The sequence below is a fragment of the Streptomyces polyrhachis genome, from assembly GCF_042663125.1.
GTDB classification, from domain to species: Bacteria; Actinomycetota; Actinomycetes; order Streptomycetales; family Streptomycetaceae; genus Streptomyces; species Streptomyces polyrhachii.
On sequence record NZ_JBHSZO010000019.1, the window covers coordinates 52,947 to 105,202 of the forward strand.

65 protein-coding genes and 3 pseudogenes (2 of these 68 cut by a window edge) are annotated in these 52,256 nt (G+C 70.3%); 29 read left to right on the forward strand and 39 right to left on the reverse strand.

Annotated features, from left to right (window positions below):
• On the forward strand, positions 1-703 hold the 3' portion of the coding sequence (locus ACFQLX_RS13890) for a GNAT family N-acetyltransferase (protein WP_386414822.1). 539 nt of this gene lie to the left of the window's left edge; 703 of the gene's 1,242 nt are visible here — the last part of the coding sequence; its start codon lies off the left edge, out of view; its stop codon occupies positions 701-703.
• A gap of 336 nt (positions 704-1,039) precedes the next feature.
• Here ACFQLX_RS13890 and ACFQLX_RS13895 read toward each other — a convergent pair whose 3' ends face one another.
• Positions 1,040-1,531: a hypothetical protein gene (locus ACFQLX_RS13895; protein WP_386414823.1), complete on the reverse strand. Its 492-nt coding sequence runs from the start codon at positions 1,529-1,531 to the stop codon at positions 1,040-1,042.
• Positions 1,532-1,965: 434 nt separating this feature from the next.
• Here ACFQLX_RS13895 and ACFQLX_RS13900 point away from each other — a divergent pair, with 434 nt between their 5' ends.
• Entirely contained in the window at positions 1,966-2,532 is a 567-nt protein-coding gene (locus ACFQLX_RS13900; protein WP_386414909.1) for a phosphohydrolase, read from the forward strand.
• 82 nt (positions 2,533-2,614) lie between these two features.
• Here ACFQLX_RS13900 and ACFQLX_RS13905 read toward each other — a convergent pair whose 3' ends face one another.
• Positions 2,615-2,938: a hypothetical protein gene (locus ACFQLX_RS13905; protein WP_386414824.1), complete on the reverse strand. Its 324-nt coding sequence runs from the start codon at positions 2,936-2,938 to the stop codon at positions 2,615-2,617.
• A 122-nt stretch (positions 2,939-3,060) separates the two neighbouring features.
• Positions 3,061-3,603 (reverse strand): hypothetical protein, encoded by a 543-nt coding sequence (locus ACFQLX_RS13910; protein WP_386414825.1) that lies wholly within the window; start codon positions 3,601-3,603, stop codon positions 3,061-3,063.
• A gap of 452 nt (positions 3,604-4,055) precedes the next feature.
• Here ACFQLX_RS13910 and ACFQLX_RS13915 point away from each other — a divergent pair, with 452 nt between their 5' ends.
• The 6 genes from ACFQLX_RS13915 (at position 4,056) to ACFQLX_RS13940 (ending at position 6,411) form a co-directional block, all read left to right on the forward strand.
• A complete protein-coding gene (locus ACFQLX_RS13915) occupies positions 4,056-4,238 on the forward strand; it encodes a type II toxin-antitoxin system Phd/YefM family antitoxin (RefSeq protein ID WP_386414826.1) in 183 nt (60 codons plus the stop codon).
• 71 nt (positions 4,239-4,309) lie between these two features.
• Positions 4,310-4,582 carry a type II toxin-antitoxin system prevent-host-death family antitoxin gene (locus ACFQLX_RS13920; protein WP_386414827.1) on the forward strand — a complete coding sequence of 91 codons (273 nt, stop codon included), beginning with the start codon at positions 4,310-4,312 and terminating at the stop codon, positions 4,580-4,582.
• On the forward strand, positions 4,579-4,827 hold the full coding sequence (locus ACFQLX_RS13925) for a type II toxin-antitoxin system RelE family toxin (RefSeq protein WP_386414828.1): 249 nt from the start codon (positions 4,579-4,581) through the stop codon (positions 4,825-4,827). Before ACFQLX_RS13920 ends, ACFQLX_RS13925 begins: the two co-directional genes overlap by 4 nt.
• A gap of 139 nt (positions 4,828-4,966) precedes the next feature.
• Positions 4,967-5,509, forward strand: a complete 543-nt coding sequence (locus ACFQLX_RS13930) for a hypothetical protein (protein WP_386414829.1) — start codon at positions 4,967-4,969, stop codon at positions 5,507-5,509.
• A 90-nt stretch (positions 5,510-5,599) separates the two neighbouring features.
• On the forward strand, positions 5,600-6,025 hold the full coding sequence (locus ACFQLX_RS13935; protein WP_386414911.1) for a GNAT family N-acetyltransferase: 426 nt from the start codon (positions 5,600-5,602) through the stop codon (positions 6,023-6,025).
• Entirely contained in the window at positions 6,022-6,411 is a 390-nt protein-coding gene (locus ACFQLX_RS13940; RefSeq protein WP_386414830.1) for a RidA family protein, read from the forward strand. Before ACFQLX_RS13935 ends, ACFQLX_RS13940 begins: the two co-directional genes overlap by 4 nt.
• A 34-nt stretch (positions 6,412-6,445) precedes the next feature.
• Here ACFQLX_RS13940 and ACFQLX_RS13945 read toward each other — a convergent pair whose 3' ends face one another.
• The 4 genes from ACFQLX_RS13945 to ACFQLX_RS13960 all read right to left on the reverse strand — a co-directional run bounded on the left by ACFQLX_RS13945 (position 6,446) and on the right by ACFQLX_RS13960 (position 12,160).
• Complete coding sequence (locus ACFQLX_RS13945; RefSeq protein WP_386414831.1) at positions 6,446-7,822, reverse strand: NAD(P)/FAD-dependent oxidoreductase; 1,377 nt, start codon at positions 7,820-7,822, stop codon at positions 6,446-6,448.
• 225 nt (positions 7,823-8,047) lie between these two features.
• Complete coding sequence (locus ACFQLX_RS13950) at positions 8,048-8,746, reverse strand: response regulator (RefSeq protein WP_386414832.1); 699 nt, start codon at positions 8,744-8,746, stop codon at positions 8,048-8,050.
• A complete protein-coding gene (locus ACFQLX_RS13955; protein ID WP_386414833.1) occupies positions 8,743-10,158 on the reverse strand; it encodes a sensor histidine kinase in 1,416 nt (471 codons plus the stop codon). The genes ACFQLX_RS13950 and ACFQLX_RS13955 overlap by 4 nt, the downstream gene beginning before the upstream one ends.
• Positions 10,159-10,168: 10 nt before the next feature.
• Positions 10,169-12,160 (reverse strand): APC family permease, encoded by a 1,992-nt coding sequence (locus tag ACFQLX_RS13960; protein WP_386414913.1) that lies wholly within the window; start codon positions 12,158-12,160, stop codon positions 10,169-10,171.
• Between the two features lie 170 nt (positions 12,161-12,330).
• On the opposite strand from ACFQLX_RS13960, the gene ACFQLX_RS13965 reads away from it, so the two are divergent.
• Positions 12,331-12,993, forward strand: a complete 663-nt coding sequence (locus tag ACFQLX_RS13965; protein ID WP_386414834.1) for a TetR/AcrR family transcriptional regulator — start codon at positions 12,331-12,333, stop codon at positions 12,991-12,993.
• Positions 12,994-13,057: 64 nt separating this feature from the next.
• Positions 13,058-13,945 (forward strand): NmrA family NAD(P)-binding protein, encoded by an 888-nt coding sequence (locus tag ACFQLX_RS13970; RefSeq protein WP_386414835.1) that lies wholly within the window; start codon positions 13,058-13,060, stop codon positions 13,943-13,945.
• A 79-nt stretch (positions 13,946-14,024) separates the two neighbouring features.
• On the opposite strand, the gene ACFQLX_RS13975 is transcribed toward ACFQLX_RS13970, so the two are convergent.
• From ACFQLX_RS13975 to ACFQLX_RS13985, 3 genes are all read right to left on the reverse strand, one after another.
• A complete protein-coding gene (locus tag ACFQLX_RS13975) occupies positions 14,025-14,579 on the reverse strand; it encodes a DUF1062 domain-containing protein (RefSeq protein ID WP_386414836.1) in 555 nt (184 codons plus the stop codon).
• A gap of 316 nt (positions 14,580-14,895) precedes the next feature.
• Complete coding sequence (locus ACFQLX_RS13980; protein WP_386414837.1) at positions 14,896-15,288, reverse strand: hypothetical protein; 393 nt, start codon at positions 15,286-15,288, stop codon at positions 14,896-14,898.
• 9 nt (positions 15,289-15,297) lie between these two features.
• Complete coding sequence (locus tag ACFQLX_RS13985; RefSeq protein ID WP_386414838.1) at positions 15,298-15,666, reverse strand: zinc ribbon domain-containing protein YjdM; 369 nt, start codon at positions 15,664-15,666, stop codon at positions 15,298-15,300.
• A 90-nt stretch (positions 15,667-15,756) separates the two neighbouring features.
• Between ACFQLX_RS13985 and ACFQLX_RS13990 the strand changes: the two genes are divergently transcribed.
• Positions 15,757-16,818: an AI-2E family transporter gene (locus tag ACFQLX_RS13990; RefSeq protein WP_386414839.1), complete on the forward strand. Its 1,062-nt coding sequence runs from the start codon at positions 15,757-15,759 to the stop codon at positions 16,816-16,818.
• A gap of 8 nt (positions 16,819-16,826) precedes the next feature.
• On the opposite strand, the gene ACFQLX_RS13995 is transcribed toward ACFQLX_RS13990, so the two are convergent.
• Together ACFQLX_RS13995 and ACFQLX_RS14000 are read right to left on the reverse strand one after the other, a co-directional pair.
• Entirely contained in the window at positions 16,827-17,321 is a 495-nt protein-coding gene (locus ACFQLX_RS13995) for a hypothetical protein (protein WP_386414840.1), read from the reverse strand.
• Positions 17,318-17,539: a hypothetical protein gene (locus ACFQLX_RS14000; RefSeq protein WP_386414841.1), complete on the reverse strand. Its 222-nt coding sequence runs from the start codon at positions 17,537-17,539 to the stop codon at positions 17,318-17,320. Before ACFQLX_RS14000 ends, ACFQLX_RS13995 begins: the two co-directional genes overlap by 4 nt.
• A gap of 212 nt (positions 17,540-17,751) precedes the next feature.
• On the opposite strand from ACFQLX_RS14000, the gene ACFQLX_RS14005 reads away from it, so the two are divergent.
• Positions 17,752-18,132 carry a VOC family protein gene (locus ACFQLX_RS14005; protein WP_386414842.1) on the forward strand — a complete coding sequence of 127 codons (381 nt, stop codon included), beginning with the start codon at positions 17,752-17,754 and terminating at the stop codon, positions 18,130-18,132.
• Positions 18,133-18,495: 363 nt separating this feature from the next.
• On the opposite strand, the gene ACFQLX_RS14010 is transcribed toward ACFQLX_RS14005, so the two are convergent.
• Entirely contained in the window at positions 18,496-19,236 is a 741-nt protein-coding gene (locus ACFQLX_RS14010; RefSeq protein WP_386414916.1) for a dienelactone hydrolase family protein, read from the reverse strand.
• A 387-nt stretch (positions 19,237-19,623) separates the two neighbouring features.
• On the opposite strand from ACFQLX_RS14010, the gene ACFQLX_RS14015 reads away from it, so the two are divergent.
• The gene (locus ACFQLX_RS14015) at positions 19,624-20,037 is read left to right on the forward strand and encodes a hypothetical protein (protein ID WP_386414843.1); all 414 of its coding nucleotides are present in this window, start codon (positions 19,624-19,626) and stop codon (positions 20,035-20,037) included.
• An 8-nt stretch (positions 20,038-20,045) separates the two neighbouring features.
• Here the strand turns inward: ACFQLX_RS14015 and ACFQLX_RS14020 are convergent, their stop codons facing one another.
• The 3 genes and pseudogenes from ACFQLX_RS14020 to ACFQLX_RS14025 all read right to left on the reverse strand — a co-directional run bounded on the left by ACFQLX_RS14020 (position 20,046) and on the right by ACFQLX_RS14025 (position 21,789).
• The gene (locus ACFQLX_RS14020; RefSeq protein WP_417846292.1) at positions 20,046-20,561 is read right to left on the reverse strand and encodes a transposase; all 516 of its coding nucleotides are present in this window, start codon (positions 20,559-20,561) and stop codon (positions 20,046-20,048) included.
• A 27-nt stretch (positions 20,562-20,588) separates the two neighbouring features.
• A pseudogene (locus ACFQLX_RS25765) lies at positions 20,589-20,939 on the reverse strand (DUF5984 family protein); the annotation flags it as partial.
• Positions 20,940-21,126: 187 nt separating this feature from the next.
• The gene (locus ACFQLX_RS14025; protein ID WP_386414844.1) at positions 21,127-21,789 is read right to left on the reverse strand and encodes a class I SAM-dependent methyltransferase; all 663 of its coding nucleotides are present in this window, start codon (positions 21,787-21,789) and stop codon (positions 21,127-21,129) included.
• A gap of 287 nt (positions 21,790-22,076) precedes the next feature.
• On the opposite strand from ACFQLX_RS14025, the gene ACFQLX_RS14030 reads away from it, so the two are divergent.
• A complete protein-coding gene (locus tag ACFQLX_RS14030) occupies positions 22,077-22,625 on the forward strand; it encodes a GNAT family N-acetyltransferase (RefSeq protein WP_386414845.1) in 549 nt (182 codons plus the stop codon).
• Between the two features lie 229 nt (positions 22,626-22,854).
• Here ACFQLX_RS14030 and ACFQLX_RS14035 read toward each other — a convergent pair whose 3' ends face one another.
• The gene (locus ACFQLX_RS14035; protein ID WP_386414846.1) at positions 22,855-23,238 is read right to left on the reverse strand and encodes a VOC family protein; all 384 of its coding nucleotides are present in this window, start codon (positions 23,236-23,238) and stop codon (positions 22,855-22,857) included.
• Between the two features lie 249 nt (positions 23,239-23,487).
• Between ACFQLX_RS14035 and ACFQLX_RS14040 the strand changes: the two genes are divergently transcribed.
• Positions 23,488-23,766, forward strand: coding sequence for a nuclear transport factor 2 family protein (locus ACFQLX_RS14040; RefSeq protein ID WP_386414847.1), 279 nt, complete (start codon positions 23,488-23,490; stop codon positions 23,764-23,766).
• A 45-nt stretch (positions 23,767-23,811) separates the two neighbouring features.
• Here the strand turns inward: ACFQLX_RS14040 and ACFQLX_RS14045 are convergent, their stop codons facing one another.
• From ACFQLX_RS14045 to ACFQLX_RS14055, 3 genes are all read right to left on the reverse strand, one after another.
• Positions 23,812-24,042 (reverse strand): helix-turn-helix domain-containing protein, encoded by a 231-nt coding sequence (locus tag ACFQLX_RS14045; RefSeq protein WP_386414848.1) that lies wholly within the window; start codon positions 24,040-24,042, stop codon positions 23,812-23,814.
• 2 nt (positions 24,043-24,044) lie between these two features.
• On the reverse strand, positions 24,045-24,710 hold the full coding sequence (locus ACFQLX_RS14050; protein ID WP_386414849.1) for a DUF2975 domain-containing protein: 666 nt from the start codon (positions 24,708-24,710) through the stop codon (positions 24,045-24,047).
• Positions 24,711-24,847: 137 nt separating this feature from the next.
• Positions 24,848-25,720, reverse strand: coding sequence for a hypothetical protein (locus tag ACFQLX_RS14055; protein ID WP_386414851.1), 873 nt, complete (start codon positions 25,718-25,720; stop codon positions 24,848-24,850).
• Between the two features lie 252 nt (positions 25,721-25,972).
• Between ACFQLX_RS14055 and ACFQLX_RS14060 the strand changes: the two genes are divergently transcribed.
• Positions 25,973-27,541, forward strand: coding sequence for an MFS transporter (locus ACFQLX_RS14060; protein ID WP_386414852.1), 1,569 nt, complete (start codon positions 25,973-25,975; stop codon positions 27,539-27,541).
• A gap of 70 nt (positions 27,542-27,611) precedes the next feature.
• Here the strand turns inward: ACFQLX_RS14060 and ACFQLX_RS14065 are convergent, their stop codons facing one another.
• On the reverse strand, positions 27,612-28,010 hold the full coding sequence (locus ACFQLX_RS14065) for a DUF5958 family protein (RefSeq protein ID WP_386414854.1): 399 nt from the start codon (positions 28,008-28,010) through the stop codon (positions 27,612-27,614).
• Between the two features lie 44 nt (positions 28,011-28,054).
• Here ACFQLX_RS14065 and ACFQLX_RS14070 point away from each other — a divergent pair, with 44 nt between their 5' ends.
• A complete protein-coding gene (locus ACFQLX_RS14070; protein ID WP_386414856.1) occupies positions 28,055-28,420 on the forward strand; it encodes a DUF6086 family protein in 366 nt (121 codons plus the stop codon).
• 97 nt (positions 28,421-28,517) lie between these two features.
• A complete protein-coding gene (locus tag ACFQLX_RS14075) occupies positions 28,518-28,955 on the forward strand; it encodes a glutaredoxin domain-containing protein (RefSeq protein ID WP_386414858.1) in 438 nt (145 codons plus the stop codon).
• A gap of 47 nt (positions 28,956-29,002) precedes the next feature.
• Here the strand turns inward: ACFQLX_RS14075 and ACFQLX_RS14080 are convergent, their stop codons facing one another.
• From ACFQLX_RS14080 to ACFQLX_RS14090, 3 genes are all read right to left on the reverse strand, one after another.
• On the reverse strand, positions 29,003-29,344 hold the full coding sequence (locus ACFQLX_RS14080) for a carboxymuconolactone decarboxylase family protein (protein WP_386414859.1): 342 nt from the start codon (positions 29,342-29,344) through the stop codon (positions 29,003-29,005).
• Positions 29,345-29,515: 171 nt separating this feature from the next.
• Positions 29,516-30,226, reverse strand: a complete 711-nt coding sequence (locus ACFQLX_RS14085) for a rhomboid family intramembrane serine protease (RefSeq protein WP_386414860.1) — start codon at positions 30,224-30,226, stop codon at positions 29,516-29,518.
• Positions 30,227-30,364: 138 nt separating this feature from the next.
• Entirely contained in the window at positions 30,365-30,628 is a 264-nt protein-coding gene (locus tag ACFQLX_RS14090) for a hypothetical protein (RefSeq protein ID WP_386414862.1), read from the reverse strand.
• 155 nt (positions 30,629-30,783) lie between these two features.
• Here ACFQLX_RS14090 and ACFQLX_RS14095 point away from each other — a divergent pair, with 155 nt between their 5' ends.
• Positions 30,784-31,632: a hypothetical protein gene (locus ACFQLX_RS14095; protein WP_386414864.1), complete on the forward strand. Its 849-nt coding sequence runs from the start codon at positions 30,784-30,786 to the stop codon at positions 31,630-31,632.
• A complete protein-coding gene (locus tag ACFQLX_RS14100) occupies positions 31,629-32,342 on the forward strand; it encodes a zinc finger domain-containing protein (protein WP_386414865.1) in 714 nt (237 codons plus the stop codon). Before ACFQLX_RS14095 ends, ACFQLX_RS14100 begins: the two co-directional genes overlap by 4 nt.
• Before the next feature lie 105 nt (positions 32,343-32,447).
• Here the strand turns inward: ACFQLX_RS14100 and ACFQLX_RS14105 are convergent, their stop codons facing one another.
• From ACFQLX_RS14105 to ACFQLX_RS14120, 4 genes are all read right to left on the reverse strand, one after another.
• Complete coding sequence (locus tag ACFQLX_RS14105; RefSeq protein ID WP_386414867.1) at positions 32,448-33,710, reverse strand: MFS transporter; 1,263 nt, start codon at positions 33,708-33,710, stop codon at positions 32,448-32,450.
• 154 nt (positions 33,711-33,864) lie between these two features.
• Complete coding sequence (locus ACFQLX_RS14110; protein WP_386414869.1) at positions 33,865-34,113, reverse strand: hypothetical protein; 249 nt, start codon at positions 34,111-34,113, stop codon at positions 33,865-33,867.
• Positions 34,114-34,210: 97 nt separating this feature from the next.
• Positions 34,211-34,783, reverse strand: coding sequence for a transcriptional regulator (locus tag ACFQLX_RS14115; protein ID WP_386414871.1), 573 nt, complete (start codon positions 34,781-34,783; stop codon positions 34,211-34,213).
• Positions 34,783-36,267: a transcriptional regulator gene (locus tag ACFQLX_RS14120; protein WP_386414872.1), complete on the reverse strand. Its 1,485-nt coding sequence runs from the start codon at positions 36,265-36,267 to the stop codon at positions 34,783-34,785. Before ACFQLX_RS14120 ends, ACFQLX_RS14115 begins: the two co-directional genes overlap by 1 nt.
• A 230-nt stretch (positions 36,268-36,497) precedes the next feature.
• Here ACFQLX_RS14120 and ACFQLX_RS14125 point away from each other — a divergent pair, with 230 nt between their 5' ends.
• Together ACFQLX_RS14125 and ACFQLX_RS14130 are read left to right on the forward strand one after the other, a co-directional pair.
• Positions 36,498-37,283 (forward strand): hypothetical protein, encoded by a 786-nt coding sequence (locus tag ACFQLX_RS14125; RefSeq protein WP_386414873.1) that lies wholly within the window; start codon positions 36,498-36,500, stop codon positions 37,281-37,283.
• Between the two features lie 87 nt (positions 37,284-37,370).
• Entirely contained in the window at positions 37,371-37,826 is a 456-nt protein-coding gene (locus tag ACFQLX_RS14130) for a hypothetical protein (RefSeq protein WP_386414875.1), read from the forward strand.
• A gap of 740 nt (positions 37,827-38,566) precedes the next feature.
• Here the strand turns inward: ACFQLX_RS14130 and ACFQLX_RS14135 are convergent.
• Positions 38,567-39,244 carry a hypothetical protein gene (locus ACFQLX_RS14135; RefSeq protein WP_386414876.1) on the reverse strand — a complete coding sequence of 226 codons (678 nt, stop codon included), beginning with the start codon at positions 39,242-39,244 and terminating at the stop codon, positions 38,567-38,569.
• A gap of 83 nt (positions 39,245-39,327) precedes the next feature.
• Complete coding sequence (locus tag ACFQLX_RS14140; protein ID WP_386414877.1) at positions 39,328-39,552, reverse strand: hypothetical protein; 225 nt, start codon at positions 39,550-39,552, stop codon at positions 39,328-39,330.
• Between the two features lie 528 nt (positions 39,553-40,080).
• Here ACFQLX_RS14140 and ACFQLX_RS14145 point away from each other — a divergent pair.
• Positions 40,081-41,004 carry an aminoglycoside phosphotransferase family protein gene (locus ACFQLX_RS14145; protein WP_386414878.1) on the forward strand — a complete coding sequence of 308 codons (924 nt, stop codon included), beginning with the start codon at positions 40,081-40,083 and terminating at the stop codon, positions 41,002-41,004.
• A gap of 101 nt (positions 41,005-41,105) precedes the next feature.
• On the opposite strand, the pseudogene ACFQLX_RS14150 reads toward ACFQLX_RS14145, so the two are convergent.
• Positions 41,106-41,306 (reverse strand): annotated as a pseudogene (locus tag ACFQLX_RS14150) (IS5/IS1182 family transposase); the annotation flags it as partial.
• Between the two features lie 23 nt (positions 41,307-41,329).
• Between ACFQLX_RS14150 and ACFQLX_RS14155 the strand changes: the two are divergent.
• Positions 41,330-41,695: an Imm1 family immunity protein gene (locus ACFQLX_RS14155; protein WP_386414920.1), complete on the forward strand. Its 366-nt coding sequence runs from the start codon at positions 41,330-41,332 to the stop codon at positions 41,693-41,695.
• 204 nt (positions 41,696-41,899) lie between these two features.
• Positions 41,900-42,412 (forward strand): Imm1 family immunity protein, encoded by a 513-nt coding sequence (locus tag ACFQLX_RS14160; RefSeq protein WP_386414879.1) that lies wholly within the window; start codon positions 41,900-41,902, stop codon positions 42,410-42,412.
• Between the two features lie 310 nt (positions 42,413-42,722).
• Here the strand turns inward: ACFQLX_RS14160 and ACFQLX_RS14165 are convergent, their stop codons facing one another.
• The 3 genes from ACFQLX_RS14165 to ACFQLX_RS14175 all read right to left on the reverse strand — a co-directional run bounded on the left by ACFQLX_RS14165 (position 42,723) and on the right by ACFQLX_RS14175 (position 45,051).
• On the reverse strand, positions 42,723-43,679 hold the full coding sequence (locus ACFQLX_RS14165; protein ID WP_386414880.1) for a hypothetical protein: 957 nt from the start codon (positions 43,677-43,679) through the stop codon (positions 42,723-42,725).
• A gap of 161 nt (positions 43,680-43,840) precedes the next feature.
• Entirely contained in the window at positions 43,841-44,638 is a 798-nt protein-coding gene (locus ACFQLX_RS14170) for a phosphotransferase (RefSeq protein ID WP_386414881.1), read from the reverse strand.
• 188 nt (positions 44,639-44,826) lie between these two features.
• A complete protein-coding gene (locus ACFQLX_RS14175) occupies positions 44,827-45,051 on the reverse strand; it encodes a hypothetical protein (protein WP_386414882.1) in 225 nt (74 codons plus the stop codon).
• A 212-nt stretch (positions 45,052-45,263) separates the two neighbouring features.
• Here ACFQLX_RS14175 and ACFQLX_RS14180 point away from each other — a divergent pair, with 212 nt between their 5' ends.
• Positions 45,264-46,220, forward strand: a complete 957-nt coding sequence (locus ACFQLX_RS14180; protein WP_386414883.1) for a hypothetical protein — start codon at positions 45,264-45,266, stop codon at positions 46,218-46,220.
• Positions 46,217-46,828, forward strand: coding sequence for a zinc finger domain-containing protein (locus ACFQLX_RS14185; RefSeq protein WP_386414884.1), 612 nt, complete (start codon positions 46,217-46,219; stop codon positions 46,826-46,828). The genes ACFQLX_RS14180 and ACFQLX_RS14185 overlap by 4 nt, the downstream gene beginning before the upstream one ends.
• A gap of 26 nt (positions 46,829-46,854) precedes the next feature.
• Here the strand turns inward: ACFQLX_RS14185 and ACFQLX_RS14190 are convergent, their stop codons facing one another.
• The 3 genes from ACFQLX_RS14190 to ACFQLX_RS14200 form a co-directional block, all read right to left on the reverse strand.
• Positions 46,855-47,337 carry a WapI family immunity protein gene (locus ACFQLX_RS14190; RefSeq protein WP_465270547.1) on the reverse strand — a complete coding sequence of 161 codons (483 nt, stop codon included), beginning with the start codon at positions 47,335-47,337 and terminating at the stop codon, positions 46,855-46,857.
• The gene (locus ACFQLX_RS14195) at positions 47,316-47,855 is read right to left on the reverse strand and encodes a GNAT family N-acetyltransferase (protein ID WP_386414888.1); all 540 of its coding nucleotides are present in this window, start codon (positions 47,853-47,855) and stop codon (positions 47,316-47,318) included. Before ACFQLX_RS14195 ends, ACFQLX_RS14190 begins: the two co-directional genes overlap by 22 nt.
• A 207-nt stretch (positions 47,856-48,062) precedes the next feature.
• Positions 48,063-48,233, reverse strand: a complete 171-nt coding sequence (locus ACFQLX_RS14200) for a hypothetical protein (protein WP_386414890.1) — start codon at positions 48,231-48,233, stop codon at positions 48,063-48,065.
• A gap of 254 nt (positions 48,234-48,487) precedes the next feature.
• Between ACFQLX_RS14200 and ACFQLX_RS14205 the strand changes: the two genes are divergently transcribed.
• The gene (locus ACFQLX_RS14205) at positions 48,488-49,666 is read left to right on the forward strand and encodes a baeRF3 domain-containing protein (protein ID WP_386414892.1); all 1,179 of its coding nucleotides are present in this window, start codon (positions 48,488-48,490) and stop codon (positions 49,664-49,666) included.
• Between the two features lie 94 nt (positions 49,667-49,760).
• On the opposite strand, the gene ACFQLX_RS14210 is transcribed toward ACFQLX_RS14205, so the two are convergent.
• Positions 49,761-50,546: an alpha/beta fold hydrolase gene (locus tag ACFQLX_RS14210; RefSeq protein WP_386414893.1), complete on the reverse strand. Its 786-nt coding sequence runs from the start codon at positions 50,544-50,546 to the stop codon at positions 49,761-49,763.
• A 306-nt stretch (positions 50,547-50,852) separates the two neighbouring features.
• On the opposite strand from ACFQLX_RS14210, the pseudogene ACFQLX_RS14215 reads away from it, so the two are divergent.
• A pseudogene (locus ACFQLX_RS14215) lies at positions 50,853-51,719 on the forward strand (MFS transporter); the annotation flags it as partial.
• 128 nt (positions 51,720-51,847) lie between these two features.
• On the opposite strand, the gene ACFQLX_RS14220 reads toward ACFQLX_RS14215, so the two are convergent.
• Positions 51,848-52,256, reverse strand: partial view of a helix-turn-helix transcriptional regulator gene (locus ACFQLX_RS14220; protein ID WP_386414895.1) — the 3' portion only. Its footprint extends 662 nt past the window's final position; only the last 409 of its 1,071 coding nucleotides appear in the window; its start codon lies beyond the right edge, outside the window; its stop codon occupies positions 51,848-51,850.

Below are 52,256 nucleotides of genomic sequence, written 5' to 3' on the forward strand. Positions count from 1 at the left end.
GATCCTGGAGGAGGTCTACGACCGCTACCGCCGCGCCCAGCCCGGCGCGCTGTCGCGGCCGCACCGCTGGTGGGCCTCGGGCGCGGGGCAGCCCCCGATCTCCCCGGCGCCGCGCTACGTCGCCGTCCACCGGGACGCCGACGGCGTACCGGACGGGTACGCCAGCTACTGCCTCGACGAGGCCGACACCCTGACGGTCGACGAGACCATCGCCACCGACGACGCCGTCTTCACCGCCCTGGCCCGGGTCGTCCTCGGCCATGACCTGGTCACCAAGGTCGTGTTCAAGCACGTCCCGCCCGGACACCCGCTGCGCTGGCAGCTCGCGGACTTCCGTGCCGGGCAGGTGAGTTACGACACCGACTGGCTGTGGGTGCGGCTGCTGGACGTCCCGGGGGCGCTGAGCGCGCGCGGCTGGTTCACGGACGGCGAGCTGGTCATCGACGTCGAGGACCCCTTCCTCGGCGAGCACAACCGCTACCTGCTGGCCGTCCGGGACGGCAAGGCCGACTGCGCCCCGACGGACCGCGAACCCGACCTGTCCCTGGACATCCGCGACCTGGGCGCGGTCTACCTCGGCGGCACGGCCCCGAGCACGCTCGTACGCGCCGGACACATCCGCGCCCACCACCCGGACGCGGCCGCCCTCGCCGACGCCCTCTTCCGCGGCGAGCGGGCACCGCACTGCCTGCACTGGTTCTAAATCTCGCTGCCCAGAAGGGGAGTTGACGCCGTTTCTCGGGCGCGGTGTGGCCGTGTGTCGCTGCCGGGTGGTCCGAACCTCGGGGTGAGGGGGTGGACGTCGGTGGCGTGCACGTGGTGGAAGCCGGTCCGCTGGGCGGCGCGGGTGCGCCGTCGACAGGTTCCGCGCGAGAGCCGCACCCGACCGGATCGAGAAAGGTCTTCCTCGTCGATCTGGTGGGGTGCGGGTACTCCATGACCTGGCACCGGCTGGACTGCTGCTGGTGTCTGGGTGTCATGCCCCGCCGGACGCTTGACCGAGCGCCAAAGTGGCCATGCCATCCGACGCGATCAGCGGTCAACTGGAGGGCGGAAGTCGATGTGGTGCGAGCCGAAGAGCTTCGGCCGTGACATCAGCGTCGACCTGCGCCGGTGTTCTGTCGCCGTATTCGAGGACGTCGTACTCGTCGTCCAGTTCGGCGAGTCGCTCAGCCAGTGCCAGTTCGTGTCCGAAGAGCTGGTGGACCCGGAAGGCCAGCTCGCGCGGCGTCAGCTCGCCGGCGAGCATCCGGGCGGCAAGTGCTCGTACGGCGGCTTCCTGTCCGGCAACACTGCCCACCGAGTAGAAGGTGAGGCCCAGTTCATCAAGTGCCGGGGGAAGGAGATCGGGGACGTCGTAATCCGCCTCCGCGCGCGTGCGCGCCGCCAGGATCCGCAAGGCAGGACTGTCGAGGCCGGCGACAAGTGCGTCACAGGCAGCAGCAACGACGTCGGTTGCGCTGATCTCGCCCATGCTCCAGAGAACGGCACGGTCCTGAAACTCGCGGGCAGCTGGTTCGGTCAACACCATCCACCCATCATCTCGTCAGTGGGTTGAGCAGGTCGAGCGCGGGTGATTGATCTGGCATTGGTCCAGTACGCCTCAGGCCCGCCAACCGCTCGATCTGCACCACGTCCTTGAGTCAGCCCTTCTCATCTCCACCGGTCCCTGCCCGACCACTTCACCTCGGACACTGGAGAAGCCGCCGAGGAGCACGCGATCGCCAGATGGCGCTTCCCTCCCCAAGCCCGAACCGTCCCAACCCTCGATGACAGTTGTCCGGAACCGGCAACGTGGGGCCGATGCGGTGGCCTTCGTCGGCGCCTGTGGGGCTTCGCCCTCGCCGCACTTCGCGGCGCCATCGGATCACCCGGGGACCTCAAGTGGTTCCCCTTGCAGGCAACAAGAGGGAATGCTGTACGTATCCTGACGCCGTGACGGCCAACACCCTCTTGTCGAGAGCCATGAGCGGCACTGCCGACCCGCCCCTGCTCCCCCTGCCGGATCGCGTCGCGGAGTTGCTGTCCGAGCTGGGCTGCCCGCCGCGGCTGGCAGCCCACCTCCGCGCCGTCCATGACGTCGCGCACCAGCTGGTCGACTGGGTGCAACAGCGCGACCCCGCCGTGGTCTTCGACCGCGAGTCGGTGCTCTTCGGGGTGGCCACGCACGACGTGGGAAAGACGGTCCACCTCGCCGAGCTCTCCGGGCCCGGGTCTGCGCACGAGGAGGCCGGACGCGCCCTTCTGCTCAGCCACGGCGTCAGCCCGCAGCTGGCGCGCTTCGCCGCGACGCACGCGTCATGGGGGGACGCGCGGATCGGCCTGGACGACCTTCTCGTCACCCTCGCCGACAAGATATGGAAGAACAAGCGTGTCCCCGACCTGGAAGACCTGGTCGTGGCCCGACTGGCCGATGCGAGCGGCCGAGCGCCATGGGAGGAGTTCCTCGCGCTCGACGAGTTTTTGACCCACGTCGGTGACGGGGCCGATCAACGCCTGGCGTTCCAGGCCTCGTTCCCGATCCACGGCTGAGGGCACGGCCCCGGCATGCGCCCGGCCGCCTGCGGGTCCTAGCAGACGAGGCCGTGTCGCGGGCCAATGCAGCATCCACCGGTCAGACGGGATCGGTGAACGAGATCGGTTTGCCGGTGGCCTGGGCGTAGGCGATCTCCCTGCCCGTGGACTCGCCGACATAGCCGCCCGGGTTGACGACCAGGACCCGATCGGCCAGGTCGATCTTGCGCAGGTGGAGGGCGTCCAGCGCGGTCTTCTGCTCGTCGGTGATCGACCCGTTTGCTTCGCGATCCTCGGCGCGCAGGAAGACGCCTGGCGCGACGACGATGGCGCCTGCGAAGGTCAGCTCACGGTTGGCCGCGCTCATCTCGTCCACGAACCGGGTGGAGCCGCAGATGCAGACAATCTCAGGTCGGTCGGACACGGCTCAGTCCTTCGGGTCGAACGGGACGCCGGCGTGCACGCGGCCCTCACAGACGGGCGTACGGGCCACCAGCTTACGCAGCGAGCGGAGCGACCCCACGCGGCTGCGGCCGAGGGCCGGTCTCACCTGCCGTAGCCGTCGTCGGGGAGGCTCGGGTCGATTGGGGGGCACTCGTGTTCGGTCATGCTCCACACGTTGACCTTGTTGAGGATCCAGTCGTCGAGCAGCGGCGAGTCCCGGCTCTCCCGAGCGGTGAACACGAGGCCCACCCGTACGTCCTCGGTCGGCGCCGTCTGCAGGGCCCGCTGATCGGTGAGGGTCTCGTACGCGACGACGTCCCATCGGCAGCCCCCGGCCCGCAGCGCGGCGGTCATCTCCGACTCGGTGATACGCGAGGCCACCGTGCGCGTCCGGTCGGGGCCGGGAAGCTCCAGCTCACCGCGCCACAGCGGAACGGTCAGGGAGCTCAGCATCCGGCAGCGGCAGAAGACCGTCTCCAGGCCCCCGAAGCAGAACCGGTGCGGCCAACGCCGCTTCGTACTGACCCGCCCGCTCGCCACAGGATCCCCGTAGGCAGCCGCGACATCCGCGAGGCGTACGCCATGCTGCACCGCGCCCAGCTTCCCCGTCGCCGCCAGAGCGGCCAACTCCCCCACCAGTTCCATACGCAGATCATCGCAGCGCGGACGACTGCGCTCGACGGCGCTCACGACCCGGACCTCGGGGGGAAGCGTCCGGTCCCACCCGGCTCTTACTCACAAGTCCGGTCCTGAGTACGGGCGTTGAGCGCGGCGTCCGAGGCCGCGCGGCGGCGCTGGGTCTCCCGCTCGGCCTCCTCGGCCGTGCGCGGGGGCAGGCCCGGCGGCGGCTCGGCGGGCGTCCTCCAGGCGCGCGGGGTGGGCGTCGGCCCGGATGCGGTGGCGGGCGTGGCGTTCGGCCAGCATCGCGACTCGTGCGTTGCCGCGCGTGCGGGAGTTCCGCCGCAGCCAGTCCATGGCGTCGAGGGTCAACTGGCACCTGGTTTTACGTACTTGACCGAGCAGATCGCGAACACAACTACCTTTGAATTGCACAACACGACTCAGTTGCACACTTGCTACGCATGTATCCTCGACGGATGGCCACGTCCGAAGAAGTAAGCATGGGAATCTCCGAAGCACGCGCCAACCTCACCGAGGTGATCACGCGGGTGCGGCTCCTCGGGGAGCGGGTCGTGCTCACCCGCCGCGACAAGCCGCAGGCCGTCCTCGTTCCGCACGAGTTCTACGAGCGGGCGCGCGCAGCGCTCGGCGAGGTGTGAGGGTCGCGGGATCGCGCCGCCGGCCGAGTGGAGCACCCCTGCCGACATGCATGCAGCTGTACACTTGATGCATGTCTGCTACGTATCCGATCGTCGACGCCCGCGCGAAGCTCGGAGAGCTGGCACGCCGGGCCGCGCAGCACGAGCACATCACCCTCACCGACCGCGGCGTGCCCGCGGCCGTGCTCATCTCGCCGGCGGAGCTGGCCGATCTGCAGGACGCGCTGGCCGTCGCCCGCCTGGAGCGTGATCGCGCACTGGGCGCCGTCGCCGAGCCCGTGCCGCACGCCGCCGCCCGCGCCCGCCTGCTGGGGGCGGCCGGTCTCGGTGAGGGCGACCTTTGACCTGGACGGCGACCTGGGAGCCGCGCGCGCTGGACGAGGCGGCCGGACACCTCACGCAGGACCCGACCGACGTACGCGCACTGCTCGCCGCGACCGACAGGCTCGCCGACGGCCCCGCCATCGAAGGCGCACGCCCCTGGGGTGCGCAGCACTACCGACTCCACCGCGGCCCCTGGCGCGTGCTCTACCGGGTGGACCACGCAGCGGCCACGATCCACATCGAACACATCGGCCGCAACGGCTGAACGCCGGGACGCCGCGCTTGCCCGTACGCAATTCGCGGACCACCCGGCGGGGTTGAAGGCAATCGACCTCCTTCCGCCCCTCCCCGAAGATCACGTACGTTCCCCTCAGGGCGGAGAGCCGGAAGGAATCACCGTTGGCATGAGCGACCGACCCATCGACGAGGAACCCGCTGAGCACCACCGCTACCGCAGCTACCTGCAGGACCTGGAGAACGTCTCGGAGGCGGACGAGACCGCCCTGATCTCCACCGTGCTGCACGACCCGGTCCCGTCGATGGCGGAGGCCGCGGTCACCCACCATCTCGAGTGCCGGGCTTCCGAACTGCTCACCGCCCCGGCGTTCACCACCTGGGCCCACAGCATGGCCATGGTCATCGGGGACCGCCCCTTCCTCGCCCGCCGTCTGCGCGAGTGGACCTTGCTCAGGGCGATTGCGCTGGATGAGCCGTGGACCGCCGAAGAACTCACCACCGCATCGGACTGGTTCCAACGCACGGCCTCGACCGCACACGTCGTCACCTCGACTCAGGCCCTCGGCCTTCTCGCCGAACGGGGACGAACCCGCCGCGTTCGCAACGCGGCAAACCGCCGGCTACGGCATCCGCACGAGACGGCGGACCAACCGGCGACCCCTCAGTCCGTACACGCCAGCCCCGCGCCCAGGGCACGCGGCGCTCGGTGAGGTGTGAGGGCAGACGGTCGCGCGGGAGTCGAGGGGCGGATTTCTGGGCGTGGCGAGTGTTGTTCTCGTATTCTGTCAGGTGTGAACTCCATTGACGATGCTTACGAGTTGCGCGTCGGCGTGCCCTCCGTCGCGGACTTCCGCCGGCTGCGCACCGACGCCGGCCTCTCCGACAAGACGCCCGAGGCCGTCGCCCTCGCCCTGCCCCGTACCTGGTACGGCGTGGTGCTCCACCACGCGGGCGAGCCCGTCGGCATGGGGCGCGTCGTCGGCGACGGCGGCACCGCGCTGCAGATCGTCGACATCTGCGTGCTCCCCGCCCACCAGGGGCGCGGCCTGGGCAAGCGCATCATGGCCGCGCTCACCGCGGAGTTGGAGCGGCGCGCGCCCGCCAGTGCGTGCGTCTCGCTGATCGCGGACGGGCCCGCGCGCTTCCTCTACGAGCAGTTCGGCTTCGCGGACACCGCCGGGCACAACTCCATCGGCATGGACCGGCAGATGGGCGCGGGCGCGTGAGCGGGCGGCGCGCCATCCTCAGCGGTTCGGTCTTCGAGGAGCGGATCGGCTATGCCCGCGCCGTGGTCGACGGCGATCGGGTGTACGTGTCGGGGACGACCGGTTTCGACTACGCCACGATGACGATCTCCGAGGACGTGGTGGAGCAGGCCGGGCAGTGCCTGCGCAACGTCGCCGCCGCGCTGGCCGAGGCGGGATGCACCTTCGCCGACGTGGTGCGGGTGCGCTATCTGCTGCCCGAGCGCGCGGACTTCGAGCCGTGCTGGCCCCTCCTGCGCGGCGCCTTCGGCGAGGTCCGTCCGGCGGCGACGATGCTGGTGTGCGGGCTGGCCGATCCCCGGATGCGGATCGAGATCGAGGTCGACGCGCGACGGCCGGCGGCGTAGGTACGTACCGACGCCGCCGGCCGTGGGCCGGGTCTCAGCCCGCGTGCTCGTGGGCGTGCGCGTCGTCGCCCAGGTACATCGCCACCGCCTTGCGCGTCTCCTCCGCCGTCAGGTAGACGTCCGTCAGCTCGAACTTCGTCAGCGTCTTGGGCTTGGGGAAGCCGATACGGACGAAGTCGTCGCCCGCGATGGCGTTCAGGGCCCAGTTGGCGACGGTGCGCACGCGCGCGGTGACCGTGCGCAGGGCCGCCAAGTGGTAGCCGCGTGCGACGAGTTGGGCGGGGAGGCCGACCAGCGGGATGCCCAGCGGCTTGGAGACGGCGTCGATACCGCCCAGGTCGACGACCAGGCCGAGGTCCTTGTGCTTGTAGGGCTTGAGCGGCTCGCCGCGCAGGGTGGCGACGACGTTCCTGGCCACCGCCCAGCCCTGGCGCATCGCGTGCTGCGCGGTGGGCGGGCAGATCGCGTCGCCGCCGACCGCGATGTCGGGGACGGCCGCCGCGTCGCCCAGGGCGAAGACGCCGGGCAGGCCCGGGACGGTCAGCTCGGGGGTGACGACCAGGCGGCCGCGGTTGGTGGGCGCGTCCAGGGTGGCGATCAGCGGGCTGGGGGCGACGCCGGCGGTCCAGATCACCGTGCGGCAGGGCAGGACGCGGCCGTCGGTGAGGGTGACGGTGTCGCGGGTGATCTCCTTGACCGACACCCCCAGGGCGACGTCCACGCCGCGCCGGCGCATGATCTCCAGGGCCTTCTCGCCCAGTTCGTCGCCGAGTTCGGGCATCAGCTTGGGGGCGACGTCGACCAGGTGCCACTTGATGAGGTCGGGGTTCAGGCCCCGGTAGGCCTTGGCCGCCGCGGTGGTCAGCCGCTGCAGGCAGGCGGCCGTCTCCGTACCCGCGTAGCCGCCGCCCACGACCAGGAACCGCAGCCGCGACTGCTGCTCCTCCAGGTCGGTGCTGGCGGCGGCGAGGTCGAGCTGGCCGATGACGTGGTCGCGGATCCACATCGCCTCGGCCAGGTTCTTCACCCCGACCCCGTACTCCTCCAGTCCCGGCACGTCGAACTTGCGCGTCACGCTGCCGGGCGCGAGCACCAGGTAGTCGTACGGCTCCACGACCAGCTCGCCGGTGATCTTCTTGACGACGACGGCCTTCGCGTCGGTGTCGATGCCCACCGCGCCGCCCGGCAGCAGCTCGGTGTGGCGCAGGATGCGGCGCAGCGCGACGGCGACGGCCTGCGGGGTGAGCACGCCGGAGGCGACCTGCGGGAGGAGCGGCAGGTAGAGCTGGTAGTCGAAGGGGGAGGCGAGGATGAGTCGGGCCTCGCCGGGCTTGAGGAGCTTCTGCAGCTTGTGCGCGGCTTCCATACCGGCGAACCCGCCGCCGACGATCAGGATCCGGGGTGCGGCCATCGTTGTCTTCTCCTGCGATCGGGTCCGGGGCGGGGCGGGGCGGGCGTCGGCCTGCACGGCCGGGGGCCCCGGCGTGCGGCTGCCCACCTCATCGTGGTCCACCGGCACCTGCCCCGCACGTCGGAGGCGTCCTTTCGTACCTCCCCCCTTCGCCTACCCGCGCACGCGGCGGCATGCGCGGCGGACCGGCCGGGGGGCGTCAGGCGGGGACATCAGGCGGGGACGTCAGGCGGGAGCGTCGGGCAGGTCGTCGGGGGTGAAGCGGTAGCCGACGCCCGGCTCGGTGATGAGGTAGCGGGGCCGGGAGGGGACGGGTTCGAGTTTGCGGCGCAGGTTGGCGAGGTGGACGCGCAGGTAGTTGGTCTCCTTCTCGTAGCGCGGCCCCCAGACCTCGTGGAGGAGCTGGCGCTGGGTGACCAGGCGGCCGGGGCTGCGCACGAGGGTCTCCAGCAGGTGCCACTCGGTGGGGGTGAGGCGGACCTCCCCGGCGGGGGTGCGTACGCGTTTGGCGGCCAGGTCGACGGTGAAGGCCGCGGTGGTGACGAGGGGCTGCTCCTCGGCGGGGGCGGCGCGGCGCAGGGCGGCGCGGATGCGGGCGAGGAGTTCGCCCATGCCGAAGGGCTTGGTGACGTAGTCGTCGGCGCCGGCGTCCAGGGCGTTGATCTTGGCGGTCTCGTCGTGGCGGGCGGAGAGCACGATGATCGGGGCGCTGGACCAACCGCGCAGGCTCTCGATGACCGCGATGCCGTCGAGGTCGGGCAGGCCGAGGTCGATGACCGCCAGGTCCGGTGCCGCGGTGGCGGCGGCCTGCAGGGCGGTGGCGGCGTCGGGGGCCGGACTGGTGCGGTAGCCGCGGGCGTTGAGGGCGATGGTCAGGGCGCGCAGCAGGTGCGGGTCGTCGTCGACGACGAGGATGCGGGTCATGGCGCTACGGGGAGGGTGATCGTCATGGTCAGGCCGCCGCCGGGGGTGTCGGTGGGGGTGAGGGTGCCGTGCATGGCCTCGGTGAAGCCGCGCGCGATGGCCAGGCCCAGGCCCAGACCCTGGTGGGTGGTGTGGTCGTCCAGGCGCTGGAAGGGGGCGAAGGTGCGTTCGCGCTCCTCGGCGGGGATGCCCGGCCCGTGGTCGATGACCGCCAACTGGACGGTGCCGGCCTCCCGTCGGGCGTGCAGGCGGACGGGTCGGCCGGGCGGGCCGGCCTGGAGGGCGTTGGTGACGAGGTTGGCGACCACGCGCTCCAGCAGGCCGGGGTCGGCCCAGGCGGGCGGCAGGTCGTCGGGGACGTCGACGTCCACGGTACGGCCCGGGGGCAGCGGGGTGTGCAGCAGCGCGGCGGCGGTGATCTCGTCCAGCGCGGTGGGGCGGGGGTGGACGCTCAGGGCGCCGGCCTGCAGGCGGCTGAGGGCCAGGAGGTTCTCCACCAGGTCTCCCATCTTGTCGGCGGAGGCGTCCACGCTGGCCAGCAGTTCGGCCTGCTGGGCCTCGGGGAGTTCCAGGTCGGGTTCGCGAAGGACGGAGACGGCGGCCTTGATCCCGGCCAGGGGGGTGCGCAGGTCGTGGCCGACGGCGGCCAGCAGGGCCGCCCGCAGCCGGTCGATCTCGGCCAGTTCCCGCGCGCGGGCGGCCTGGGCGGCCAGGCGTTCGGCCTGCAGCGCGCGGGCGGCGGCGGTGGCCAGCAGGGTGAGGAAGCGCGGGTCGGCGGCGAAGACCTCCGGCCCGTCGGCCACCAGCCGCAGCCCCTCCCCCGCCGAGGCCGACAGCGCGGGGCGGTCCGAGGGTGCCTCGCCCACGACGGCCACCGGGTGCTCGCCGTCGGGGCCGCTCTCCAGCAGGGCCGCGCCGGTCATGGCGAAGGTGTCCTGTACGTGGGCCAGCACCGCCGTCAGCGGCCCCTCCTCCAGCGGCGCCTCGGTGATACGGGCCAGCAGCGCGGCCTCGACACCGCTGCGCACCGCGGCGGCGCGCTGGCGGGCGGCCAGGTCGACCGCGACGCTCACGGTGGTGGCGACCAGTACGTAGACGGCCAGGGTGATGACCAGGTCCCGGTTCTCCACCGTCAGGGTGTGGAAGGGCGGCACGAAGAAGAAGTTGACCAGGACCCCGGAGGCCACCGCCGCCGCCAGCGCCAGCGCCAGGCCGCCGGTGGTGGCGACGAGGACCACCGCGGTGAGGTAGACCAGCACGATCGCGGCCAGCGACAGCGAGCCCCTGGCCGCCACCAGCACCGCGGTCAGGACGGCCAGACCCGCGGCGCTCGCGCCCACCGCCGCCCACCGCCGGCCCGTACCCGCGCGGCGCCGCCGCCCGTCTCCGCGCGCCGACTCCAAGCCCTTCACCAGCGAAACGCTAACCGACCCGGGGCCCGGCGCCAGGCGGGGCGTACCCGTGCCGGTCCGCCGCGCGGCGGCTGGAGTCCAGCTGCCACGGCACGCTGGTGACCATCACCCCGCGCTGGAAGAGCAGCCGGGCCTTGAGCCGCAGCGCGGACTGGTTGTGCAGCAGCTGCTCCCACCAGTGCCCGACCACGTACTCGGGGATGTACACGGCGATCAGGTCCTCGGGGTGGTCGCGGTGCAGGCGGGCGATGTACTCCAGCACCGATCCGGTCACGTCGCGGTACGGGGAGGCCATCATCGTCAGCGGAACGGAGATCGCCCGCTCCTCCCACTCCGCGCGCAGCGCCCCCACCTCCTCCTCGCTGATCTCCACCGTCAGCGCGGTGAGGGTGTCGGGGCGGGCGGCCTTGGCGTAGCCCAGCGCGCGCAGGGTCGGCTGGTGCAGCTGGGAGACCAGCACCACCGCGTGGGTGCGGCTGGGCAGCACGATGCCGCCCGGGCGGGGGCGCAGCTCGCGGGCCACCCGGTCGTAGTGGCGGCGCACGGCGCGCATCATCGCGTAGAGCAGCGGGACGGCGAGCACCACCAGGTAGGCGCCGTGGGTGAACTTGGTGGCCAGGACCACCACCAGCACCAGTGCGGTCAGGCAGGCGCCGACGGCGTTGATCGCCCGCGAGCGGTGGATGCCGCGGCGGCGCAACGGGTCGCGCTCGCCCGCGAGTTCACGGTTCCAGTGCCGGACCATGCCGGCCTGGGAGAGGGTGAAGGAGGTGAAGACGCCCAGGATGTAGAGCTGGATCAGCCGGGTCACCGAGCCGTCGAAGGCGTAGATCAGGGCGCCGGCGACCACGGCGAGGATGATGATGCCGTTGGAGAACGCCAGCCGGTCCCCGCGGGTGTGCAGCTGGCGCGGCAGGTAGCGGTGCTCGGCCAGGATCGCCGCCAGCAGCGGGAAGCCGTTGAAGGCGGTGTTGGCCGCCAGGATGAGGATCAGCGCGGTCGCGGCCTGGATGACGAAGAACATCACCGTGTCCGTGCCGCCGAAGACCGCCGCGGCGAGCTGGGCGATCACCGTGAGCTGGCTGTCGGTACGGCAGTCGCCGGGGAAGCCGACCAGCCGGCAGGCGTCCTCGACGTAGCGCACGTGCGAGATCAGGGCCAGGGCCGTGATCCCCGCGAACATGGTGATCGACAGGCCGCCCATCACGGCCATCGTGGTGGCGGCGTTGCGCGCCTTGGGCGGGCGGAACGCCGGCACCCCGTTGGAGATCGCCTCCGCGCCGGTCAGCGCCGTACAGCCGGAGGAGAACGCCCGCAGCGCCAGCAGCACCAGCGCCATGCCGGTCAGCCCCACCTCCCCGGGCTCGGCGCGCACCTGCCACCCGGCGCTCTGGGCGACCGGCGCGTGGCCGAACGCCGTCTGGAGCAGCCCGGTGGCGACCATGGCCAGCACCGCGGCGATGAACAGGTACGTCGGCACCGCGAACAGCCGCCCCGACTCGCGCACCCCGCGCAGGTTCATCGCGGTCAGCAGCGCCACGAAGCCCAGGTTCACCACCACCCGGTAGGGGCCCAGGGCGGGCATCGCGGAGATGATGTTGTCCACGCCCGCGGCCACCGACACGGCCACCGTCATGACGTAGTCCACCATCAGGGCGGAGGCCACCACGAGGCCCGCCCAGGGCCCCAGGTTGCGCGAGGCCACCTCGTAGGAGCCGCCGCCGGAGGGGTAGGCCTGGACGACCTGCCGGTAGGACAGCACCACCACGGCCAGCAGCACCACCACCGCCGCGGCCACCCACGGCGCCACGTACAGGTACGTCAGCCCGCCCAGCGTGAGCACGAGCAGGATCTCCTGCGTCGCGTACGCCACCGAGGACAGGGGGTCGCTGGCGAAGACCGGCAGGGCGATGCGCTTGGGCAGCATCTGCTCCCCCAGGCGGTCGCTGCTCAGCGGACTGCCCACGATCAACTTCTTGAACGATATCGACACGCCCGCCAGCCAACGCGCCCCCGGGGGCGGCCCCCGGATCTTTGCGCGCCCTTAACGCCGCCGCCCGCGATCTTCACGCCCTCTTGGCGCGCGGTCTTGGCGCGCGGTCTTGACACGCGGCGGTACGGGCTGAGGCTCCCGGTCTACGTAATCAATCGGATGAGTGATAGCGTGCGGACATGGCACTCGACGAACCCCCGGGCAGCAGGCGCAACGCCGCGCAGACCAAGGAGCGCATCCTCGACGCGGCCCTGGAGGAGTTCGCCACCAAGGGCTACTCGGGCGCCCGGACCGCGGGAATCGCCAAGCGTGCGGGGGTCAACCAGCAGTTGATCTCGTACTACTTCGGCGGCAAGGAGGGCCTGCTGCAGGAGCTTCGGCGCGGCTGGCGGGAGCGGCGCGTGCAGTTGACGCCCGCCACCACGGCGGAGTCCTTTCCGGAGAGCTTCGCCGCGGTGCTGGACGCCACGCTGCAGGATCCGCGGCGCGCCCGCCTGGTCGTCTGGCAGGCGCTCGGGGACTACCCCGGGGACGCGGAGGCGCTGGCGCAGGAGTGGAAGGCGGTCACGGCCGCCGCGATGGAGCGGATCCGCGCGCGGCAGGCGGCCGGAGAGGTCGGCGATCTGCTGGAGCCGGAGTTCGTGGCACTGCTGACGTTCCTGCTGACGTTCGCCCCGGTGGCGCTGCCGCAGGTGATCGAGGGGATCTACGGGGTGGATCCGCTGTCGGCGGAGTATCGGGAGCGGGTGAGCGCGCAGTTGTTCGCGCTGCTGGGCGTGGCTCCCGTCGAGGAGGGCCCGGCGGGGGATGCGGCCGCTGATGCTGCTGCTGCTGCTGAGTGAGAAGTATCCGGAGGGGGACACCCCTCACCAGTATCATTCAATCGATTGATTAAGGAATCTCACCATGACCCGAGTACTGGTCACCGGCGCCACCGGAAAGCAGGGCGGCGCAGTCGTCGACCTCCTCCTGGAGCGCGGCCACGACCCCGTCGCCTACGTCCGCGACACCCACTCCGACCGCGCCCAGGCCCTGGCGGCCAAGGGCGTCGCCCTCGCCCAAGGCGACCTCGCCGACACCGCCGCGCTCACCCGCGCCGCCCACGGCGCCGGCGCCCTCTTCGGGGTGACGATCCCCTTCGGCGCGAACGGCGCCACCGAGGAGACCGCCCAGGGCCGCGCACTGGCCGACGCCGCCGCCCGGGCCGGGGCGCACCTCGTCTACTCCTCCGTCAAGGGGGCGGCGGCCCGACCCGACTTCAAGGTCGAGTTCGCCTCCGCCAAGCAGACCGTCCAGCGCCATCTCGAAAGCACCGGCGCCCACTTCACCACCGTGCAGCCGGCGTACTTCATGGAGAACGCCCTCAACACGGGCTTCAACCGCCTCCACGAGGGCGTCTACGCCTTCCCCCTCTCCCCGCACCGCAAGCTCGACCAGACCACCGTGCTGGACATCGCCGGCTTCGCCGTCCACGCCATCGAGAACCCGGAGAAGCTGGCCGGCCGCGCGATCGACGTCGTCTCCGACACCGTGACCACCCTGGAGGCCGCGCAGATCCTGGCCGAGGTGACGGGCAGGCAGCTGCCGTACGAGAACATCCCCCTGTCCCAGATCCGGCAGTGGGCCGGCGACGAGATCGCCGGCATGTTCCAGAGCTTCGAGGACAACCGGCAGCACACCGACCTCACCGCGCTGCGCGCCGAATTCCCCGAGGTGCGCTGGCACTCCTACCGGGACTGGGCCGAGAGCATCGACTGGGAGCGCGTACTGTCCGCGCCGCCCGGCTGGAGCTGAGCCCCAAGTCCCCTGCGGGACACGGGGGTTGAGCAGAGCCTGCCCGGCCGATCGCGCCGGGCAGGCCCCCTCCCCCGCGTCAGCGCTTGAGCAGGAAGTCGAAGTCCCCGGAGAGTCGGCCGCCCAGGCGGACCGCCGATACCAGGCCCCCTTCGACGATCAGCCTCTCGACCTCGGCCCGCGGCAGCCCGAGGCCCTCGGCGATCACGCGCACCGGCCGTACGGGTATCCGCGCCGCGAAGCGCACCGAGATCTCCAGCGCCTCGTCCGCGCCCTCGGACCGAGCCGATCCGCCGGTGTCCAGACGCCAGGCGCCGGCCCAGTCCAGGGCGATGCGGTTACGGCGCCGCACCGCCGGATCCTGGAGCAACTCGGCTGCCAGAGCGGGGTCGTTGCCGTGCAGGCGGGTCAGGAGTCCGGGTCGTACGGAGCGCACGTTCATCCGCTCGAAGACGGTGAGTTTGGCCGTCTCCCCGCAGCCCGTGCACAGCACGAGGAGCCAGGCGTCGAGGCGCTTGTGGTTGGCGTTGACACGGAATCTGCCGTCCGCCCGGAAGCGCTCCGAGGCGCACCCGTGGCAGCGGCGGAGGACGAGCGGCAGGCGGGTGGGCGTGATCGCCCAGGTTCCAGACATGGCTGTGCACCGTTTCCAGTAAGAAGTCCGCAGCAGGAAGCAGCACGTCGCAGCTACGCGACGCGCACGAAATCAGCGCTCGGGAAATCTCACAGGGTGTACAACGACTCGTCCTCGCTAAGGCGGCAGGTGCGGGAGCACGGTAACGACACCGGCCAGGACGGCTCCACTGGTTTTCGGGCGGCGCCCGGCGCCCCGCTCAGCCCCCGCCGCCCGGCCGCCGCCGCGTCACGCGCGCGAGGTCGCCCATCGGGCTCCTCCGTAGCGGCGATGACGAGCAGCGCCAGGGGTGCGGGCGGCAGCGCGTCGTACTGGGCTACGCAGACACCTGCCACCACCGGTCCGCCTCGACGCGGGCCACCTCGGCGTCGTACGCCCCCGCGTCGAAGTGGAACTCCGGCGGCGAGGGGGCGTACGGGAACTCCCAGTCCGACCACTGCACGATGTCACCGCATCGCTGCACGACCACGGACAGGAAACCGCAGCAACCGCCGGTGCACTCGGGTTCCCCCAGCTCCAGGCGGCGCGCCTCGCTGCTCGCCCGTAGGAGGGCGGGGCGGCCGGCGGGCAGTGCCTCGGCCGCGAACGGTCCACGGCAGCCCTCCTTGAGCGCCTGCTCGACCACGTCCTCGCCGTTGACCCAGAACCGCAGTTGGGCTGCGAACCGGCGCCCCGGCGGCAGCACCCTGATGTCCAAACGGTCGAACATCAGGCCGCTCTACGCCTTCTTCACCACGCTCGACTTCAGCCCCATCGCCCCGAAGCCGTCGATCCTGCAGTCGATGTCGTGGCCGTCCGTTCCGTCCACCAGGCGGATGTTGCGGACCTTCGTGCCGGCCTTGATGCCCGACGGGCTGCCCTTGACCTTCAGCGCCTTGACGACCGTCACCGTGTCGCCGTCCTGCAGGACGTTGCCCACCGCGTCGCGCACCACGCGCTCGCCGGAGCCGGCGTCATCGGCGGAGGCGTCGGCGTCGGCCGGGGCGGCCACCCACTCGTGGGCGCACTCCGGGCACACCATGAGGGCGTTCATCTCGTACGTGTACTCGCTGGCGCACTTCGGGCAGGCAGGCAGGTTCTCGCTCATCACCCCAGGTTAGGCGACCGCCCCGCGCGCCCCTCACTCCCCCGGCGCCCTCCGCGCGACAAGCCCCGGCCCCCGTGGTCGGCTGATCCCGTGCAGACTCCCCCGGGCGCCGCCCTCCTCTCCGAGCCCGTACGGCGCGTCGCCGCCTGGTGCGTGGTGCTGCTCCTGGTCACGGGCGTCACCTGGGTGGGCATCCGGGTGTGCGTGGAGCTGAAGGCCGCCGTCGTGCCCGTACTGCTCGCCCTGCTGGGCACCGCCCTGCTGCGGCCCCTCTACCTGCGCCTGGTCCACGCCCACGTCAACCGCTCCCTCGCCGCCGCCCTGACCTGCGCCGCCGTGCTCGTCGTCGTCGGCGGCGCGGCCTACATCGTCGTCGCGGCGCTGATGGACTCCGGCAGCCAGATCGTCTCCTCCGTACGCGACGCCGCCGACTCCCTCTCCGACCGCTTCGGCGCCGCCGGCACCTCGGTGGACGATCTCGCGGCCAACTCCAAGGAGTTGCTGGGCAAGTTCGGCTCGACCGCCGCCAGCGGTGTCGTCAACGGCGTCAGCGTCGTCGGCGAGGTCGGCGCGATGGCCGTACTGGCCCTGCTGCTGATGTTCTTCCTCCTGCGCGACGCCCACCGCGCGATGGCCGCCCTGCGCTCCCTGTCCCCCGGCGACAGCGCCGACATGGTGGAGGCGATGGCGCGGCGGGCCTTCCAGGCGATCGAGGGCTTCATGCGCGGTACGACGTTCATCGCGCTCATCGACGCCGTGTGCATCGGCGTGGGCCTGCTGATCCTGCGCGTGCCGGGGGCGATCGGACTGGCGGCGCTGGTCTTCGTCGGCGCGTACATCCCCTACCTCGGCGCCTTCCTCTCCGGCACCGTGGCGATCCTGGTCGCCCTCGCCGACCGGGGCTTCGTCATCGCGCTGTGGGCACTGGGGGTGGTCATCGCCGTACAGATGCTCGAAGGTCACGTACTGCAGCCGATGATCCAGAGCCGCACGGTGCAGATGCACCCGGCGGTCGTCCTCCTGGCGATCACGGCCGGCGCCTCACTGGCAGGCATCCTGGGCATGCTGCTGGCGGTGCCGTTGACGGCGGCGGCCTTCGGCGTCTTCCACGAACTGCGCAACCGCTACGGGGCGGCGCGCACGGCGGCTTGACGCACAGGTCAGCCGCCGGTCCGCCAGCGCGGCGCCTCGTCGTCGGGGAGATCCGGGGAGGCGAAATGGAAGGGCACCTTCAGGTGCTCGGCCAGGGCCTGCCCTGCCTCGCCGGCCGCCTTCGAGCCGCCCGCCCGCTGGTAGACGGTCGCCAGATGTGCCTCGCCGCGCGGCTCGTCCAGGACCGCCAGCAGGATGACGAACCAGTCGTGCACGGTGTCGCCGTCCCAGACCGCCTCGACCGCGACCACCCGGCCGGGGCGCGCTGCGGCGCGGGCCGCGAGGGAGGGGACGTCGAGCGGATCGGGTGGCGTGCGGCGCACCTGGTCGCCCAGGGCCTCGTAGCGCGCGTAGACGACTTTCTGCGCCTCGTGCAGACCGAGCCCCAGCGGGCGCAGCGCCTCCCACGCCGCTCTCACGGCCTGCAGGAAGCGGTCCTGGCGCACTTGGGCGTCGACTTCCCGCCGGGTCGGCGCGTCCAGGTACGCCCACCAGCCGCTCATCGTGTCGCGGACGCCGTCGGCTCGGGCTGCGGGGATGCGGTCGGCGCCGGGCGCTTGCCCAGGTTCTGCCAGGCAATCGCACCCACAAGGGGGAGCAGCCAGCCCGCTTTGGGGAGAACGCGGATGCGCGTGTCGGGGGTGCAGACGCAGTCGTAGAGGGCGTAGACGTACAGCGTCGCGACCAGCAGATAGATCGCGTAACCCAGCATGTCCGCCATCGGACCACCTCGTTCTCAAGGGCGCGCACCCGTACGTGCAGGGCGCTCCTCGCCCCCGTCCGGTCATACTAAACAGAAGTGATCTTCCCGGCTGACGCGGAGTCTCGGTCACGGAACTCCTCCCGCGCCACTACGCTCGTGGGCCCCGTCGCCTCGTCCCCGGAGCCCTCCACATGCGCGGACGCCCCAGCCACGACCCCGATACCCCCCGCATGTCCCGGCACGACTGGTGGGGCGTGGTGCTGGAGGCCCCCGACCCGCAGGCGCTGGCCCGCTTCTACGCGGAGCTGCTGGGCTGGGAGATCACCAAGGAGGACGCAGACGGCGCCGCGCTCGCGCCTCCGCAGGGCGTGGCCTACCTCGCCTTCCAGCGGTCGCAGGAGTACGTCCCCCCGGTGTGGCCCGCCCACCCCGGCAGCCAACAGATCACGATGCACCTGGACTTCGAGGTAACGGACCTGCCGGCAGCCGTCACCCACGCCCTCGAACTCGGAGCGCACGAGGCCGCCCACCAGCCCCAGACCAACGTCCGCGTGCTGCTGGACCCGGCGGGTCATCCCTTCTGCCTTTATACGGACGGCGAGGGCGACTGACGCCGGGGGCCGTCGCGTTACGTACAGTCCTCGGGGCCTGGGACCGGCTCAAGATCCGCCGCTACGGCGGAAAGTTCACGGGCTCCAGCCCGGATGACCTCCCAGTCGGTGCCGCACTCGCGGGTCCACGCGCGCTGCAGGCGGGCCGTGATGGGGCTCCTTGAAGATCCCCACACCCTGCTCGGGGGTGCCCCAGACCTGCTCAATGAATCTCCCCACCCATACGGCACCTGACGGCTCTCCACTCAAGAAGCTGCGATGGCTGCTGGCCGCCGCTCATCGAGGAGGGCCAGTACCTGTCCTCGATGAGCGGCACCCTGGCCGACACCGCCTAGCGTGTACTGCCAGCCTGACGGCCTGGCCTCACTTCAGGTGTCGAGTGAAGAATTGGACCGCGGCGTCCCCCGCGAACTGCGGGACGCCGGTGTGCCCGCCCATATTGGCGTGCAGGGTCTTCTCCTTGGAGCCGAAGGCGTCGAACAGGTCCAGCGCCGCCTGCCGGTCGTTTCCTTCGTCGTCCCACTGCAGCAGGACGTGCAGCGGAATGGTGACCTGGCGGGCCTCCTCGAACATGGCGCGAGGGACGAAACTCCCGGCAAACAGAACAGCGGCCGAGATGCGCGGCTCGACCACCGCCAGCCGGGTCCCGATGGAGATCACTCCCCCCGAGTACCCGACCGGGCCGCCGATCTCGGGCAGCGACAGGAGGGCATCCAGGGCAACCTGCCATTCCGGGACCGCCTTGTCGACCAAGGGGAGGATGAGAGCGTCGATGATCTCGTCACTGACCGACTTGCCGGCCTCCATGGCCCGGCGCAGGTCGGCGCGGGCCTGCTCGGCGGCGGGCCAACGGGGCCGCTCGCCGCTTCCGGGGAGCTCGATGGCGGCCGTGGCGAAGCCGTCCGCCGCGGAGTGCCGGGCTCGGGCCACCAGCCGGGGGTACGTCTTGCGCAGCCCGAGAGGCGGGGGGCTGAGCAGGATCAGCGGCGCCGGTGCGGATGCTGATGCGGATCCGGGCGTCCACAGGATGCCGGGGATCTCACCGAGGGTGAACTCGCGCTCGATGACAGCGCCGTCGAGACGCTGTTCAGAAGTGAAGTGCACGGTCGTGCCTTTCGGGAGTGCCATTGACGGCGCTCCCGGACGACCTATCGCCCGACCGTGACCCCGGAGGGGAGCACCCACGTCGATACGTTCACGGGTACCACCTCCTCGCTCTCCAGCACGGCCTCCGGAAACGTAGCAGTGCTCGCTGTGGTCCGCCAACGGTTTGTGCCGAGGCGTCGTGGCCGGCCCTGACCTGGGGCGCTCCGCACACTCCACGAGCGGGCGGCCCGGCCGGCGAACGGCGCGACGCTCGTTGAAACTCCCCACTTCGTTGAACGCCGGAGTGAGTGAGGAGAGGAGCATCCCTGGCCGTTTTCAAGGCTCTGACCGCGATTGCGTGATGGCCGAAAGTGCGGGCGAAAAGGGTATGCCAGAGTGAGAACCATGACCCGTTCCGAGTTTGATGACGAGCTGACCCCCTTCCTTCAGGGCTCCACTTCGGCGGCATGGTCTGTTAGAGCGGCCTCAGGCCGGCGTCTGGCGGCCGTCGCGGAGGTTCCCGAAGTGGCTGAGGTCCTGCACCGGCTGTTGCTGGATGGTCGCGACACTTTCGTCACTCAAGAGACGGCGGAGGCTCTGCTCGGACGCTGGGACGTGCTTGGTCTGCGCATGGTGCTGGCCGCGCTCGCCAGCGCGGATGACGACACTGGCGATCAGCTTGATGCTGCAATCCTCAATGTCTGCGGTCAGTCCAAGGAGGACGGGGAACGACTCGCGGCACTGTGCTCAGCGTTGACATCGGATGCAGATAACGCCGTGAGCAGGGAAGCCCACAGGATTCTCGAACCACTGCGGTGACCTGACCGCTACTCACCCTGAGTCAGGATCCGGGTCCGGAGGAGCGTAAAGGAGGCCCGACCGTACATCGCTCGCTTGAGTGTTTTCACGCGGTTGACGTGGCCTTCGACGACGCCTGAGCTCCAGGTCAGGGTGAGTCCGGCGGTAACGGCGTCGAGGTCCTGTCGGAGAAAGCCCGCGAATCCGCTGATCGGCTTCGGGGCGTCTAGCTCAGCCTGGCGGATCCACTGGGTCAGTAGGAAGCCGCGGCGGTGGCGGAGGAGCTCGGCGAAGGCGCGGGCGAGGTCGCAGGCCCGGGCAATGTCGGGGCAGGCGATCCGCACGTCGAGCAGGCGGCGGTCGAGTTCGGGTGGGAGCGTGTCCTGCGGTCGCAGATCCAGCCGGTGATTTTTCGGGGGCTGGGGAGGTCCGCGCGGACGAGTTCGGCGTTGCCCGCGCGGAGGGCGGCGAGGTGTTTGCGGACGACCTGGCGGCTGCCGCGGTAGCCGCGCTCGCACGGCGTCGACGAACGAACTGGTCGGCACGGTGGCGAGGCCTGTCAGCGGGCCGGCGATCTCGATCTCAGGGTCAGGGTCAGGGTCAGGGTCAGGGTCAGGGTCAGGGCGATGCTCCCAGGCAACGGTGACAACGTCATCACCGTCGATGGTCATCCGCCACCAGCGAATATGCGGCGCGTTCCGCAAGGGCCCCGTGGACATCGAACGGTCGGCATGCCACAGCCCGGCAGCCTCGACCTGCGGAGCGTTCTCCGACCCCCGCATCGTCAAGGCCGGCCTCCTCAGCGCTGCCGGCCATCTCGACGCGGCTGCCGCCGAACTGCGCGCCCTGGGCACGATCCCGGCGCGCAGGGAACTCTTCGAGGTCCTGGTACGGCAAGGACATGCGGCCGAGGCGATGGCCATCCATCCCACGGTGTCCGAGCAGCGGGCCGCCGAATCGAAAGCCAGGCCCGCTCCTCGCAGCGAGAACGGGTACGGACTGGAGAACCTCCCTTCTAGGGCCAGGCGTTCCCAAGGTGCCGGGGATCTCAAAGGGGTTGTGCGGGCAGCTGTGCTGTCCTTGATCACTGGGCCGTGCTGTGCGCAGGGGTCATCGGGCGTCTCCCCGGTCCGTGCGTACGGCGGTGCCGAGGATGTGGGTGGCTGCCGGGGAGGGGAAGCGGGTCTCGGGGAAGGCGAAGCGGTCTACTGCCGTGGGGGTGAAGCCGGCGGCGGTGATGGCCGTGTGGGTGTCGCGGGCGGTGTGGCATCCGCCCATCAGCCGGGGCCAGAGGGTGGCGTCCAGGGCGCGCTGGACGCGCCACATCGCCGCGGAGTCGGCCCGTACGTGCTCGAAGAACCGCAGTTGGCCGCCCGGCCGCAGTACCCGGTGGAGTTCGGCGAGGGCGCCCTGCGGGTCGGTGATGGAGCAGAGGGTCAGGCACACCACGGCCGCGTCGAAGGACCCGTCGGGAAAGGGAAGTTGCTCGGCACGCGCCGCGATCGTCTCCACGGGGACGGCGGTGCTGCGGGCCCGCTCCTCGGCCAGGGCGCGCAGGGTGGGCTCCGGCTCGACGGCGACGAGGCGCGTCACCTCGGGCGGGTAGTGGGGGAAGTTCAGCCCGTCCCCCGCGCCGACTTCGACGACTTCGCCGGTCAGGCCGGTCAGGAGGCGCCTGCGGTGTGCGTCGATGCCCGCCTGCTGCAGGGCCGGTCCGGCGACTTTGGTGTAGTAGCGGGCGAAGACCGGGTGTGGCCTGGTCGGTTGCGTCATGGCGGCCGTCTCCTCGGTGGCGGTTCTTCGGGGTTACCCTGGCATGCGGAGGCGCCGCATAGTGGATCCTCCCCTCCCTCGGGGAGGGATTCCTGACTCAGGGTGCCTGGGGGGCGGCGCTCGCGGAGGTCTTATGCCCTCGACAGCAGCCGGGTTGAGGATCGACCCCACCCGGGGCGGCTGGCGGGGGCTGGCGCCCTGCGCCACGTGCGGTCCGGGGCCCGGGCCCGTGGGTTGACCGGTCTGCACGTCTTGATCGCTGCCGAGCGTGCTGATTGGCTGGCCGGATGGCAGAGACAGCAGAGTTGGGATCCGTCGCCTGGCCGCCGGCCCCGATCCGGACCGAGCGGCTCGTGCTCCGGGGGTCCGAGGCCCGGGACCGTGCGGCGTTCGTCGAACTGCACGCCTCGCCGGAGGTGCACGCCTACCTCGGCGGCCCCCGACCCCGTGACGAGCTTGAGCGCGAGATGCCCGAGGCGCCCGGACAGTGGCCCGGCAGCTTCGTCGTCGACCTCGACGGGGCGATGATCGGCCAGATCCTGCTCAGGAGGGCAACGGAGCACCTCCGCCCGGCCGCTGCGGGGAAGGTCGACCTCGGATACCTGTTCCTGCCGCAGGCGTGGGGGCACGGGTACGCCGCCGAGGCGTGCGCGGCAGCCCTCGGCTGGCTCGACGGCGTACTTCCCGGCGAACCGGTGGTGCTCGCCACCCAGACCGCCAACGCCGGCTCGATGCGCCTCGCGGCGAAGCTGGGGTTCACGGAGGTGGAGCGGTACGAGGCCTGGGATGCCAAGCAGTGGCTCGGCATGCGGTCTGCGGTCGCGCCGTCCGGTTGAGCTCGCGCTCGGCAGAGGACCGATCCGCAACGGAGCAGTCGCCGCCCCGAGGCGGCCAGCCCGTTGCACACCACCACATCTCGCCAACTACCCGCCGGAGCCTACGAGTTCCCGCGGCAGGCGCACCCAGTGCTCCGGCAGTCCCATAATCGCGTCCGGGCCGTCGGGCCCAGGCCCGTGAACGCGCACGCGAAGACTGCCTCCCGACGAGGGCGTGGCCGCGAAGGGGTCAGGAGGCTGCCCCCGCCCGGTCCGAGTCGCTGCGCAGTACGCAGAACTCGTTGCCTTCGGGGTCGGCGAGCACCGCCCAGCCCGAGCCGTCGGGGTTGCGGTGGTCGGCGACGAAAGTGGCGCCGAGGGTCAGCAGTCGTTCGACCTCCTGTTCGCGGGAGGTCTCCGGGCGTAGGCACAGGTGGATGCGGTTCTTGGCCGTCTTCGCCTCGGGTACCTGGTTGAAGTGCAGCACCGGGCCGTCCGCCAGCAGCACCTGGGTTTCCGGATCTCCCGGCCTGTCCTGCGGATGCTGCGGGCGGCCGGTCACCCTGCTCCAGAAGCGGGCCAGTTCGTAGGCGTCCGCGCAGTCGATCGCCACGTTCTGCACTGTCGAGACCATGGACGTGATCCTTCCTGATCGCCGCTCCGGAGGCCATCGGGTCGTGCTCGACCGAGGTGGCGCGGGGGCTCGTACGGGAATAGCGGGCCGGTCTGCGCTGCTTGTACCCGCCATGACTACCTCAACCGCCCGTGAGGCGGCCACCGCTCTGTTCGATCAGTTGTTCTCCGGTGCCTCGCCGGAGGCGCTGGCGGCGCACTTCGACGAGGACGTGGACTGGTTCATCGCCGGTGACGCCTCCGTCGTGCCGTGGATCGGTCGCAAGACCGGGCGCGCCGGTGTCGCCGAGTTCTACGCCCAGCTCTCCCAGGGGCCCGGGTCAAGGACTTCGCGATCGACACGATCGTCGGGGACGGAGACCGGTGCGTCGTCCTCGGCAGTCTGCGGACCGAGATCCTCGCCACGGGGCGCGATATCGAGACCGAGTACGCGATCGACATCGCGGTACGCGACGGACTCGTCACGCGGTACCGCATGTTCGAGGACACCTGGGCGGTCGTCGCGGCGTTCGAGCCGAAGGCGGCCTGACCTCCGGGGCCGCCCGCAACGCCGCCGGTCGGCGCCCGGCTCACGCTACTCCCCGCCCCCGTACGTCAGCAGATCCCCCGGCTGGCAGTCGAGGACCTCGCACAGGCGCGTCAGCGTCGTGAAGCGGATGGCGCGGGCGCGGCCGTTCTTCAGGACGGAGAGGTTGACGTTGGTGACGCCGACCTGGGTGGCCAACTCCGCGAGGGTCATGCCGCGTTCGGCCAGGAGACGGTCGAGGTGGACCTCGATCGCATGGCTGTCGTCCTCGTCCGGCATCGTCAGACCGTCCCTTCCAGATCCTCCCGCATGGCCGCTCCGGCGCGCAGGACTCGGGCGAAGGCAAGGATGCCAAGTGCGGTGAGGATGAGGGTGTAGGGGGCGTTCCAGGAAAGGCCCCATTCCTCGTAGTCGCGGGCGAGGGTGGCCAGGAGTGCCGCGTGGGTGAGGGTCTGCACCACTTCCACGGCGAGGGAGCCGAGGAGGAGCCACCAGCCCGTCAGGCGGAGGTAGTGGGCGGGGCGGTGGGTGAAGACGCCGTCGCGGGTGGCGGTTTGGATCATGCGGTTGAGGAGGAAGAGGACGCCGAAGAGGAGGAGTGCGGCGGAGGCGTCGCCGGCGAGGTCGTAGAAGCGCTGGGCGGCGTCGGGGTGGTCGGTGCAGTAGGTGGGGGAGGCGCTGACGCCGATGCCGGGGAGGGGCCCGAAGGCGCGGGGGAGTTCGCCCGTGCCGAAGTCGCCCAGGTCGAAGAAGGTGGAGGGGTCGTCCGCACACACGTACGGGCTACTCCACGGCCCGTGCAGTCCGGTGTCCACGACCGAGACGGCCACCTGCAGGACCAGGACGAAGACCGCCAGCCGGTACGCCCCCCGGATCACCGTGGCCACCGGCTCAAGGAGCCGCGCCCCCGCGTTCGCCGATGGCGTCTTCTTCGTTCTCTTCGCCATGGTTCTGAGCATCGGCGGCCACCCCAACGTATCGAATATCGATGTTATCGATGAACGATAAGTTCGGGCGAAGGGGAGGTCAACCCTTCAGCGGGGCACGCCTGATGCGGCCCCGCGCCCGATGTGCCGCCGCCCCCTCAACTCCCCCGCCGCCGCAGCCACTCCCCCACCACCCCGCACGCCGCCAGTGCCGCGACGAGTCCCGCCACCGCCGCCCCCGGGCCCGTGATCCAGTCGACGTCCTGTGCGTGGACCGCCAGGACGACCCCCGTGGCCAGTGCGATGCCGGGGAGGGCGATGAGTGCGGGACGGACGCGCTCCAGGTCGTTCTCCACCAGCGCGCCCAGCACGCCGGTGCCGATGGCCACCGCCCAGACGCCCAGGCCCTGCGCGTCGGCGCGGTTGGCCTGCCAGGGCAGCAGCGCACCCCAGTAGCCGGGCAGGAAGAGCAGCCCCGCCCCCAGGCCGAACCACGCCGAGCCCACCAGCGACAGCAGCGGCCTGCTCCACGGCGGCAGCGGCACCGGCGCCCCGGCGGGCGGCACCTCGCGCGGGGAGCGCAGCTGCAGCAGTACGCAGCCCATCGCCACCGGCGCGAGCAGCCCCAGCACGGCCAGCCAGCCGAGGCTGAAGACCGCCACCAGGATCGCGGCGCCGTTGGCGATCTGCAGCTCCCCCGCGTTGAAGACGCTCACCCCGAAGAGCCCGGTCAGGACGATGGCGGTGGGGATGACGAGGGTGCGGGCCTCCTCCCACATCCGCGCCCAGCCGACGGTGAACAGGCCCGGCGCGACACCGACCATCGCCGCGCCGATCAGCCCGGGGGTGAGCGAGGTGGGCGAACGCCAGGCGCCGAAGACGTGTCCGGCAAGGGCCGCACCGCTCATCACCAGCCCGACCGCCAGGCAGATCCCGGCGATGACGGCGCTCAGCACCGCTACCGGGCCGCTCAGGTCGCGTCCGAGGGCGGCGGTGGCCCGTATCACGCCGGGCTGCGGCTGGCTGCTCATCGGGCTGCCTCCAGGGCGGGGGTGTCGGGGCGCCCGCCGGCGGCGGGGCGTGCTCGGAGCGTGCCCCGGCCCGTACCCGCGCTCAATGACCGTGCCGCTCACCGCGTACGAACGCCCGCTCGCCCGTACGACCGCCCGCCCGTACGACCGCTCCGTACACCCGCCCGACTGGTGGCCCCCCGCCGCCCGCCTTACCGTCGAAAACGTGGACTGTCCGGCCCACACCCCGTCTCACCGAGGGCCCGATGCCTCATGAGCAGCCCCAAGCCGAGCACCCCGTCGCCCGCCGGCGGCCCCGCGCACGACGTGCACGACCAGCACGCGCGCCACAAGGGCATCGCGCTCTTCATCATCGCGTCCTGCCAGTTGATGGTGGTCCTCGACATCACCATCGTGAACATCGCGCTGCCCCACATCCAAAGCGCGCTGGACTTCTCCACCACGAGCCTGTCGTGGGTGGTCAACGCCTACACCCTGACCTTCGGCGGCCTGCTCCTGCTGGGCGGGCGCATCGGTGACGTCCTCGGGCGGCGGCGGGTGTTCGTCTTCGGCGTGCTGCTCTTCGGCCTCGCCTCCCTCTTCTGCGGCTTCGCGCAGAGCGAGTGGCAGCTGCTCGCGGCCCGCGCCCTGCAGGGCGTCGGCGGCGCCATCGCCTCCCCGACCTCGCTCTCCCTCATCACCACCAACTTCGACGAGGGCCCCGAACGCAACCGCGCCTTCGGCGTCTTCGCCGGCGTCTCCGCAGGTGGTGGCGCGATCGGCCTGGTCGCGGGCGGGATGCTCGTGGAGTGGCTGGACTGGCGGTGGATCTTCTTCGTCAACGTGCCGATCGCACTGCTGATCGCCTTCCTCACCCCCCGCTTCGTACGGGAGTCGGCCAAGCACCCCGGCCACTTCGACCTGCTGGGCGCGGCGACCTCCACGCTGGGCATGGTGGCACTGGTGTACGGGTTCATCCGCGCCTCCGAGGAGGGCTGGCGCGACGGGCTGACGCTCGCGTCGTTCGGCGCGGCGGTGGTGCTGCTGGCCGCGTTCATCCTGATCGAGCGCAGGTCGGACCAGCCGATCACGCCGCTGTGGATGTTCGCCGACCGCAACCGCGCGGGCACGTACGCGATCATGCTGTGCCTGGCGGCGGCCATCTTCGGCATGTTCTTCTTCCTGACGCTGTACGTCCAGCAGGTGCTCGGCTTCAGCCCGCTGCTGACGGGTGTGGCGTTCCTGCCGGTGAGCGCGGTGATCGCGGTCGCCGCGGGCACGACCTCGCAGCTCCTGCCCCGCCTGGGCCCGAAACCGTTCATGGTGGTCGGCTCGATCGCGCTGGCGGCCGGCCTGTCGTGGCTCTCGCGCATCGACGTGCACTCCACGTACGCGGGCAGCGTCCTGGGTCCGATGCTGGTCTTCAGCCTGGGCATGGGCCTGCTCTTCGTCTCCCTGACGCTGATGGCCCTGTCGGGCGTGAACTCCAAGGACGCGGGCGCGGCCTCCGGGCTGCTCAACGCGATGCAGCAGGTCGGCGGCTCGCTGGGCCTGTCGATCCTGGTGACGGTCTTCGGCACGGCGAGCAAGGACGAGGCGAAGAAGCAGCTCCCGTCCTTCCTGGCGGAGGCGACCCCGGCGCAGAAGGAGGCCGCGAAGAAGACCGGCCAGCTCCCGGGCCACTGGGGCGACGAGATCCTCACGTACGGCACGCAGCACGGCTTCGTCGTAGCGGCGATCTTCGCGATCGTCGCGGCGTTCGTCGCGGTCTTCGCCATCAAGGTCCGCCCGTCGGACATGGAACGCCTCAAGGGGGACGGGCCGCCGCCGGGGGTGGGGTGAGTCCGACCCTCCCGGCCACCGCCCGTATCGAACGTCTGAGCCCGAAGGGCGTTGCCCGCTTGGCCACGGCTCACTCGACCCGGGACAGCCGGTGCCACCAGTGGTCGCACCCGTCGGAGCAGAAGCGATCCCATCGGCGTCGGTCAGCGATCGAGAGCACTGCGATCAACAGCCGGAACGCCTTGCGGCGTTCGTCGAGAGGCCGAAGGCCGGCAACCTTTCCCAGTTGCTCGTCGATCCGGCCTCGTGAGATCAGCACCGCGGGCGTATGCGTCACGCGCAGCCCGGCACGATGGATGCTCTCCGATGCGTCCTCGGCGACTGCGCGCGCCTGGACGCAGTGGTGGCGCAGGAGCAGCAGCACGTCGGACTGCTCTTCCTGACCGAGGCCGTCGAACCATTCGATACCCTCTGCCATTGGGCGCAGATCCTGCGCAAGCTCGTTGAGCAGGACGTCACGTTCGTTCATGACTGCCTCTCATGGGACAGGCGCCTCTCCGAAGGAGGTATGGATTGAGCTACCCCGTCGTCCTCGGCGAGGACACTCTCTGGGAAGCCGGCTATCAGAGCGGCCGGATGTACTTCTTCCTCGTCCAAGGCGCGGCCGAAGAGCTGCAGATCCCGTCCGGTCTCGTCGCCAACCTTCCACGGGGCGAGTGCGAAGTGAAGCTGCCGGCCTTCCGGTCTTTCGTGCAGCGCCTCTACGAGACCTACTCCTCAACCCGGAGTATGCACGTGCACGGTTTCATCGACGGTCTGCTGATCACCTCGCTCGTCCTCCTGGAGCGGGCCGGATCCCCACTGGAACTCCTCCCCGAGCACGAGCAGGCGCTCCGGGAGGAGAGGGCCGCCTTCGCGCGCCGCATGGCTGAGGACTGAGTCCCGGCAGGTCGCGCGCCCCAGCCGGCAGACCTTCTGCTCCGGCCTGAGACGGGGTGGGACGGGCCGCTGGGAGGGCCGTCGGTACGCTGCGCGGATGATACGCGTGTGGCTCCCGCCCCTCCTGGTCGCACTGTGCGGTACGGCCGTCGCGGCCGCGATGGCGGCCAAGGGGGATCCCCGTGGAGCCGGGGTGTTCCTGCCGGTGTTCGTCCTGCTCGCAGTCGTGACCTCGCCCCTGGTCTTCCCGAGGTCGATCAGCGAGTCGGAGGCCCGGCGCCGCAGCGCGCTCGACGGGCGGCCGGTCGTCTTCTGGCGGCCGGGCTGCACGTACTGCCTGCGCCTACGGCTGCGGCTGGGCCGCCTCGGGCGCCGGGCGTACTGGGTCGACATCTGGCGCGATGCGGCCGGCGCGGCGGCGGTCCGCGCGGTCAACGGGGGCGATGAGACCGTACCGACGGTGATGCTGGCGGGCCACGCGTACGTCAACCCCGATCCGGGGTGGGTGCGGGAGCGGCTCTCGTCTTCCGCGTAGATGTGCGAATCAGAGGATGTTTGTCCGATACAGGGCCCGGGCGCCGCCTACGCGGAGTGCGTCCCCACGCTGGAGGCGAGCCCCGTCGCGGCGGGGTGGGAGCATGCCTCGGCCAGCGCCAGCGCGAGGCGCTCGGACTCGGTGTAGCAGGGGGCCTCGCGCCAGGCGGCGACGAAGGCGATGCGCTCGGCGCTGGCCCCTAGCTCCACCAGCTCGGCGTGACGTGCGTGCACGCACGGGCAGCATCCCTTGAGCTGGTCGATCCGCAGCGCTATCAGCGCCAGGGACTCGGGCTCCGAGGGCTTCTGCGGGGCGGGGGTATCGGGCGGATCGGTCAGCTCGTTCGGCTCGGGTAGCGCGGCGGTCGGTGTCACCTTCCGCGTCAGCATGGCGGCACTCCTCGGACGGTCGGCGAAGGCCCTGTCGGGGGCCATGCTCAACTCTCCTCCCCGGACCTGGAGTTGATCAACGCCGATTTTGTCCGCGACTGATAAGGGGGTGGTTATCGATCCCGTACCCGTACCCGTACGGAAGGCGATGTCGTCCCCTGTCAGCGGCAGTTACCGCTTCCCCCCAGGGACGCCCGGCTCCCGGGGAGCCATCCGCCCCCGTCCGTCACGCCAGGTCAGGCCGCCAGGGACCGCCAGTCCGGCTCCCAGCGCGCAGCCGACGAGCAGGCCCATGCCGTGGTTGTTGGCGAGAAGGCACAGAACAAGACCCGCGGCGGGGACGAGGGCAGCCGCCCGCCGCTCGGCGACGACGCTGCCGCGCACCGCGTACCAGGTGGCGAGTGCGCCCACGAGGCCGCAGATCGCCACCGAGTCGCCGCCTCCTTCGGGACTCCAGCCGGCCATGCTGACCGCTTGGGCCGCCACACCGCTCGCCGCGAAGACCAGCAGCATCCGCCAGGGTCCGAAGTGCCGCTCGGCGACCGGGGCGACCACCGCGAGGGCGGCCAGGTTGAACAGGAGTTGAGGCCATCCCGACGACTGCACCATCAAGGCGGTCACGGCCCGCCACCAGGCGCCGTGAGGGTGTCGCTCCCACCCGTCGACCATGCCGGGGACAACCTCCTGGGCCACCCCGAGCACCACCATGGCGACCACCAGCCCCACGGCGGCCCGTGGTACCGGCCGCCGCCACACCCCCAGCAAGGCCGGCAGAGACGGCGCCCCGCCCCCGTCCTTCGCGGCAAGCATCACCAAGAGCCGCGTCCCCGACACGACGACGGCCGTCGCGCAGCCGTAGAGCAGAACACTGTGCATGGTCATGATCGAAGCGTGTCAGATGGTGCGGGTGCTCCGACAGGGGCGGTACGGCAACGCGCTACCGCGCCCGGACGAGTCCACCTACACGAAAATCGACAAGTCAACTGGGGCCGTACGCAGGGAGGTTCACGCCGGTCGCCGTCAGTCGTCCGCCGGCGCGGCCTTCCGCCTGCTGGTGACCGTGGGCTCGCGCAGCCGCTCCACCTCGTACTGACGGGCGATACGGCGGATCGTCTCGTAGCTGTAGCCGGTCAGTTCCGCCACCCGAGCGGGCTTCAGACCTTCACGCAGGGCGTCGGCAACGGTCACCTCGAATGCCCTCTGCGCGTCACCGGCCGCCTTCTCCGCCCGCTTCTTGGCGGCAGCGGCCTTCTTCAAGGTGCTCTCGACTTCCTCCTGCGTCATGGCCACATCGTTCCATACGACTGCGGCAGCGGCGGATTGCGAGCATATAGCCAACAAGTACGAGGACAATGCTACATTGGCTATCAAGAAGGATGGCACGGGTGCTTCGAACTGCTCCACCCCGTCCACTCAGCACGACCGCGAGAGGCAACCGCGTGGGAATCGGCCTAATCCTGGATGTGCTCAACAACGCCCCCGACGCTCTGACACACAGGGAGAAACTCCTCCTCGTCGTCCTGGCCGAGGACGCCAACGACAGCACCCGCGTTACGTGGAACAGCGTGGAGCGGCCCGAGGTGCTGCGCAGGGCGCAGGTCAGCCGCTCCCAGCTCTACGCCGCTATGAAGTCGCTCGCCGCCAAGGGGGCCCTGGAGAAGCTGTCGTCCGGCCAGAAGAACGCGGTGGCCAAGTACCGGATCCCCGTCTTCGAGACGGGTCGGCATCCCGGAACCACCGACACTGACGTCCGCTCCCAACGTCCCGGATTCCGGGACGTCAGCATCCCGGAATCCGGGACCCCTACCCCTCCCACCCCCTCTTCACCTACTCCAGCAGGCCAGCAGAACGCGGCCGCTCCCGAGCAGTTCGACCACGGCACCCCCCAAGCCGCCCGCCCGCTCGTTGACGGACTCACCGCAGCGGGCATCGTCGTCCGCTGGCCCTTCACGGGCGCTACCTGGCTCCCCGTCCTGGCGCTCATCCAGAGGAGCGGCGTACCCGCTCTCATCGACCACGCCGTCAGGGCTGCCACGCGAGCGCCCGCCCCCGTCGACTCCGCCCGCTACTTCATGCGCGGCTGGAGCGAGCTACCCCCGCTCGGCGCCGAGCGGTCGCGCCCGTACCCCGAACCCGGCTGCCCCCCTGCCGCCGCCGAAAGCAGCACCCCGGTCCGCGACCGCCAACAGCAAGCCACCAACGACATGTTCGACCGCGCCATGGCCCGCGCCCAAGCCCGCCGCGCCGCCCGCGAAGCCCAGGAAGCCCGGGAAGGGACAAGCCGATGACCGAAGACGAAGCCGTACTCCTCACCCGCTACGTCCGCGCCATGTGCCCGCAGCAGAGGTTCGACGAGTTCACCGCCGACGCCTGGTTCGACATCCTCGCCCCCTACTGCCTCGACGAAGCGCGCACGGCTGTCGCCCGGCATATCGCCGCCGGAAACTCCTTCGTCTCCGTCGGCGAGATCGCGGCCGGTATCCGCAGGACCCGCGACGAGCGACTCCAGCGCCACACGGAAGCCGAGCCGCCGCGTGGAGACACAGGCGACGCCGCCTACCCGATGGCTCTCGCTGCCGAGCGCCGCGCCGTCGCGGACGGCTGCGTCGAACCTGTTCCGGTTTCCGCCCTCCCGTCCGGGGAGAACGCCCCGTACGACAACCGCGCCCGTACCCTGCTGCGACTCGTCGGAAAGGGCGCCCCCAGCCGCCGCCCTGAGCTCACAGCCCCCTGCCCCTACTGCGCGGCTCCCGCCGGGCGCCCGTGCACCAGCGGGAAAGGCAGGCCCCGCCGCGACGCCCACCCCAACCGTGTCGAAGCATCCCGGCGACAGGCCGCCGGAGCCGCCGCTCCCACCCGCGCCGAGGTCGCGGCAGAGGTGGAACACCGTCGTGCGGCGGCCCGTGCCCACCTTGACCGACTCACACCCGGCGACCGCGCACGCCTGACCGAGTTCCGGCAACAGCGTGGCGACGGCACGACCGTCCCGGTGTGGTGACCGGGCATCGAGCTGCACGCCCGGCCGGGGCTCGCCACCGGTCCCTCGGGCGGCTGCCAGCGGTTCTTGACCCGCCACCCGGCGGAAGGCCGACTCGGACGGGACCTACCGGTTGGCGGCGGTGTCCAGCTCGCGCTCCGCGGCGGGGGTCGTATCGCGGTGGCCCGGTTTGAGCGCGAGGTAGAGCGCGACGGCGGGGCTGAGGACGATCGCGGACACCGTCAGTGCGGCGGCGACGCCGAGCCTGCTGCCGACGGCGCCGATGGACGGGCCGCCTGCCACCTGGCCGAAGGCGTCGAGCTGGCTGTTGAGGGAGAGTCCCGTGGCGCGGGCGCCGGAGTCCAGGTTCCGGTTCATCCAGGCCATCTGGACCGGGTACGCCAGATCCCGCGCACCGTTGCGCAGCCAGAGGCCGGCCAGGGCGAGGCCGATGATCGGGCTGACGCCGAGGAGCACGATGCCGACGACCTGGACGGCCGTCATCAGGGCCATGAGCCGGTTCGGATGACGGTTGTTCATCGTCGTCGGGATCATCCGGTTCACGGTGAGCGAGACGAGGAGCGAAAGGGCCGTACCGATCAGGGCGAAAACGGTGAACCACACGGTGGGGCCGTCCAGGCCGGCCACGGAGGGCAGGCTGAAGTCGCTGAGAATGCGGTCCACCCACAGCCGGTCCACGGCCTCACTGGCCAGTCCCACGAACAGGCTGACCAACGCCATGGTGAGCAGGACTCGGTTCGAACGTATTGCCTTGATGCCGGTCTTGACCTGATCGACCATCGCGGAGAATGTCTCGCGGTCCTCGACGGGCGTCGGCCTGAAGCCGTTCTCGGGCATGAAGAAGGCGAGGAACAGCGCCACGGCGAGGAAGGTGACTCCCGCCACCAGAAGCGGCAACCCGAGGTGGTGCAGGCCGAGAAGACACGCGGCCAGGGTGCCGACGATGGTGAAGGCAAGGTCGATCTGGCGACCCTGGGTGAATACCGGCTGGGCTCTCTCGGGGCCGACCTCATCGGCCAGCCACGCCTGAGCCGAACCGGACATGAAGGTGAAACCGACGCCCCAGACGAAGGAGCAGAGGAGGGCGGCCCAGAATTCGGGAACCATGCCTTGGAGTACAAAAGCAAGCCCGGAAAGCGTCGATCCGATAATCAGGGACAGTCGCCGCGAATATCGATCAGCTACCACTCCGGTTGGCACTTCACACAGGAAAACCGTCGCTTCGAGAATAGTTCCCACGAGGACCAGTTGGAGCGGCGAGAGTCCGACAACGGTCGCCTGATAGACAATCTGCAGGGTCCCCACCAGCGCGTACGCGAATCCGAGCAGAGCCACGTAGATGTGGAAAATTCGTATCGCTTTCGTCATTTATGGGGGATCCTAGCTGTGCGATATACTTAACCGCAGCACCTGAATTTGCGGCCATGGACTAGCTGTGCGAGGTCTTCGAATTCGCGAGCCAGCGTAGACTTTCACGGATCACCGAATGAAATCAATCACCGAATGCGTGAGGTAGGCCACCTCAGGGTTTGACCAAGTCCGCCCGCCACGCCCCCACCACATCGTCCGCCGACCAGACGAGGTCCGCGCCATCGGCTTCGACCCCGGCGGCGACGCCCGACAGCGACACGATCGCAAGGCCGCTGCGGTCGGGGTCGAAGCCGGGGACCTGCGCGGCGGAGCGCTGGAGTTCGGCCAGGTCGTGGCGGTCGAAGGGGGGTCCAGCCAGTCCGGCGCGGGGAACTCCGCCATCAGCGCGAGGTCGGCGCACTCTCTCACCGACAGCACCGCAAACTATGTAGACGCCATCTACGTAGATTGAATCTACATAGATGGCACGGGGGGCCGTAACTGACCGCCCACCCCCGTCAGCCGAACCCCACCGCCGTCACATAGCTGTACGCGTCGTACTGCGAGTCCAGGCCGCTGATGATGTCGTCCCAGATGTCGTCCAGCGTCGTGCGGTCCGCCGTCAGCCAGGCGTCGACCATGTCGTCCCACAGCAGCCGTACGTTCAGCGAGCGCGGCGGCAGGGCGCGGCGGTGGGCGGTGGCCACGCCCGCCTGGTCGACCGGGTAGATCTCCATCCGGGTGCCGCGGCCCTCGGCGTTGAGGCGGCGTTTGAGGTCGCGGGCGACGTTGCGGCGGCGCAGGTCCCAGTACGCGGTGTCCAGGCGCTGGAGGTTGGCGTGGTGGGGGTGGGACTCCCCCGACAGCCAGCGCAGCAGCGTGCGTTGGGTGACCGCGATGCCGGCGCGGTCCATCGCCTGGTAGCCGGCCGGGGAGGCGGTGAGGTAGCGCAGCCGCGCCTCCAGGCCGCGGTCGGAGTCCACCGGCGAGGTGACGCCCGTGAGCAGCTCGTCCAGCTGGCGGGCGAGGGCCTGCGCGCCGGGGACGCCCGCCGCCCCGTACTGGCCGAAGTCGATCCACCGCCCGGCCATCAGCCCTCACCCTCCGCGGTCCGCGCCGCGGGCCGCAGGACCGTCTTCAGCTTCACCTGCGTCAGCCCGCGCCCCTCGGCGAAGACCTCCCGCCAGTCCCCGCCCGTCACGTGCAGCTCGTCGGTGCCGGAGACCGCCACGACCGTCAGCCCCGCCTCGTGGGCGCGGTGGGCCTTCCACCACAGGTTCGCGAACGCCTGCGAGTGGATGATGTGCATCCACTCCGGGCGCTCCATCACGCGGTTGGCGGAGGACTCCCCGCAGGTCGCGACGAACTTGGAGTACATCGACTTCACGTAGTGCAGCGTCAGCGCGTCCCCCTCGGCCAGCGCCTCGTCGCGCACGGTCGCCAGCGTGCGGCGGAAGCGCTCCAGCAGGCTCTCCGAGCCCGCGCCGGTCCACGACTCGTGGATGACGGGGGCCTCGCACAGCCCGTAGCGCGGACCGGACAGGCGCAGTAGCAGGCGCAACGTCGCGTCGGTGACCCACAGTTCACCCGCCGTCTCGCGCGCGCCCAGCGGGCTCGGCAACTCGGGGTGCTCCCAGGCGGGCGGGGTGATCAGGTAGACGCCGGAGCGCCCGCGGTCGAAGGCGCCGCTGTCGTCGTACTCCAGCTGCTTGTGCGGCAGATGGGTCTTCAACGCGGCCAGATAGGCGCCGTTGACGTCGAGGACCGCGACCTCCGCGCCGCGCTCGGGGCGCTCGGGGTGGCGCCACTTGGGGCGCGCCTCCCAGATCTCGTCGGCGCCGTTGCGGGAGCGCTTGCGCAGGATGTCGGGGCGCGGGGGGCGCATCAGCACGTCGTAGCGGGAGGCGACGCGGGTGAGGTCCCACAGGGCCATCGCGTCGGTGATGGCGCGTTTGGCGAGGGCGGTCTCGGCGGCTTCGAGGTCGCCGCCGGCCTTGGTGGCCTCGGCGACGACGACGTTGTAGACCTCGTCCAGGGGGAGTTGGTCGCTGCCGGCCGGGGGGCGGGCTGGGGCGGGGGGCCGGCGGGGGGCGGGTGCTGCTGGGGCGGGGGGCTCCGGTACGGGCTCCGCGGCCGGTGCTTCCTCTTCGGCCTCTTCGGCCTCTTCCGCCTCTTCGCTACGAGCCTCCTCCGCCGCCTCCGCTTCCCCCTCCCCCCCAAAGCACTCCTGCGGATCCAGGTGCTGCGCGAACCCCTCCACCGTCGCGGTCGCGGGCCCCCCGCACAGCACGCACGGCTGCGCCTCCCCCCGTACGACATCGGGGACCTGGGCCGCGGACCGAGCGGCCAGCGCGAGCCTCGGCCCGGCGAGGAGGTCGGACACCGTGATGCCGTAGTGCCCGGCAAGGACATCGCAGTCGGCCAGCGTCCACACCGCGTGCCCGCGCTGCCGTTCGGCCAGCTCGGCGGGGGTGGCCCCCAGCACCTTGGCCAGCTCGTCGCCCGACTCCCCCGCGGCGTCCATCAGGGCGGCCACGGTGGCGCACAGCAGCTGCTCGGTCGGCGTCGTCCCCACGGGCCGTACTCTACTCGGGGCGCCTCCCGCCCCACATCGGGCCTGGTAGCGGCAGCGGACGACAAAATTCCGCCCGCGCTCTCCGCCAACGAACCCACGCTACCCGCCCCCGCCCCAACCACTCGCCCCCGTCCGGAACTTGACCGAACCCCGTCCGCAGATGGGGCGCTAGCATTCCGTTTGGTCGACGGCCGTTTCCCCACCGGCCGGGGTGTGCCGAAGGGAGAGCGGTGGACCAGCGCGCACTGCCTGAGCAGGACTTCTCGGTGTTCGCCGATCCCGTGCGGTTCTCCGGACCGGGACGGCTGCGGGTGACGGAGGCGATGACGCGTCTGGAAGCCGAACGGCTGCGGGTGATCCGGGCGATGGAACGCGGGCAGCCGGTCGCCGCACGTGTCCTCGGACGAGGCGGGCAGGAGATCAACCGGAATCTCGCCCGCGAGATCCCGGCCTGGCGCACCCTCGACTCCGTCATGCCCAGCGGTTGCGTGGAGCGGCTCGCCGTGAGCCTCCCGAACAACACGTTCGCAATGAACGCCGGCCTCCGGATGATCAGCGTGTGGCACCGCGACGCGCTGAGCCCGGACGTGCGGCTCGTGCTGTCCTGCGAGGACCCGGAGGTGTACTTCTTCGGCTACGGACCGGTCGCGATGAAGATCGCCGACGGGGTCGAGGTGCTCCTCGACGGGCCCACTGTCAGCAACCAGGCGACCGTCATCGTCGTACGGGACGCCGCGTGCCTGGCCGCCGCGCGCCACTACTGGAACGCGGTGCGTGCGACGACGTACCCGTGCGCCGCCGAGGAGTTGCTCGTCGACGGCCTCACCGAACGCCAGCGCCGCATCGTCGCGCTCCTGCTCACCTGCTCGTCGGACGAGCAGATCGCCCGCCGGCTCGAACTGAGCGTGCGCACGGTCCGGACGGAGGTCGCCGTGATCCTCGACCTCCTCGACGCCCCGACCCGCTTCGTGGCGGGGTTCCGACTCCGCGAGCGCCTGAGCCGGGCCACCGCATGAGCCAGACCGCCGCCTGACCCGCCCGCAACCGCCGCCGGCTGCAGGAAGCTGCAATCTTCCGCCGACGGCGCCTGACAGGCTCCTGCCATGCGAAATCACGGAAAGTTCATGAGCGGCCTGACGGCCGTCGTCGGCACCGCGCTCGGGATGACCCTGCTGACTGCCACGCCGGCGTCGGCCACCCAGATCGCGAACAACTGCGAGGGCGCGGAGGTCGTCCGCTGCGCCAACGTCGAGATGTCGTCCACCGGCGTCTTCAACGCGCACGGCAGGGTGACCGACACCGCCGGAGGCACCAACTACGACGTCCAGGTCGCCGATGTGCGGCTTGAGTACAACGTGGACGGTGTCTGGAAACTCCTCCGGTGGGAGGTGCCGGGCGACTTCTGGGAATACGATCAGGACGTCGAGCGCACCACCTCGTACTCGTGCGGTTCGTCGGCACGAAAGCTCGTCCGCGCGAAGGTCTACGTGCAGTGGCTCAGCAGCACCGTGACCGGCGACTGGGTCACGACCCCGTCGACGTACATCTGCCCCCGCTGATCGCGTGACCGCGAGCCCCGCCGTTTCCGGACGGCCCCCGGAAGCTCCACGCTGAGCGGGCGGAATACTTCCGGCTCGTGAGGGCGGGACAGCACTAAGGAAGTATCCGCGGTGGTCGTGGGGATGAGCGCACCGGACGTGAGCGGCGCAAAGGCCGGGGAACCCTCAGCGGCCCAGACCGCCGGCGCCTCGGGCGACGCGCCGCCCCGATCAGGAGCGCGTCCACACCAAGCGGGCACCCGTTCTCCAGGACCGGGTGCCCGCAGCCGTGCCCTGATGCGCACTCCCCTTCCCCAAGTCGCCAGCTGCGACCATGAGTTGGCCGCCGCCTGAACGCGCTCCTCGCACCGCGCATCGACCCCGACGGCGGGTGAGAAGTTCCGGTAGGGACGGTTCGCGATCAACGGGTAGGGAAAGCAGCCAGCGCGTGACCCCACCGGTCCGCCGCCCGCAGCAGCACGCCCATATCCAGGCGCAATTCCACGGCGTACTGGTAGACGTCCGCCCCGTCGTCGTCCTGGTGCCAGGGGGGTGCGGCGTAAGCGTCGCAGATCCGGGCCGCCAGACACGGCTTGAAGCGAGAATCGCGGGCGCCTCCTGGAACCGGTGCTCGCCTTCAGCCTCGCAGACCGACGCGGGGCGAGGCGGCGGTCCGTATCCACCTGTCCCTGGAGGCCGGGCCGTGACCGGGCTGTGCGCTCTGCCGTGATCGTGTTCCGCCTTGGCACATCCTGAACGCATCAGCGAGGTCCGCGTGGTCCGCGAGCGATGACCGGCGATCCGCTGCCTTGCGGCAGGACGACCAGGAAGCGCCAGAGGTCGTGTTCGACGTTCGCCAATCCGATTGTCTCCGCGGATGCGAAAGCCTCGGCAGCGGGTCCAGCGCCGTCGGTCAACTCATCGAGTCTGGCGTAGGACTTCGCCAGGTCGGTGGAGGGGCCGTTGATCCACAAGCTGACGTTCGCCCCCCTGCGGAGCGCGGTGAGCAACTCGTCGCGCATCTCCCCCTGAGCCGAATCCAGCAAGCGGCCGTGAAGGCGCTCCTGGACGCATGGCTGCGTCGGGGCTGTCTCAACCTCCTGACGACACCGTCGGCACGAACGTAGGGCGTCAGGAACGAACAGATGTCGATAGCCGGTGGTATGCCGGGCCGAGATGCCGCACAGCGTCCCGCGCTCGGCCGCCGCATGCTCGACACCGGGAGCGCCGTTCACCTCGCAGGCACCAAATCGGGCCGACTCCCGCGCTGTTGCGAACGACCAGCCATCGCTCGGGACATCGATCATTCGCACGAGTGTGCCACAGCCGCCCTCTTGCCTGACCTGGGTCACCTGCGACACGAGCCCCTCCAAGCGCGCACGATCACGCATGGGGCTGCCGTGCTTGCAGAAATCCGTCGTCACGGCGCAGGCGCTCATGGCACCTGGTACGGCTACGACCGTCGGCCGACGCGCGTTCCGACCCCCGCACGTAGGGAGCGCCCCGGACCGGACCGGCCCGCTCAGGACTTGGATGCCTCCACGCCGGCGCCACGGACCAGCCGACGGACGTGCTCGCGCGTGTAACCGGTGAGTGTGACCACGTCGCCCTGCCGCGCACCCTCGCGCATGGCCTCGGCCATGGCGGCCGCGAGCTCGGCACGGGCCTCACTCGCGCGCTGCTCGGCGGCGTTCTTCGCGAGCACCGCCTTCCGCAGGCGGTCCACAGTCTCTTCGCTGGCAGCCATGACCGCATGCTCGCATTCCGCCCGCGGCCTTCGGCAACGAACTCACCATGCGTACGTCCCCACAGTGTCCGCTCGCACAAAGTTGCCTACACACCCGCCCGTTGAAGCGGGATCAAGGTCGGCTATCAGGAGCGTCTTCCGCTGCGCCGCGCTCCAGTTTCTCGCGACCGACAACCGTCGGATCGCACAGTCGTTCGACGTCGCGATCGCGTGCGATGCGGCGGAGCGCCAGCGGGTACCCCGGCGAAGCCAATTCCGATACCGGACCAACTACCAATACCAGAAGTAATGCCACTTATATACCATTTCAGTTGGCGTGATCATGAGGCAGTCTGGAGGGCCGCTGGCGCCGATTCGCTATTCAGCCTGGTTCCTGGCCCGTTGGATGTGAGGCAGGCTGCGTATCAGCGGAAGGGAAATGCTGACCTGAGGCTTCACGGCGGATGATGCATCGTGTCCGCCATCTTCGGCCACGGTGCCGGCGATACTCCGTTGCCGCCTGGCCAGGAGTGGCCTACGGTCCCAGGCATGCTGCCTGTGGTGGAAGCGGATGATGAGCGGAACGCTGTCGTCCCCGATGAGAGCGCGATGCGTCCTGGGGCGGAAGACCTCTGCGCACGTCTCGGGTTCTCCGGCGCCTCACTGGTTCGCTTCCCTGACGGGTCACAGCCGGTCTACGCGGTGGGGGACGACCACGTACTCAAGCTTTTCCCCGGAGCTGCTGCTCAGCACGGAATCGCCGAGGGCCGTGTCCTTGCCTATGTTCAGGGGCGACTGCCGGTGCCGACACCCGTGGTGCGGGCCTCCGGCTCATACGAGAACGGCTGGCAGTACGTTCTGATGTCCAGGCTCCGCGGCGAGAACCTAGCCCGCTCCTGGGGGCACGTGCCCCGGAACCATCGTGAACGGCTTGTCGCCGAGATCGGTGAGACCCTCGCGTCGTTGCACTCCCTCAGCCCCGATCCGCTGCGGGACGTTCTCGGCCCCGAGGACTGGGGCACTTTCCTGGACCGCCAAAGAGCCGGCGCGGTGGAACAGCAGCGCGCCCACGGACTGTCGGCGGCCTGGCTGGAGCAGATTCCGGACTTCCTCGCTTCGGTTCCGTTGCCACGGGCCCCACAGCCTTCCCTGTTGCACACCGAGGTCATGCAGCAGCACTTCCTGGTCGACCCCGACGGGTGGCGTCTGACCGGTCTGTTCGACTTCGAACCAGCGATGATCGGTGACCGCGCCTACGACTTCGTCGCTGTCGGCCTGTTCGTCACCCGCGGCGATCCAGCCCTGTTGGTTCGGCTTACCGAGGCGTACGGCCACAGCTTCGAGCCGTGCGAACTCATGGCCTTCACCTTGCTGCACGTGTACAGCGACCTTCCCTGGTACATGAGAGAACTGCCCGCACCTGCCGAAGAATCTCTGCCTTCACTCGCAGAGGCATGGTTCGGCACGGTGTGAGAGACGAGGCGGGCCCACTCGTTCTCGGCGGTCCGCACGGCGTAGGGCGACGACCTCGGTGATGAAGTTGGTCATCCGGCGCAGTTCGGCCTTGAGGCACTTCACTTGGTGAGTCTGCGGTGGCATACGAGGGTCGCGACGATGGCAGTGAAGGCGAGGAAGTGTTCCGGCTTGCGCTCGTAGCGGCGGTGGAGGCGTCGGCATCCGGACAGCCAGGAGACGGTCCGTTCCACCACCCAGCGGTGCCGGCCCAAGCAGCGGGAGGTCTCGATGCCTTTACGGGCTAGCCGGTGCCGGATGCCGCTTCAGTAAGGTAGATTTTGAGATTGTTGGCGAAGATGGCGAGCACGTCGAAAGCGTGCTTTCGGTAGGCGTTAACTCCGAGTCTGGTTACGGTGCCCTCATCTGGTGGTGCGAGGATGCGTCCGTCGAACGGGTGGCTGCGGCAGCTGGGGTTGAAGTTGCGGAGCATGTTTGGGTCTCCGTCAATCCTTCACCGCCAGACAGGGACCCAAAGGTTACTAGCGACCCGTGGTGCCCTAGTTATTTTGATCGGATCAGTGCGCTGCCCTTGACTGAAATCCGTGCCGCGGTGGAAGAGTACTTCCGTACGGGGGACGGGCTTCGTCCGAGTGGTATAGAGTGGGCGAAAGGTAATTTCAATGGAGAATTCTATAGCGACGGCAAATAGCCTCAGCAAGTAGAATCTTTAACATGTCGATACGCTGCACCCCTCGATTGCTAAGAGGGATGCAGCCAGAGCCGATTCGTTCTCGGCAGTCGAGTTCCCCCGAGAGAATTACGCTAGTAGTACACTACCCTGGCATGTCGCAACCAGAAAGGCTGCCCGGAACAGCCCCCTGCGACCCGGAAAATCCAAGCAGGGGATAATGGCATGATTGTTTATGGTCGTGGCGAGTATGCCCGCTCCGAGGAGGAAGTCGAAGCCCTTATTGGCGACGTCATGAGCAACCTCAGGCAGCGCGGTTTCACTCCCGACGGTTTCGAGATCATGCCCGAGCAGGCTCTTTTCTGCATTGTCGAGGACAGTTACCCAGAGGATGCCGACACACTGCACCCCGACAACTATCTACATGTCTCAGTAAACACAACCAACGGATTCGGCGCGCTATATTGGTGGACCATCCAGGCACCTGAGGATGACGCGGAGGAAGATGTCTTCAAGTTTCACTGGACGTCAAGGAACCCCAATCCGCCGTCATTTGATCCGTTCGTGGTCGAGGACCCGGGCGGGGGGACATACTTCCCTCGCGAAGCCGCTATTCCGGTAGCGAAGATTCGTGCAGCGCTCGAAGAATTCTGCCGAAACAAGACGGGTAGGCGGCCAGAGTGTGTCGATTGGTACCTGCTTGACCCCAACCCGCACCCTCCTGGCGCGAGTTATTGAGCGATGGCGAAATGGATTGCACCTCCGTGTTAAGCGGGGGTGCAATCCCACGCCACCGAACATCCGGATCTACAACCTGCCGGCCGCCTCATGATCGACTTAAGTTAAGCGGCATTGATACCAGAAGGATAAACCGGGGCAAGGCGCCAAGCAAACGGAACCGATCAGTCCACAGACGAATCGAGGCGGATGTCGCCCACAACCAACCGAACCCCTAAACAGCTACCTCTGAAAATACTTCAGCGCCCCAAAGGGGAAATTCGACAAGTGAGAGAAGTGGGGCCATTCAGTTCCCATACTCGACACTTCGTCACCCTTCGTCATACCAGTCAGATGCACAGAATTTTCCATCAGTTACCACGACATCGCCGGCCCTAGTAGTGCCCACGTACAGTCCAAGTCCGTCTGGTCCCAAACCCGAAACACTCTCCACGAGGTCGATATTGCGATCGTTGCAGTACTGCATCATGGCAGATTCGACAACAGAGGGAGCCATGCCGATCAACCTGATATCGGAGAGCTCAATCTGCGGACCGTTGAGCCCGTGCACATGCACAGCCCCCAAGCAAGGATGACCATCGCGGTACGTGTAATGCGTTGTCACTCCAGCGTCTTCGAACCGCTCAGTATGCAATGTCCACGGTCCCTCGCCTTCCCACGGTGCCCCATGCGGATGCCGACCGGTACGTGCGGTCGGTTCCAACCCGTTGAGTGCGATTGCCACTTGCTGCGGGGTCATTCCGAACTGCAGGGGCCCTACCTTTTCCAATGGTGCCCACGTCCAGTGTGGACGTTCCCGATCGGTGGTCAGCAACCAGAACCCAGGATCCGGCGCCAACTCGCTGACATCGCGCCACTGCACGATTGATTCAGACTGGTATGGAGCCGAAGCCAACTCGGCACTGACAAGCAAGGCATCGGTAACAAGCGCGTCCTTGTGCCGCGTCGCACCCATAGAGATCCCCCACGCAGGAACCTCAGGATCGCCGCTCCAGTTCACCCCGAAGGCAGCGCCGTCCTGGAGGGCTAGAGATTCAAGGGTCAGCCTTAGAGCAGACGGCGTCTTTCCGATCAGCTCAACTCCCCGAAGCACTACCTGCGGTCCGCCCGCTGCTCGGACCGATATACCAACCAAACCGGAGTCGTCCCCATAGATCGCGGTCACACCAACAGTTGGGTAATATCCCCACCCAACTCCGTTGCCGAGGTTGTAGGAATAGGGGGCCATGGCACCACCCAACGCTGCCGAAACTTCGTCTGGCGACATTGCAAAATGCAACGGACCAACTCTCACAAACGGCTCCACGTCCCAACGCTCCCGCCCTTCGAGCCCCTCAGGAATCCGTCCCATCTCAGCCCACCCTTCCGATATTGAACATGTAACCGTTTGCCGAATTTCCATACTTTACAGTGAGTTTCCGCCGCAGGTCAGGCGAGCATGCCGCGCCGGTGGGCGAGCGCCTCGAACCGCGCGTTGCTCGACCGCGCGAGGTCCGCACCCACCAGCGACTCCCACCGCCGGCACGTCGCGCCCACCAGCGCCTCCACCGCCGCTGGGTCCGCCACCCGCCACGCGGGGAACTGCCCTGCCCAGTCCAGCGCGGCCACCACGCTGCAGCCGTCTTCCATGAGCCGTACCGCCGTGTACGCCACATCAACCCACGCCGGGCCCGCGGCCACCATTGCCCAGTCGATCATCCATGCTCGGCCTGAGCCGACGAGAAGGTTGTGGGGGTTGGTGTCCGTATGGAGCAGCGCCTCCCCCCGCAACAGTTCCCGGCCGCCCGCTCCCAGGTACGGAGCCAGGCGGTCCGCGAGCTGCGGCACGGGCAAGCCGTCAGGGGCACGTATCGCCTGTGCCGCTGCGAGGACATCAGCGACCGCCGTCAGATCCGGGGAGCCGGGGGACAGGTCGGCGTGGCGGCCATCGATCCAGTCGAAGACCAGCAGTTCCCAGCCTGCCGCCGTCACCACCGCCCGCAGCCGCGCCCCGACAGCCACCACAAGTGGCGCCACGGCGGCCTCGTAGCGCTGGGCGTGGGAGCCGTGCGCATCGTCCACCCGGACGCCCTTGACGAACACGGGCCCGCCCGGTGCGTCGAGGCGGGCCGCCAGCTGGCACGTTAGGCCGTCCGCGATGCCCGTCGCCGTGAGGACGGACCCGACGTGCTCCTGCACGGCAACCCGCGCAGCGGGCGGCAGCTCATGCCACGCGATGCGCTCCACGGCGCAACCCTCCAATAGGTCCGGGAGCCACACAACGTGGTCCCCGGCGTTGGGTGTTGGCGTCAGCCCTGCGTGGCGCCGCACTTGCGGCAGCGGACCTTTCCGCTCCAGCCCGCCCAGCCGTGATCGCAATGGCTCAGAGTCGTGTCGGTCATCGTCGGCCCCCTGGATCGACAGCCCGTGGTCCGTCAGGCGTCCGGGCCGGCGGCCCGACGGTCGCGGCGCGCGTCGAGGACGACCTGCCGGTCCGGACGCGGGGGGAGCTTCGCGCCGGGTTCGCGCAGGTACCAGGCGATCAACAGCCGCATGACGGCGGCGCGTTCGGTGTCCAGGCTCTTGACCGCCGCGTCGAAGTCGTACCACTCGTCGCCGATGCGGATCTGCCGGGCGGGTGTCTTCGGCGCGTTGGGCATGTACGCACCGTATCCGGGTGTAGCTACCGCCTTCAATATCACCCCTTTCGTGGACCGTCTCCGAACATCTCGCGGTGTAGCTACACCCAATGCTATGGTGTAGCTACACCCAAAGCAAAAAGAGCCCGTCGTGGGCATCGTCGAACAGATCGTCAGCATCGGCGCCATGCCCTCCCGGCCCACCCCCAGCACCGACCGACGAAAGGTCCCCCGTGGCCCGTATCCGTTCGATCAAGCCGGAGTTCTTCACCAGCCTCACCGTCGCCGACCTTTCCCTGACGGCGAGGATGACGTTCATCGGACTGTGGACGCACGTCGACGACGACGGCCGCTGCGTCGATGACGCGCGGCTCGTCCGCGCTGCGGTCTGGCCGCTGGACGACCGGGTCGCCGCCGATGTGGAGGAGGATCTGCGCGTTCTGCAGGAGGCACGTCTCGTCGTGCGGTACGAGGTGGAGGGGCGCCGCTACCTGACTGTCCGCAACTGGCGCGAGCATCAGCGCATCGACAAGCCCAAGCCGAGCAGGCTGCCCGGGCCCGGTAGCGAAGACACGTCCCCCACCTGCGGGAACACCGGTTTCCCCGATACGTCCGCGACGCCTCCGGGACGCTTCCCGGATCCCTCCCCGATCGATCCGGGAAGCGTCCCCGTAGGAAAGGAACAGGGAACAGGGAGCAGGGAGCAGGAAACGTCCGCGACTCCCCCGCCCATCCCCCCGCCCGCAGCCGCCGAGGCGGCTCCACCGCCCGACCCCCAAGGCGCCCCGCCGCAGGAACGTGCCGACGTGGTCCGGGTGTGCGAGGCCCTCGCCGACGCCGTCGCGGCCAACGGCAGCAACAGGCCGATCGTCACCGAGCGTTGGCGGACCGAGGCGCGGCTGATGCTGGACAAGGACGGCCGCACCGTCGAGCAGGTTCTCGGCGCCGTCGCCTGGTGCCAGAGCGATCCCTTCTGGCGGGCGAACGTCATGTCGATGGCCGCCCTGCGCAAGCAGTACGACCGCCTGCGCCTCCAGGCCCGGCAGCGACCCGGTTCGCCGACCTCCACCGTCGACCAGCGCGTCACCACCGCCCTCCGCCTCGCCGACCGCCTCGCCGCCGAAGAAGCCGAAGAGGCAGCCGCCGGGTACGCCGTCCGCCCCACCGTCGAGGGGAGCGCCCGCCCGTGACCCCCTCCGAGGCCCTGCGCCTGCTCGCCCACGCCGCCGCCTTCGACCGCCGTACCGTCGGCGAGATCGAGGCCCGCGCCTGGGCCGCCGCCCTCCACGACGTACCCCTCGACCAGGACACCCTCGACGCCGTGGCCCGCTTCTACGGCGACCTCGCCCCCGGCGCCGAGCCCGGCGACCCCACCCGGCGTCGCTGGCTGGAGCCCCACCACGTGCGCTACCACCGCCGCCGCATCCGCAACGCCCGGATCGCCGCCGCCAACCTCGCCTACAGCGGCGACCCCGACGAGACCCCCCGCCAGGCGATCGCCAACCAGCGCGCCCTGACCAGGGCAGCCGCCGACGGTCGCCCGCTTCCCCGCGCCGCGCTCGCCGCCCGTACGGACACCGCCGCCCGCAGCCGCGCTCTGCTGCGTACGCTCCTCCCCCAAATCACCAGTCGCCGCCCGGAGTTGGCCGCCGCCTGCCACCACTGCGCCGCCGCTCCCGGCACCCCCTGCCGCACCGGCAGGGGCGAACTGCGCCGCGACGCCCATCCCACCCGTATCGACGCCAGCCGCCGCCTGAACGCGGCCCTCGCACCGCGCAACGGCCCCGACGGCGGGTAAGAGGCTCCGGTGGGGGCGGTTCGCGATCAGCGGGTCGGGAAAGCAGCCAGCGCCTCGTCCCACTGGTCCGCCGCCCGCAGCAACGCGCCCCTGTCCAGGCGCAGTTCCACGGCGTACTGGTAGACATCCGCCCCGTCGTCGTCCCGGTGCCAGGGGGGCGCGGCCTCCAGGGACAGGTGGACACGGACCACCGCCTCCTCCCCGCGTCGCTCGGCGAGGCTGAAGGCCAGCACCGGCTCTACGAACCACGTGTCCGGGTCCAAGTCGCCCTCCTCATCGGGCCCCGACACCGCCACCGTCCCCGCCGCGACCGCCCGCAGCCAGCCGCCCACCCGGCGGGCCTCATCCGTCAGCAGGCAGGGGTCGGTGAAGGACCAGCCGCCCTCGGGAGTCGTCACCGCGCCGCCGATGACCAGCCAGTTGTCGTCGTACGGCTCTCCGCGCACCGCTGCGAACTGGTAGCGCAGCGGGCGCAGTTCCACCCTGTTCACGCCATCGCTGAGGAGCACCGCCACACCGCCTCTCCCTCGACCACCTCGTCCGTAGCCCCCAGACCGAGCGCCCGTGCGATGCCCATCGACGCCTCGTGCCGCGGGTGGATGTGCGCGGTCAGGGCGACCGCCCCGTGCTCGCGCAGCCAGCCGGCCATCGCCAGCGCCCCTTCGCGTCCGATGCCGCCGCCCTGGTAGTCGCTGCCGACCACCCAGGCGACCTCCGCCTCGTATCCGCCCCCGTCCAGGCGGGAAAGCGTGGCCTGGACCGTGCCGACGAGCCGGCCGTCCGCGCGGCGTCGGAGCATCCAGTTCAGCCAGCCCTGGCCGCCGTCCGGGGACCGCCCGGCCGACTGCCGCCGGTACCGGGCTTCGAGCTCCTCCAGCGTGCACGGCGTGCCGCCGGTCCAGCTGTGCAGCCGTACGTCGTCGAAGACGGACACGGCCTCCGGCGCGTGCTCGACCCGCAGCGGTTCGAGTCGAAGGCGTGACGTCGTGACGGGGGTGGCGCTCGGCCAGGCGACTGTGTGGGGCACGGCATCGATCGTAGAAGAACGAAGAACGAAGAACTCGACGCCCCTGCGGCCGAGTTCAGGCAGCTGACGATCACCGGCCCCGGACATGGACGTGGGCCGGATGCCCGCTCGCTGGAGAGACGGGCACCCGACCCGCACGGGGCGCCTGCACGCCGGGGACGAGGCCGGTCGCATCAGCGCGTCAGTGGATCGTGGGCGAGGAGTCGCTCAGCGGTTGTAGGGCGGCTGGTGCTCCTCCGCGCGGCGGGCCTTCGCCTGCTCCTCCGCGAGCTTGGCCTTCCCCTGCTTGTTGGGGGGCTGGCCGTGGAAGTAGAGCGGCTTGCCCTGGCCGCGGGCTCCGAGCCCGTGGTGGCCCTTGACCGGTGAGTTGTGGCGCATGGTCGGCTCCTCGCGTCGCTTGGTTCGCGTGATTCGCGGCAGGTCCGTTTCCGAAAAGCCGAAGTGGTTTTCCGGACGCTTTTCACGATACGTCCATGAGGGCCGGTGTGTCGAACGGGTGACGGCGCGGTAATTCCCGAAACGGCGCACCGGGAGCCGCCCACCGCACAATTCCGGGATTTCCGCCCGAATGAATTCACCGCCCCCTCACCCTTCCGGATGCGCGGCAGCGGTACGCATGTCAGGCTGGCCTGGTGCATGCCTCTGAGCTGACTCCCGAAATGCTGGCCGCGCTGAGCAAGCAGCGGCCGTACCCCGCTATCACCATGGTGATGCCGACCGATTCGGACTTCCCCTACAGCGAGAAGGACCGGATTCTGACGCGCGACCTCGTCACCGAGGTCAAGCGGCGGCTGGCCGACGATCCGGACGTGGATCGCAAGACGCGGATGGACCTGGAGGAGCTGCTGGACCCGGCGGCCATCGAGGACGCGGTGACGTCGCTGCCCGGCGACGACGCCATGGTGGTCTACGTCGCCGCGCACGAGCCCGTGCAGGTCTGGCGGATGACGTCGCTGGGGCCGGTGGAGCCGAAGGTGGAATTCGCGACGGCGTTCCTGACCCGGTATCTGGTCGGGGCCCAGCAGCGGGCCAGGCCGTATCTGCTGCTGGTGCTGGACCAGGAGATGTGCCGCCTCTTCCGCGGCTCGGTGAACCACCTCACCGAGGTCAAGGAGGACGGATTCCCCGACGTGCCGCGCATTCCCTCCCCGGAGGACGCGCTGCCCGGCCCGATTCCGCACTCGCCGCCCTACGAGGGCCACGACGCACGGGTCAAGCAGTACCTGCGCACGATCAACAAGAAGCTCAACGCGTATTTCCACGCCCACGGCACGATGCCGCTCTTCGTCATCGGCGGCCCGAAGATCCTCGCCGCCTTCGAGGAGGTCAACGAGTTCCCGCGCGTCGTCGCCGGGACGCTCGCGCTGACGGGGATGGAGAACGACTCCCCCAAGGACCTCGCCAAGCGCCTGGCGCCGGTGCTCGCCGAGTACGAGGCCACGCGCGTCAAGGAGGCGATGGACGCGCTGAGCGACGCGCGCGGCGCCCACCGCTACGCCGGCGGCGCCCCCGAGGTGTGGACGGCCGTCGCGGACAACCGGGTGCGGCTGCTGCTGGTCGAGGAGGGCCTGTCGCTGGCCGGGCGCATCAGCGAGGACGGGCGCGAGGTGGAGGTCGTCACCGTGCCCGAGCCGGTCACCCTGCCCGACCCCAAGCCGGACGTCACGGCGCCGCCGCGTACGTACGGGGTGGCCACCGACGTCGTGGAGCGCCTGGTGGACGGCGCGATCGAGGCGGACTCCGAGGTGATGTTCGTCCCCGACGGCACCCTGTCCGACCTGGGCGGCGTGGCGGCGGTCCTGCGGTACTGACCGCCGCCCCTCCCCCGGTACGCCGGAAGAGCCGGTGGCCGGCCCCTGGTCAGGGGCCGGCCACCGGCTCTTCCGGCGCGAGAGGAGAGACGGGCTACCGCGCGAGGAACTCCCCCAGCACGTCGGCCAGTTCACCGGGCGCGTCCATCGCGATGAGATGGCCGGCCGTCGCGAACTCCACCAGCTCCGCGCCGGGGATCACGGCCGCGTACCGGCGGCCGATGGCCTGGAAGTCGGCGACGTCCAGTAGGCCGATCCCCACCAGCGCGGGCACCTTGACGCGGGCGGGGTCGCCGGAGCCGGGGCCCTGCGAGTGCTCCCCCACCAATGCCTGGTGCACCAGCGACGTCCGCAGCGGGCCGCGCAGGCGCTCGGCCAGTCCCGCCGCCACCTCGTCCCAGCCGCGCGCGGGCCCGCGCAGCCACATGTCCATGTTCACCTCGACCGCCGCGTCCACGTCGCCCGCCGCCAGGGCGGCCGTCTCGGCCTCGTCGTAGGCGATCATCTCCGCGGACCAGTCGTAGCCCGGCCACGGTGCGGCGAGCAGCGCCAGCGAGTGCACCCGGTCCGGATGGGCGAGCGTGAAGTCCAGCGCCACCCGCCCGCCCCAGGACGCCCCGACCAGGCGGACCCGCCCGTGGCCGAGGTGGTCCAGCAGGCGCAGCAGATCGCCGCTCTCGCTGAACGGGCCGCTCGGGGGCGCGGATTCGCCGAAGCCGCGCAGGTCGTAGCGGATGACGGTGCAGCGCTCGGCGAGAGCGGGCACGACCGCGTCCCACATCCGGCGGTCGGCGACACCGGCGTGCACGAGGACGAGGGGCGGTCCGTCGCCGGCGGTGTCGTAGGAGAGATGGCCGAGATCGTCAACAAGTACGGGCATCCACGGATCGTCGCAGGTCACCGGGTATATGTCACCCGCATATCCCGCTGCTGCAGCGCCGCGCTCCCTCACGGCGTCCCCTCACCGCGCCCTCCCCACCGCGCCCTCCTCGACGGCGCTCCCGGCGCGCGGCTCAATCCTTTTCCCTTCCCGGAAACTTCACTGACAGAAGATGTCAGGGGATCTCCGGATAGTGGTGCCATGATCCTCAGTAACCACTCCCGTCGGGCCGAGCGCCTGCTCGTGCCCGCTGCCTTCGCCACCGCTCTGGGCAACAACGTCCAACTCATCGTCGGCGCACTGCTCATGATCAGGGAGCAGCAGACCATGATGGCCGTCGGCTGGCTCTTCATCGCCGTCGCCGGGCCGCAGGCGCTGCTCTCGCCCTTCTTCGGACGGCTGGCCGACCGCTTCGACCGGCGCGCCCTGTGGATCGGCTGCGATGTCACCAGTGCCGTGCTGGCCCTCGCGCTGCCGCTGTGGCTGGCCTGCGGCGGCGCCGCGGGGCCCGGGATCTACGGCGCCAACCTGGCGCTCGCCGTGGTCGGTGCGCTGTTCTTCCCGGCGAGCTCCGCGCTGATCAAGGAACGAGTGCCGGCGGGCCGGCTGCGGGGGTTCAACGCCCGCTACGAGATGGGCACCCAGGCGGGGATGCTGCTGTCGGCGACGATCGGCGGGCTGTCAGTCCAGGCGTTCGGCGCCGTGCCGCTGCTGGTGTTCAACGCCGGGACCTTCCTCGTCTCGGCGCTCTGCGTCGCCGCGGTGGGGCCCCGCCCCGACCGGGCGCCGACGGACACCACCGCCGGGCAGCCGGCGCCGGCCGCCCCCCGCGGGCCGCTGCGGATGCGCCGCTTCATCCTGCTCTACGCCCAGGGGAGCGTGGTCGTCACGGTGTTCAACGCCCTGCTGCCCACCGCCGTCATCGGCGAACTCCACCTGGGGGCCGCGACGTTCGGCGCGGTGGACGCCCTGGGCGGCCTCGGTTTCCTGGCGGCCACCGGTGCGTACCGCATCGTCAGCAGACGCAGTCCGGACCTTCGTATCGCCGTCGTGGGCTTTCTGCTCTGCAATGTCGGCCTGGTGCTGCAGAGCCAGTTCGGGATCGTCGGCTATCTCGTCGGGGTGCCGCTGGGGGCGTTCTGCTTCGGGCAGGCCCGGATCGCCTCCCGGACCATGCTGATGAACTCGACCGACGAGGCCTCCGTGGGCCGGGTCTTCGGGCTGGCGAACGGCGGCGGGCTGGCGGCCACGGTCGGGGTGATGTTCCTGGTCGCGGCGGTCACCGACCACAGTGACACGCGCTACGGCTTCGCGGTCCTCGCCGCCCTCGCCCTGCTGGCGACCCTGTCCGCCGGACTGCTGCTGCGGTCGCCCTCCCCCGCCCGGTCCGACGTGCCCGCCGGCCGGTACCGGTCGAGCACGGCCGCCGCCGCCTCCGCGATCGCGCGGCGCAGTTCCCCGGGAGCCAGCACCTCGATGTCCGGCCCCAGTGACAGCAGCGTCGGCACCGCCAGCCCGACCGACTCCAGCGGTACGGTCGCCGTCACCCAGCCGTCCGCGTCCGGCGGCCCCGCCGAGTCCTCCACGGCGCGGACCAGTGCCGCGTCCAGGCGGTCCGGCAGCGCGGCCAGCAGCGCGGGAGCGATCCTGACGGAGGCCTGAAGCCGCAGTCTGCGGGCGTCGTAGACGGCGAGGTAGTCCTGCCAGTGG

What these genes read in the sequence shown, in the direction of transcription:
- ACFQLX_RS14050 (WP_386414849.1), bottom strand. Translation starts at nt 24,710, where the DNA reads ATGGCGAAGAGAACGAAGAAGACGCCATCGGCGAACGCGGGGGCGCGG.
- ACFQLX_RS14175 (WP_386414882.1), bottom strand. Translation starts at nt 45,051, where the DNA reads ATGCCCAACGCGCCGAAGACACCCGCCCGGCAGATCCGCATCGGCGAC.
- ACFQLX_RS14065 (WP_386414854.1), bottom strand. Translation starts at nt 28,010, where the DNA reads ATGAACGAACGTGACGTCCTGCTCAACGAGCTTGCGCAGGATCTGCGC.
- ACFQLX_RS14045 (WP_386414848.1), bottom strand. Translation starts at nt 24,042, where the DNA reads ATGCCGGACGAGGACGACAGCCATGCGATCGAGGTCCACCTCGACCGT.
- ACFQLX_RS14085 (WP_386414860.1), bottom strand. Translation starts at nt 30,226, where the DNA reads ATGACCATGCACAGTGTTCTGCTCTACGGCTGCGCGACGGCCGTCGTC.
- ACFQLX_RS13970 (WP_386414835.1), top strand. Translation starts at nt 13,058, where the DNA reads ATGACCCGAGTACTGGTCACCGGCGCCACCGGAAAGCAGGGCGGCGCA.
- ACFQLX_RS14160 (WP_386414879.1), top strand. Translation starts at nt 41,900, where the DNA reads ATGATTGTTTATGGTCGTGGCGAGTATGCCCGCTCCGAGGAGGAAGTC.
- ACFQLX_RS14100 (WP_386414865.1), top strand. Translation starts at nt 31,629, where the DNA reads ATGACCGAAGACGAAGCCGTACTCCTCACCCGCTACGTCCGCGCCATG.
- ACFQLX_RS13945 (WP_386414831.1), bottom strand. Translation starts at nt 7,822, where the DNA reads ATGGCCGCACCCCGGATCCTGATCGTCGGCGGCGGGTTCGCCGGTATG.
- ACFQLX_RS13930 (WP_386414829.1), top strand. Translation starts at nt 4,967, where the DNA reads ATGAGCGACCGACCCATCGACGAGGAACCCGCTGAGCACCACCGCTAC.
- ACFQLX_RS14005 (WP_386414842.1), top strand. Translation starts at nt 17,752, where the DNA reads ATGTCCCGGCACGACTGGTGGGGCGTGGTGCTGGAGGCCCCCGACCCG.
- ACFQLX_RS14030 (WP_386414845.1), top strand. Translation starts at nt 22,077, where the DNA reads ATGGCAGAGACAGCAGAGTTGGGATCCGTCGCCTGGCCGCCGGCCCCG.
- ACFQLX_RS14035 (WP_386414846.1), bottom strand. Translation starts at nt 23,238, where the DNA reads ATGGTCTCGACAGTGCAGAACGTGGCGATCGACTGCGCGGACGCCTAC.
- ACFQLX_RS14105 (WP_386414867.1), bottom strand. Translation starts at nt 33,710, where the DNA reads ATGACGAAAGCGATACGAATTTTCCACATCTACGTGGCTCTGCTCGGA.
- ACFQLX_RS14165 (WP_386414880.1), bottom strand. Translation starts at nt 43,679, where the DNA reads ATGTCGCCAGACGAAGTTTCGGCAGCGTTGGGTGGTGCCATGGCCCCC.
- ACFQLX_RS14025 (WP_386414844.1), bottom strand. Translation starts at nt 21,789, where the DNA reads ATGACGCAACCGACCAGGCCACACCCGGTCTTCGCCCGCTACTACACC.
- ACFQLX_RS13980 (WP_386414837.1), bottom strand. Translation starts at nt 15,288, where the DNA reads ATGTTCGACCGTTTGGACATCAGGGTGCTGCCGCCGGGGCGCCGGTTC.
- ACFQLX_RS14115 (WP_386414871.1), bottom strand. Translation starts at nt 34,783, where the DNA reads ATGGCCGGGCGGTGGATCGACTTCGGCCAGTACGGGGCGGCGGGCGTC.
- ACFQLX_RS13995 (WP_386414840.1), bottom strand. Translation starts at nt 17,321, where the DNA reads ATGAGCGGCTGGTGGGCGTACCTGGACGCGCCGACCCGGCGGGAAGTC.
- ACFQLX_RS14210 (WP_386414893.1), bottom strand. Translation starts at nt 50,546, where the DNA reads ATGCCCGTACTTGTTGACGATCTCGGCCATCTCTCCTACGACACCGCC.
- ACFQLX_RS14015 (WP_386414843.1), top strand. Translation starts at nt 19,624, where the DNA reads ATGACCCGTTCCGAGTTTGATGACGAGCTGACCCCCTTCCTTCAGGGC.
- ACFQLX_RS14130 (WP_386414875.1), top strand. Translation starts at nt 37,371, where the DNA reads ATGCGAAATCACGGAAAGTTCATGAGCGGCCTGACGGCCGTCGTCGGC.
- ACFQLX_RS13910 (WP_386414825.1), bottom strand. Translation starts at nt 3,603, where the DNA reads ATGGAACTGGTGGGGGAGTTGGCCGCTCTGGCGGCGACGGGGAAGCTG.
- ACFQLX_RS13985 (WP_386414838.1), bottom strand. Translation starts at nt 15,666, where the DNA reads ATGAGCGAGAACCTGCCTGCCTGCCCGAAGTGCGCCAGCGAGTACACG.
- ACFQLX_RS14000 (WP_386414841.1), bottom strand. Translation starts at nt 17,539, where the DNA reads ATGGCGGACATGCTGGGTTACGCGATCTATCTGCTGGTCGCGACGCTG.
- ACFQLX_RS13950 (WP_386414832.1), bottom strand. Translation starts at nt 8,746, where the DNA reads ATGACCCGCATCCTCGTCGTCGACGACGACCCGCACCTGCTGCGCGCC.
- ACFQLX_RS14200 (WP_386414890.1), bottom strand. Translation starts at nt 48,233, where the DNA reads ATGCGCCACAACTCACCGGTCAAGGGCCACCACGGGCTCGGAGCCCGC.
- ACFQLX_RS14090 (WP_386414862.1), bottom strand. Translation starts at nt 30,628, where the DNA reads ATGACGCAGGAGGAAGTCGAGAGCACCTTGAAGAAGGCCGCTGCCGCC.
- ACFQLX_RS14080 (WP_386414859.1), bottom strand. Translation starts at nt 29,344, where the DNA reads ATGCTGACGCGGAAGGTGACACCGACCGCCGCGCTACCCGAGCCGAAC.
- ACFQLX_RS13895 (WP_386414823.1), bottom strand. Translation starts at nt 1,531, where the DNA reads ATGGTGTTGACCGAACCAGCTGCCCGCGAGTTTCAGGACCGTGCCGTT.
- ACFQLX_RS14135 (WP_386414876.1), bottom strand. Translation starts at nt 39,244, where the DNA reads ATGAGCGCCTGCGCCGTGACGACGGATTTCTGCAAGCACGGCAGCCCC.
- ACFQLX_RS13975 (WP_386414836.1), bottom strand. Translation starts at nt 14,579, where the DNA reads ATGTCTGGAACCTGGGCGATCACGCCCACCCGCCTGCCGCTCGTCCTC.
- ACFQLX_RS14060 (WP_386414852.1), top strand. Translation starts at nt 25,973, where the DNA reads ATGAGCAGCCCCAAGCCGAGCACCCCGTCGCCCGCCGGCGGCCCCGCG.
- ACFQLX_RS13920 (WP_386414827.1), top strand. Translation starts at nt 4,310, where the DNA reads ATGTCTGCTACGTATCCGATCGTCGACGCCCGCGCGAAGCTCGGAGAG.
- ACFQLX_RS14055 (WP_386414851.1), bottom strand. Translation starts at nt 25,720, where the DNA reads ATGAGCAGCCAGCCGCAGCCCGGCGTGATACGGGCCACCGCCGCCCTC.
- ACFQLX_RS13915 (WP_386414826.1), top strand. Translation starts at nt 4,056, where the DNA reads ATGGCCACGTCCGAAGAAGTAAGCATGGGAATCTCCGAAGCACGCGCC.
- ACFQLX_RS14140 (WP_386414877.1), bottom strand. Translation starts at nt 39,552, where the DNA reads ATGGCTGCCAGCGAAGAGACTGTGGACCGCCTGCGGAAGGCGGTGCTC.
- ACFQLX_RS13965 (WP_386414834.1), top strand. Translation starts at nt 12,331, where the DNA reads ATGGCACTCGACGAACCCCCGGGCAGCAGGCGCAACGCCGCGCAGACC.
- ACFQLX_RS13900 (WP_386414909.1), top strand. Translation starts at nt 1,966, where the DNA reads ATGAGCGGCACTGCCGACCCGCCCCTGCTCCCCCTGCCGGATCGCGTC.
- ACFQLX_RS14145 (WP_386414878.1), top strand. Translation starts at nt 40,081, where the DNA reads ATGCTGCCTGTGGTGGAAGCGGATGATGAGCGGAACGCTGTCGTCCCC.
- ACFQLX_RS14075 (WP_386414858.1), top strand. Translation starts at nt 28,518, where the DNA reads ATGATACGCGTGTGGCTCCCGCCCCTCCTGGTCGCACTGTGCGGTACG.